The 57,671-nt window shown below is 64.9% G+C and carries 51 protein-coding genes (2 of these 51 cut by a window edge); 23 read left to right on the top strand and 28 right to left on the bottom strand.

Annotation, left to right across the window (positions count from 1 at the left end; genetic code table 11):
- From CHB87_RS02870 to CHB87_RS02830, 9 genes are all read left to right on the top strand, one after another.
- A protein-coding gene (locus CHB87_RS02870) for a bifunctional folylpolyglutamate synthase/dihydrofolate synthase (RefSeq protein WP_089406856.1) crosses the window boundary here: on the top strand, positions 1-1,410 show its 3' portion. 162 nt of this gene lie to the left of the window's left edge; only the last 1,410 of its 1,572 coding nucleotides appear in the window; its start codon lies off the left edge, out of view; it ends in the stop codon at positions 1,408-1,410.
- Positions 1,407-2,219 carry a lysophospholipid acyltransferase family protein gene (locus CHB87_RS02865; protein WP_245817781.1) on the top strand — a complete coding sequence of 271 codons (813 nt, stop codon included), beginning with the start codon at positions 1,407-1,409 and terminating at the stop codon, positions 2,217-2,219. Before CHB87_RS02870 ends, CHB87_RS02865 begins: the two co-directional genes overlap by 4 nt.
- A 43-nt stretch (positions 2,220-2,262) precedes the next feature.
- A complete protein-coding gene (locus CHB87_RS02860) occupies positions 2,263-3,051 on the top strand; it encodes a gamma-glutamyl-gamma-aminobutyrate hydrolase family protein (protein WP_089406855.1) in 789 nt (262 codons plus the stop codon).
- A gap of 2 nt (positions 3,052-3,053) precedes the next feature.
- Complete coding sequence (gene rsmG / locus CHB87_RS02855) at positions 3,054-3,635, top strand: 16S rRNA (guanine(527)-N(7))-methyltransferase RsmG (RefSeq protein WP_089406854.1); 582 nt, start codon at positions 3,054-3,056, stop codon at positions 3,633-3,635.
- Between the two features lie 287 nt (positions 3,636-3,922).
- Positions 3,923-4,528 carry a hypothetical protein gene (locus CHB87_RS02850; protein WP_142988182.1) on the top strand — a complete coding sequence of 202 codons (606 nt, stop codon included), beginning with the start codon at positions 3,923-3,925 and terminating at the stop codon, positions 4,526-4,528.
- Between the two features lie 153 nt (positions 4,529-4,681).
- Positions 4,682-5,653: a ParA family protein gene (locus tag CHB87_RS02845; protein WP_089406852.1), complete on the top strand. Its 972-nt coding sequence runs from the start codon at positions 4,682-4,684 to the stop codon at positions 5,651-5,653.
- A gap of 128 nt (positions 5,654-5,781) precedes the next feature.
- Entirely contained in the window at positions 5,782-6,681 is a 900-nt protein-coding gene (locus tag CHB87_RS02840) for a ParB/RepB/Spo0J family partition protein (protein WP_089406851.1), read from the top strand.
- A gap of 5 nt (positions 6,682-6,686) precedes the next feature.
- Positions 6,687-7,469, top strand: a complete 783-nt coding sequence (locus tag CHB87_RS02835; RefSeq protein WP_245817780.1) for a methyltransferase family protein — start codon at positions 6,687-6,689, stop codon at positions 7,467-7,469.
- A gap of 70 nt (positions 7,470-7,539) precedes the next feature.
- Positions 7,540-8,727: a carboxypeptidase-like regulatory domain-containing protein gene (locus CHB87_RS02830; protein ID WP_142988181.1), complete on the top strand. Its 1,188-nt coding sequence runs from the start codon at positions 7,540-7,542 to the stop codon at positions 8,725-8,727.
- 68 nt (positions 8,728-8,795) lie between these two features.
- Here CHB87_RS02830 and CHB87_RS02825 read toward each other — a convergent pair whose 3' ends face one another.
- Both CHB87_RS02825 and CHB87_RS02820 read right to left on the bottom strand, forming a co-directional pair.
- Positions 8,796-9,092: an HU family DNA-binding protein gene (locus tag CHB87_RS02825; protein WP_089407493.1), complete on the bottom strand. Its 297-nt coding sequence runs from the start codon at positions 9,090-9,092 to the stop codon at positions 8,796-8,798.
- 404 nt (positions 9,093-9,496) lie between these two features.
- Positions 9,497-10,189: a DUF2461 domain-containing protein gene (locus tag CHB87_RS02820; RefSeq protein WP_089406848.1), complete on the bottom strand. Its 693-nt coding sequence runs from the start codon at positions 10,187-10,189 to the stop codon at positions 9,497-9,499.
- Between the two features lie 688 nt (positions 10,190-10,877).
- Between CHB87_RS02820 and CHB87_RS02810 the strand changes: the two genes are divergently transcribed.
- From CHB87_RS02810 to mnmE, 3 genes are all read left to right on the top strand, one after another.
- Positions 10,878-11,219: a hypothetical protein gene (locus tag CHB87_RS02810; RefSeq protein ID WP_089406847.1), complete on the top strand. Its 342-nt coding sequence runs from the start codon at positions 10,878-10,880 to the stop codon at positions 11,217-11,219.
- Positions 11,220-11,238: 19 nt separating this feature from the next.
- The gene (locus CHB87_RS21770; protein ID WP_142988180.1) at positions 11,239-12,060 is read left to right on the top strand and encodes a zinc-ribbon domain-containing protein; all 822 of its coding nucleotides are present in this window, start codon (positions 11,239-11,241) and stop codon (positions 12,058-12,060) included.
- A gap of 237 nt (positions 12,061-12,297) precedes the next feature.
- Complete coding sequence (mnmE, locus tag CHB87_RS02800; RefSeq protein ID WP_089406845.1) at positions 12,298-13,659, top strand: tRNA uridine-5-carboxymethylaminomethyl(34) synthesis GTPase MnmE; 1,362 nt, start codon at positions 12,298-12,300, stop codon at positions 13,657-13,659.
- A 47-nt stretch (positions 13,660-13,706) separates the two neighbouring features.
- Here mnmE and CHB87_RS02795 read toward each other — a convergent pair whose 3' ends face one another.
- Together CHB87_RS02795 and CHB87_RS02790 are read right to left on the bottom strand one after the other, a co-directional pair.
- Positions 13,707-14,951 (bottom strand): alpha/beta hydrolase family protein, encoded by a 1,245-nt coding sequence (locus CHB87_RS02795; protein WP_089406844.1) that lies wholly within the window; start codon positions 14,949-14,951, stop codon positions 13,707-13,709.
- A gap of 9 nt (positions 14,952-14,960) precedes the next feature.
- Positions 14,961-16,781, bottom strand: a complete 1,821-nt coding sequence (locus CHB87_RS02790) for a hypothetical protein (RefSeq protein ID WP_089406843.1) — start codon at positions 16,779-16,781, stop codon at positions 14,961-14,963.
- A 344-nt stretch (positions 16,782-17,125) separates the two neighbouring features.
- On the opposite strand from CHB87_RS02790, the gene hemB reads away from it, so the two are divergent.
- The gene (gene hemB / locus CHB87_RS02785; protein WP_089407492.1) at positions 17,126-18,115 is read left to right on the top strand and encodes a porphobilinogen synthase; all 990 of its coding nucleotides are present in this window, start codon (positions 17,126-17,128) and stop codon (positions 18,113-18,115) included.
- A 489-nt stretch (positions 18,116-18,604) separates the two neighbouring features.
- On the top strand, positions 18,605-19,771 hold the full coding sequence (locus CHB87_RS02775; RefSeq protein WP_089406841.1) for an acyltransferase family protein: 1,167 nt from the start codon (positions 18,605-18,607) through the stop codon (positions 19,769-19,771).
- Between the two features lie 41 nt (positions 19,772-19,812).
- On the opposite strand, the gene CHB87_RS02770 is transcribed toward CHB87_RS02775, so the two are convergent.
- Positions 19,813-20,346, bottom strand: coding sequence for a Uma2 family endonuclease (locus CHB87_RS02770; protein ID WP_089406840.1), 534 nt, complete (start codon positions 20,344-20,346; stop codon positions 19,813-19,815).
- Between the two features lie 156 nt (positions 20,347-20,502).
- Here CHB87_RS02770 and lpdA point away from each other — a divergent pair, with 156 nt between their 5' ends.
- Together lpdA and CHB87_RS02760 are read left to right on the top strand one after the other, a co-directional pair.
- Complete coding sequence (gene lpdA / locus CHB87_RS02765) at positions 20,503-21,963, top strand: dihydrolipoyl dehydrogenase (RefSeq protein ID WP_089406839.1); 1,461 nt, start codon at positions 20,503-20,505, stop codon at positions 21,961-21,963.
- A 70-nt stretch (positions 21,964-22,033) separates the two neighbouring features.
- Positions 22,034-23,293 (top strand): amidohydrolase family protein, encoded by a 1,260-nt coding sequence (locus tag CHB87_RS02760; RefSeq protein ID WP_089406838.1) that lies wholly within the window; start codon positions 22,034-22,036, stop codon positions 23,291-23,293.
- A gap of 15 nt (positions 23,294-23,308) precedes the next feature.
- Here CHB87_RS02760 and CHB87_RS02755 read toward each other — a convergent pair whose 3' ends face one another.
- On the bottom strand, positions 23,309-24,589 hold the full coding sequence (locus CHB87_RS02755) for a GGDEF domain-containing protein (protein ID WP_176441547.1): 1,281 nt from the start codon (positions 24,587-24,589) through the stop codon (positions 23,309-23,311).
- 128 nt (positions 24,590-24,717) lie between these two features.
- Between CHB87_RS02755 and lipB the strand changes: the two genes are divergently transcribed.
- Together lipB and sucB are read left to right on the top strand one after the other, a co-directional pair.
- Entirely contained in the window at positions 24,718-25,467 is a 750-nt protein-coding gene (gene lipB, locus CHB87_RS02750) for a lipoyl(octanoyl) transferase LipB (RefSeq protein ID WP_089406836.1), read from the top strand.
- Between the two features lie 145 nt (positions 25,468-25,612).
- The gene (gene sucB, locus CHB87_RS02745) at positions 25,613-27,229 is read left to right on the top strand and encodes a 2-oxoglutarate dehydrogenase, E2 component, dihydrolipoamide succinyltransferase (protein ID WP_089406835.1); all 1,617 of its coding nucleotides are present in this window, start codon (positions 25,613-25,615) and stop codon (positions 27,227-27,229) included.
- Positions 27,230-27,402: 173 nt separating this feature from the next.
- On the opposite strand, the gene CHB87_RS02740 is transcribed toward sucB, so the two are convergent.
- Positions 27,403-28,044: a TetR/AcrR family transcriptional regulator gene (locus CHB87_RS02740; protein WP_089406834.1), complete on the bottom strand. Its 642-nt coding sequence runs from the start codon at positions 28,042-28,044 to the stop codon at positions 27,403-27,405.
- 210 nt (positions 28,045-28,254) lie between these two features.
- Here CHB87_RS02740 and CHB87_RS02735 point away from each other — a divergent pair, with 210 nt between their 5' ends.
- On the top strand, positions 28,255-29,319 hold the full coding sequence (locus CHB87_RS02735; protein WP_089406833.1) for a carboxypeptidase-like regulatory domain-containing protein: 1,065 nt from the start codon (positions 28,255-28,257) through the stop codon (positions 29,317-29,319).
- Positions 29,320-29,344: 25 nt separating this feature from the next.
- Here the strand turns inward: CHB87_RS02735 and CHB87_RS02730 are convergent, their stop codons facing one another.
- The 20 genes from CHB87_RS02730 to CHB87_RS02635 form a co-directional block, all read right to left on the bottom strand.
- The gene (locus CHB87_RS02730; RefSeq protein ID WP_217896998.1) at positions 29,345-29,926 is read right to left on the bottom strand and encodes a hypothetical protein; all 582 of its coding nucleotides are present in this window, start codon (positions 29,924-29,926) and stop codon (positions 29,345-29,347) included.
- 23 nt (positions 29,927-29,949) lie between these two features.
- The gene (locus tag CHB87_RS22130) at positions 29,950-30,120 is read right to left on the bottom strand and encodes a hypothetical protein (protein WP_176441546.1); all 171 of its coding nucleotides are present in this window, start codon (positions 30,118-30,120) and stop codon (positions 29,950-29,952) included.
- A gap of 78 nt (positions 30,121-30,198) precedes the next feature.
- Positions 30,199-31,356, bottom strand: a complete 1,158-nt coding sequence (gene purK / locus CHB87_RS02720) for a 5-(carboxyamino)imidazole ribonucleotide synthase (RefSeq protein WP_089406830.1) — start codon at positions 31,354-31,356, stop codon at positions 30,199-30,201.
- On the bottom strand, positions 31,353-31,850 hold the full coding sequence (gene purE, locus CHB87_RS02715; protein WP_089406829.1) for a 5-(carboxyamino)imidazole ribonucleotide mutase: 498 nt from the start codon (positions 31,848-31,850) through the stop codon (positions 31,353-31,355). The genes purK and purE overlap by 4 nt, the downstream gene beginning before the upstream one ends.
- A 102-nt stretch (positions 31,851-31,952) precedes the next feature.
- Positions 31,953-32,174 (bottom strand): hypothetical protein, encoded by a 222-nt coding sequence (locus tag CHB87_RS02710; RefSeq protein ID WP_089406828.1) that lies wholly within the window; start codon positions 32,172-32,174, stop codon positions 31,953-31,955.
- A gap of 13 nt (positions 32,175-32,187) precedes the next feature.
- Positions 32,188-34,527 (bottom strand): hypothetical protein, encoded by a 2,340-nt coding sequence (locus CHB87_RS02705; protein WP_089406827.1) that lies wholly within the window; start codon positions 34,525-34,527, stop codon positions 32,188-32,190.
- Positions 34,524-35,765 (bottom strand): phage portal protein, encoded by a 1,242-nt coding sequence (locus CHB87_RS02700; RefSeq protein WP_089406826.1) that lies wholly within the window; start codon positions 35,763-35,765, stop codon positions 34,524-34,526. The genes CHB87_RS02705 and CHB87_RS02700 overlap by 4 nt, the downstream gene beginning before the upstream one ends.
- 284 nt (positions 35,766-36,049) lie before the next feature.
- Positions 36,050-36,913, bottom strand: a complete 864-nt coding sequence (locus CHB87_RS02695; RefSeq protein WP_089406825.1) for a DUF3037 domain-containing protein — start codon at positions 36,911-36,913, stop codon at positions 36,050-36,052.
- Positions 36,914-36,926: 13 nt separating this feature from the next.
- On the bottom strand, positions 36,927-37,787 hold the full coding sequence (locus tag CHB87_RS02690) for a HipA family kinase (protein ID WP_089406824.1): 861 nt from the start codon (positions 37,785-37,787) through the stop codon (positions 36,927-36,929).
- Between the two features lie 134 nt (positions 37,788-37,921).
- Complete coding sequence (locus CHB87_RS02685) at positions 37,922-39,412, bottom strand: phage terminase large subunit family protein (RefSeq protein ID WP_245817779.1); 1,491 nt, start codon at positions 39,410-39,412, stop codon at positions 37,922-37,924.
- A gap of 153 nt (positions 39,413-39,565) precedes the next feature.
- Positions 39,566-44,185: an SGNH/GDSL hydrolase family protein gene (locus tag CHB87_RS02680; protein ID WP_142988179.1), complete on the bottom strand. Its 4,620-nt coding sequence runs from the start codon at positions 44,183-44,185 to the stop codon at positions 39,566-39,568.
- A gap of 172 nt (positions 44,186-44,357) precedes the next feature.
- A complete protein-coding gene (locus CHB87_RS02675) occupies positions 44,358-45,326 on the bottom strand; it encodes a hypothetical protein (RefSeq protein WP_245817778.1) in 969 nt (322 codons plus the stop codon).
- Positions 45,323-45,844 carry a hypothetical protein gene (locus CHB87_RS02670; RefSeq protein ID WP_245817777.1) on the bottom strand — a complete coding sequence of 174 codons (522 nt, stop codon included), beginning with the start codon at positions 45,842-45,844 and terminating at the stop codon, positions 45,323-45,325. The genes CHB87_RS02675 and CHB87_RS02670 overlap by 4 nt, the downstream gene beginning before the upstream one ends.
- 166 nt (positions 45,845-46,010) lie before the next feature.
- The gene (locus CHB87_RS02665; protein WP_142988178.1) at positions 46,011-46,424 is read right to left on the bottom strand and encodes a hypothetical protein; all 414 of its coding nucleotides are present in this window, start codon (positions 46,422-46,424) and stop codon (positions 46,011-46,013) included.
- A gap of 12 nt (positions 46,425-46,436) precedes the next feature.
- On the bottom strand, positions 46,437-47,054 hold the full coding sequence (locus CHB87_RS02660; protein ID WP_089406819.1) for a hypothetical protein: 618 nt from the start codon (positions 47,052-47,054) through the stop codon (positions 46,437-46,439).
- A 93-nt stretch (positions 47,055-47,147) separates the two neighbouring features.
- Positions 47,148-48,119: a hypothetical protein gene (locus CHB87_RS02655; protein ID WP_089406818.1), complete on the bottom strand. Its 972-nt coding sequence runs from the start codon at positions 48,117-48,119 to the stop codon at positions 47,148-47,150.
- Positions 48,120-48,283: 164 nt separating this feature from the next.
- On the bottom strand, positions 48,284-48,682 hold the full coding sequence (locus CHB87_RS02650) for a hypothetical protein (RefSeq protein WP_142988177.1): 399 nt from the start codon (positions 48,680-48,682) through the stop codon (positions 48,284-48,286).
- A gap of 11 nt (positions 48,683-48,693) precedes the next feature.
- Positions 48,694-49,086: a hypothetical protein gene (locus CHB87_RS02645; RefSeq protein WP_142988176.1), complete on the bottom strand. Its 393-nt coding sequence runs from the start codon at positions 49,084-49,086 to the stop codon at positions 48,694-48,696.
- Positions 49,087-49,327: 241 nt separating this feature from the next.
- Positions 49,328-49,918, bottom strand: coding sequence for a hypothetical protein (locus CHB87_RS02640; protein WP_245817776.1), 591 nt, complete (start codon positions 49,916-49,918; stop codon positions 49,328-49,330).
- Positions 49,919-50,175: 257 nt separating this feature from the next.
- Positions 50,176-50,787 carry a sigma factor-like helix-turn-helix DNA-binding protein gene (locus CHB87_RS02635; RefSeq protein WP_089406815.1) on the bottom strand — a complete coding sequence of 204 codons (612 nt, stop codon included), beginning with the start codon at positions 50,785-50,787 and terminating at the stop codon, positions 50,176-50,178.
- A 708-nt stretch (positions 50,788-51,495) separates the two neighbouring features.
- On the opposite strand from CHB87_RS02635, the gene CHB87_RS02630 reads away from it, so the two are divergent.
- The 4 genes from CHB87_RS02630 to CHB87_RS02615 all read left to right on the top strand — a co-directional run bounded on the left by CHB87_RS02630 (position 51,496) and on the right by CHB87_RS02615 (position 55,747).
- Positions 51,496-52,659: an alpha/beta hydrolase family protein gene (locus CHB87_RS02630; RefSeq protein WP_089406814.1), complete on the top strand. Its 1,164-nt coding sequence runs from the start codon at positions 51,496-51,498 to the stop codon at positions 52,657-52,659.
- 201 nt (positions 52,660-52,860) lie between these two features.
- A complete protein-coding gene (locus tag CHB87_RS02625; protein ID WP_089406813.1) occupies positions 52,861-53,310 on the top strand; it encodes an REP-associated tyrosine transposase in 450 nt (149 codons plus the stop codon).
- Positions 53,311-53,686: 376 nt separating this feature from the next.
- Positions 53,687-54,952, top strand: coding sequence for a serine hydroxymethyltransferase (glyA, locus tag CHB87_RS02620; protein WP_089406812.1), 1,266 nt, complete (start codon positions 53,687-53,689; stop codon positions 54,950-54,952).
- Between the two features lie 306 nt (positions 54,953-55,258).
- Positions 55,259-55,747 carry a DUF4126 family protein gene (locus tag CHB87_RS02615; protein WP_176441545.1) on the top strand — a complete coding sequence of 163 codons (489 nt, stop codon included), beginning with the start codon at positions 55,259-55,261 and terminating at the stop codon, positions 55,745-55,747.
- Positions 55,748-55,880: 133 nt separating this feature from the next.
- Here the strand turns inward: CHB87_RS02615 and CHB87_RS02610 are convergent, their stop codons facing one another.
- A protein-coding gene (locus tag CHB87_RS02610; RefSeq protein WP_089406810.1) for a type IA DNA topoisomerase crosses the window boundary here: on the bottom strand, positions 55,881-57,671 show its 3' portion. The gene runs 348 nt beyond the window's last position; the window shows 1,791 of its 2,139 coding nt (coding positions 349-2,139); its start codon lies beyond the right edge, outside the window — the gene reads right to left on this strand; it ends in the stop codon at positions 55,881-55,883.

Raw genomic sequence — 57,671 nt, 5'->3', positions numbered from 1 at the left:
GGCACGAACGGCAAGGGTTCGACCGCGTCCACGCTGGCGTCGATCCTGACCACCGCGGGCTATCGCACCGCGCTTTATACCTCGCCGCACCTCAGCCGCGTGAACGAGCGCATTCAACTCGCGCACCCCGTGCTGCCGAGCGAGTATGGAACCATTGCCGCGCACGGTGCGGACGGGCCGCTGGCGCTCGGCGCCATTGCCGACGACGACTTTGCCCGTATCTACCTGCGCATCGACAAGACGGCGCAGCAGTTGGTCGAAACCGGCGCGCTGCCGCATCCGCCCAGCTTCTTCGAGGTGCTGACCGCGCTGGCCTTCTGTTACTTTGCCGAACAGCGCGCGGAGATCGCGGTGCTCGAGGTCGGGCTGGGCGGAAGGCTCGACGCCACCAACATCGTCGAGCCGCTCTTCGCCGTCATTACGGATATCTCGCTCGATCACCAGGAATACCTGGGCAATACCATCGCCGAGATCGCACGCGAAAAGTGCGGCATTCTGCGCGAGCAGGGGACTCTCATCACATTGCCGCAGCACCCGGAGGCCAACCAGGCCATCGGTGAGGCCGCCATGTCGCTGAATGTGCGTGGCGTCGACGCGGCACGCTATCTGCCGCCCGCCGTCCGCAACGGCGAGCGCCCCGACCCACCCGTACAGCCTGTCATCCTGAGCGGAGCGAAGGCCCCCCGTATTTCGCCTGAAGCCGCACCGGACCCAAACGGCCTGAGTCCCAACCGCTACACCCTGAACCTCGAAGACCCAGCCCATCCGGAACTGCTCGAGGTCGACTCGCCCCTGACCGGCCAGCACCAGCAGCGCAACCTCGCGCTGGCTATCGCGGCCGCGGTCGAATTACGTAACCAAAACGGTTACAACATCACAAACGCCGCGTTGTCGCGGGGGATTCGCAACACAAGCTGGCCCGGCAGGCTCGAGCTGATCCGCCATGCCGGCTCGCCCGATCTGCTGCTGGATGTGGCCCACAACCCAGCAGGGGCATGGACGCTGCGCGCCGCGCTGGCCCAGTTGCCCGAGGACAGGCCGCGCACGCTCATCTTCTCCTGCCTGAAGGACAAGTCGCTCCAGGAGATGTCGCGCATTCTGTTTCCGCTCTTCGACTCGTCCTTTGCGCAGGGCAATGGCGGCGGCGACCCGCTGCGCCGCTACGATCACATCCTGCTCGCCCCGATCGGCAACCCACGCGCCGCAGCGGTCGAAGACCTGCTCGCCGCGGCGCACGCGCTCGAGGTTCCTGCGCACGCGGCGCCGCATCTGGCCGGCGCCTTGAACCAGGCGCGCGCCATCACGCCGGCCGGCGGCCTCATCGTCGCTACCGGCTCGGTGTACCTCGTTGGCGAGATTCGCCACCTCGCGCTCGAACCCACGCTGCATCCGACGCAGGAGCACGCATGAGCGAGATCGAACAGGTGAGGGAAGAGGAAGCCGCAATCCGCACGATGCCGCCGCCCGCGGCGCCGAAGAGGCCCGGTCTGCTACCCTGGCTGACCTATCTGCTGCTGCTGCCGCTGATCGGGTTGGCGACGGCCTTCTTCGGCGCCATCTCGCTGACCTGCTCGCTGTGGGATCAATCCGGCCGCCAGCAGCACGCCATCGCGCGCGCATGGGCTCGCGTGCTGTTGCTGATCTCGCTTTCACCGGTCGAACTGATCGGGGCGGAGCACCTCCACACCCACGAGGTCGCGGTCTACGCCTCGAACCATACCAGTTACTACGACACGCCCGTCCTCTTCGCCAAGCTGCCCTTCCAGTTCCGCATCTTCGCGAAGATCGAGCTTTGGAAGGCGCCGTTCATCGGATGGCATCTCGACCGGTCGGGCCAGGTGCCGATCGATCAGAAGAGCGCTCGCTCGGCCATCGCCGGGCTGCTGCGCGGGGTGAAGACCCTGCAGGCAGGTCTGCCGCTGGTTCTTTTTCCCGAAGGCGGTCGCACCGCCGACGGCAAGCTGCAACCCATGGCCTCGGGCGCGGCCTTCATGGCGATCAAGGCGCAGGTTCCGCTAGTGCCGCTGGCGCTGATCGGCACCTACGAACTACTGCCCATCCACACCTACTTTTTGACGCCTCGTCCCCTGAAGATCGTCATCGGGGAGCCGATCTCGACCGTGGGTCTGACGACCAGGGACGCCGAAGCGCTCTCCGAACGCCTGCACGCCGAGATCTCACGGCTTTACTTCGAGCAGTCCAACACGCCGCCAGCCTGAGCGAAGCGGAGCCGTCGACGCTGCTACGATTGAAGCAGCCGCCATGTCCAAGCCACGTATCGCCATTCCGCTTCCCACCAGCACCGACCAGCCCTATAACCAGCTCAACTGGCCCGCCTACGCCACAGCCATCGCGCGATGCGGGGGCGAGCCCGTCGTCGTGTCGCTCGATCTCTCGCCGCGCGCGATCGTCGAACTGGCGAATACCTGCCAGGGCGTGCTGCTGCCCGGAAGCCCGGCCGATGTGAACCCGTGGAAGTACGGCCAGCAGCCCGACGAGGCTACCGCGCCGGCCGACCTGCCGCGCGAAAACGTAGACGAACTGCTCCTGCAGGACGCGCACAATCTCTACAAGCCGATCCTTGGCATCTGCTTCGGGACGCAGATGTTGAATGTCTGGCGCTCCGGCACGCTGGTGCAGGATCTGACCATCCTGCCCGTCAACCATAGCGCTGCGCGCGGCGTCGCCGTCGCCCATACCGCGGCCGTCGCCGAGGGATCCTTGCTGGCCTCGATTACGCGGGAGGTGGTTGACGAGGAGCGCATCCCGGTGAACTCCAGCCACCACCAGGCGGTCGGCATCGCGGGCGACGGCCTGCGGGTCTCCGCGCGCTGCCCGCAGGACGGCGTCGTTGAGGCCATCGAGGGCGGCCAGGGCGAAGCGCACGACGCACTGGCCAGCCGCCCCGCGCACTTCGTCCTCGGCGTGCAGTGGCATCCCGAGCGGACCTTCGATCAAAGCCCTATCTCCGCCGCGATCTTTGCACGCTTCGTCGCGGAGGCCGCCGCCTGGAAGCCCCGTCCCATTCACACCTCGGTCGCGAGCCGCTAGCCGTGCCAACCCTTTCGCAGACCGAACTGGCCGCGCTGCTGGCGCCCTTCGCCGAGACGCCGGCCCCGGTGCTGGCGCAGCTTTCGACCTACCTCGACCTTCTGTTGAAGTGGAATGCCCGGACCAACCTGACGGCGATCCGCGACCCACGCGAGATCGTGGCGCGGCACTTTGGGGAGTCTCTCTTCACAGGCGCCCATCTGCCGCTATGTGGGACCTTGCTGGACTTCGGCTCTGGCGCGGGCTTTCCGGGCCTGCCAATCCAGCTTTTGCGTCCTGAGATTCGGGTGACGCTGGCGGAATCGCAGAATAAGAAGGCGAGCTTCCTCCGAGAAGCGGTCCGCACGCTGGGCCTACAGACAGAGGTCTGGTCGGGGCGCGTCGAGGATATGCCCGCCTCGCGGCGCTTCGACGCGGTCACGCTGCGCGCGGTGGACAATCCCCAGGCGGCCATGGCTGGCGCCAGCGTTCGCGTGGCCGTGGGCGGCACGCTGGCGAGCCTAACCTCCGATGTTTCAGGCGCTGCGGATGCGCTACTCCTGCCACGAAGCACGGATCGCTACCTCGTAATGACGCGCTGCTAGCAGCTAACGATGTTCCACGTGGAACAAGGTGTCGCATCTCTACCGCTTTCGTAACCTGAGAGAGGCCGGGGCTCAGCGGCAACCTGTGCGTCGCTGTGGATATAGTCGCGCGCCCACAGAGAATGTTCCCGGTAAATCCCTCATTGTAAGCCGTTTCATGCCTTCCACCGCCGACTTCAATTCCTACAAAGTTGCAGCCTCCGATCCATCGAGGGATGGTGACGGCAGGTTACTTTCCGTAGTTTGGAGTACATGGGCGGCGCTCCTGCAAGGCCTCGGAGGTCGAGATGACGACACAGATCAACACGCGAAAAACGGGAATACGCCGGCTTTTCGGCGAGGGAGCCATCTCCTTTTTCCCGACTTCAAAATCCATGTCGAAATCCGAGATCGCGTTGGTTGCGGCGGTGCCGCTATTTCTCTTCAGCCTGCACCTTGTCGCCATCTATCCCTCGGTCCTTCTGAGCGCCTCGATCGTGTCCCTGGCGGTTGTGGCGATCTGGAGCGCGCGACAGATTCGCCAGATCCTGAGGCCGGGTGTTCCGGACGAGAGCGAGTCGATCATGAACTTCTCCAGCCTTGGCGCGCTGACCTGCATCTGCGAGGAGAGCCAGCCGGGCCTGACGCATCGCGCGGAACGCCGTGCGAGCTGTCGCACCTGCGGCCATGCCATCGTGCATCGCGAGGAGGCGCGCCTGGACACGGTACTCTCGCCAAGGGAGATTGCCCAGATCGCGGCCAAGCTGCGGGAAGCTGCGGTGGATGCGCGTGGAATGGCGATTCCATCGAGCGTTGAGAATATCGACCAGTTGGTCGACTACCTGCATCATGCCGAACCACCCCAGCCGCCGAACGATCCGCCGAAGCTCGTGCCGCGTCGCCATTTCGCCTGACCACCACGTTCCACGTGGAACATCGACTCCTGAATCGTGGAACAACGGCCATCCGCCCCAAGCGAGATGGCCGTTTTCCTTGGGATGCACAGGCTTCCTCAGCCCCGGCGTATTGCCAGCCCGCGCGACTCCCGCTACGCTGGGAGAGCCACTATGCCCACCGACGCAGTCTCACCAGCCCGCCCACTCCAAACCCCCAAGGGCAAGGTCATCGCCGTCGTCAACCAGAAGGGCGGCGTCGGCAAGACCACCACCGCCATCAATCTCGCGGCGGAGTTCGCGCTCGAAGGCCTCGACATCCTCCTGATCGACTGCGACCCGCAGGCCAACGCCACCGGCGGCCTCGGCATCCAGCGCCAGAAGGACGACGACAAGCAGCGTCTCTCGATCTACGACATCCTGCTCGGCGGGGCGACCATCGAAGAGGCGATCATCCCAACCTCGGTGAAGACGCTCTCGCTCGTTCCGGGAAGCAAGAATCTTATCGGCGCCAATCTGGAGCTGGTCTCGCAGCCTCGCCGCGAGTTTCGCCTGCGCGAGGCCATCGAGCCGATCCGGGCGAAGTATCCCATCATCCTGCTGGACTGCCCCCCGGCGCTTGATCTGCTGACGCTGAACGCGCTGGTGGCGGCCGACGGCTTGCTCGTTCCAATGCAGGCGGAGTACTTCGCGCTCGAGGGCATCTCCGAACTGATGGGGACGCTCGACCGCGTCGCCCAGGCCTTCAACCCGCAGTTGGCGCTTGAGGGCGTTCTGCTGACGATGTATGACGACCGCACCAATCTTTCGCAGCAGGTGAGCGCGAATCTGAAGGCATTCTTCGGCGACAAGCTGCTGCTGACGACGATTCCGCGGAACGTTCGTCTGGCGGAGGCGCCGAGCCACGGTCTGCCGGTCTCGGTCTACGATCCGCGCTCGAAGGGCGCGGAGGCCTATTGCGACCTTGCCAGCGAACTGTTGAGCCGCAACAACATCACCAGTCCGGCGCAGCATCAGCGCGATCTGGACGCGGTCGAGGCGTCGAAGCTCGCCACGCGAGAGCTGGAAGCGCCCGAGCCGAAAAAGAAGAAGAGCATCTGGCCATTCGGCTCGAAGTCCGAGCCGGTTTCGATCGTTCCGAAGTAAAGAGAGACAAATCAAGGCTTTGCGGAACCCTGTCCCGGTTCGCACTCGGCGCAGATTCTCCGCTTCGCTCAGGATGACAGATTTTATCGGCGATTCTTCCACAAACGCCAAATGAGAAGGTAAACCGAATGACCGCACCCGACAAACGCCGCGCCCTCGGCAAGGGCCTTGAGACCCTGCTTCCGCCCCGTCCGTCCGCCGCTGCCGCCGAGACTGGCGGCAGACCGCTCGAGATTCCGCTCGGCCAGATCGACCGCAACCCCTTCCAGACCCGCACGACCTTCGACGAATCGAAGCTGAACGAGCTTGCGGCCAGCATCACGGCCACCGGAGTCGTGCAGCCGATCGTGGTGAAGGCGCTGAATGGCGGGCGCTACCAGCTCATCACCGGCGAGCGCCGACTGCTGGCGTCGAAGAAGGCAGGCAAGGAGACGATTCCGGCCATCGTCCGCACGGTTTCAGACGAGCAGGCGATGGAGATGACCATCGTCGAGAACCTGCAGCGCGCCGATCTGAACCCGATGGAGCAGGCGCGCGCCTACCATCGGCTCAGCCAGGACTTCCACATGACGCAGGAGCAGATGGCCATCAGGACGGGCAAGGAGCGGGCCAGCGTCGCAAACTTTTTACGGTTACTGCGTTTACCCGAATTAATCCAGCAGAAGGTGGAGGCGGGCGATCTGAGCTTCGGACACGCGCGAACGCTGCTCGCGCTGAGTACGCCGGAGCAGATTGCGTCCGCCGCGCAGAAGGTGATCGCGCTGTCGATGTCGGTCCGCCAGACCGAAAGCTATGTGCAGGGGCTGATGAATCCCGAGTCCAAACCCGGTAAGATCGAAAAGATCGAGGCCGCGCAGGATCCGAATGTACACGAGGCGCAGAACCAGTTGCAGCGCGTGCTGGGCCTGAAGGTGCGGATCGAGGACAAGAAGGGCAAGGGCAAGGTCATCATCGAATACTCCGGCCTCGAGGACTTCGACGCCATCATGGCCGCGCTGGGCGACCGCAATGTGATTGAGGAAGAGTAGAGTATGTGCGCATTACAGTTACAAATCGCCCCGCGAATCCGGACGGTCCGATGAAGGCCTCCGCGCTCGAGTTTCGCCTGCGTTATTTTCTTCATGGTCTGGTCTACACGCTGGGTTTCTGGGCGCCGTGGAACTATGCGCTGCACCTCGACCCGCCGGGGCCGAACTCGCACACCTGGGGTCTGCTGGCCGCGACGCTGTCGAAGGCCGGGTTGATGAACATCGGCGCGGACTTCGACCTGCTGCTGGCGCTTGGCATCGCGTTTGCGGTCGGCGGCGCGCTGCTGCGAACGTGGGGTTCGGCGTACCTGGGCGCGGGCATCGTGCAGGATGGCAGCATGCATGCGGGCGTCGTCGCGGACGGGCCGTACCGGCATCTGCGCAACCCGCTTTATCTCGGCACCTTCCTGCACAGCTTTACGCTCACGCTGCTGATGCCGCCAAGCGGCGCCATCTGGACGCTCGTGCTGATCGGCGTCATGCAGATCCGGCTGATTCTCGGCGAAGAGGCGTTTCTGGAAAGCACGCTGGGCGCGCCGTACCTTGCGTACTGCCAGCTTGTGCCGCGCCTGCTGCCGTCGCTGAAGACGCGCATCGCCGCCGCAGGCAAGCCGCCTGCGTGGGGACAGGCGTTTCTGGGCGAGCTGTATATGTGGGGCGTGGCCTGCTCGTTCGCCTTCGCGGGATGGAACTACAACGCGCGCCCGCTGATCAAATGCGTGATCATATCGCTGGGGCTGTCGCTGGTGGCGCGGGCATTTATCAAGGGCCCGAAAAACAGGGAGTAGGAAACAGGGAATAAAGCTCCGCCGACAAATCCAGTTGCGCGGCATGAGCGTCGGCACGATACTTGGGGCCATGAAGATTCCCGCGACCTGTCTCGCTCTTGTGTTCGCGCCGCTACTTTGCGCGCAGACATCCGCACCGCCGCAGGCGCCAGGCGGCTCGGTCACCGGGCATGTGATTGCTTCGGACACGCAGCGCCCGGCTCGCTTCGCGACAGTGTATCTGTTGCCGAAGGACGAGACGCTGAAGGGCGATGCCTCAAAGCGGGACTCGCAGGCGAAGAAAGCCGAAGATCGCCTCACCATGGTGAGCGTCGAAAGCGAACTCGATGGCAGCTTCAACGTCCAACGGTTGCCACCGGGCGATTACTTCGCATTGGCGACCGCGCCCGGCTATATCGTGCCGGTGCAGCTGCCGGTATCCAGCGAGGACAAGCTCGCCACGCCGGATATGAATGTGGTGCTGGCCTCGGTTCCAGTGGTTCATGTCGCCACCGACCAGACTTCGACAGTGGACCTGACGATGGAGCGGGGAGCTTCGATCTCAGGCGTCGCGCGCTATGACGACGGCACGCCGGTGGGCGGTCTTTATCTGCGCGTGCAGCCGGCTACGGGGCTGGAGCTACCGGAGAACTACGGACTTGGCCAGGCGCTCATGCAGATCGCCTTCGTCAACCAACGCAGCATCGCGACTGCGCTGGATGACGGGAGCTATCGCTTATACGGCCTGCGCCCCGGCAAGTATGTCGTCACCGCGACGCTCTCCACGGCGCGCGAGACGCGGACGTCAAACGCCGGGCAGAGTCCCTTGAGCAGCAGTTGGCAGGGTCTCACAGTCTATGCTCCGGGAGAGTTTCGCAGGTCCAAGGCTCAGATCGTCGAACTCAAGGACGGTGAGCAGAGGACCGGCGTCGATCTGGCGGTGACGCTTCAGATCTTGCACGGCGTCCGTGGGAGGGTGCTTGCCAATGGAAGCCTGCACCCCATCGCCCATGCATCCGCTCTGCTAAAGGATGATGAGGGTTATCGCAAATTCCTCGGTGTCGCCGATGGAGCGTTCCACTTCGACTATGTGCCGTCCGGAACCTACAAGCTGGCGATCACGGACGGGACCGACTGGACCGGCTCCGCGAAAGACATGAGCGCGGAAAGCATTGCACCGATGTACAAGAATGCCGACATCACGGTGATCGTCGGGGAGCACGATGTCGTGCTGGACGATATCGTGCTGGAGCCCTTGAAGCAGGGAATAGGGAAGTAGGAGTAAGCGAGCGGCTGGCGACGGTGGCAGCTAGTCCATATTCTTAAGCCCTATTCCCTGCTTTTGAACTACTTCTTCGGCGGAGCGATGGTGTCCTTGGCGACCTTGGCGACGCGGAACTTGACCACGGTCTTGGCCTTGATCTTGATGGTCTCGCCGGTCTGGGGGTTGCGGCCGAGGCGCGCCTTGCGCTCCGCCTTGACCAGCTTGCCGATGCCGGGGATGGTGAACTCGCCGTTCTTCTTGGTCTCCTTCACGGCGGTCTCGGCGAGCAGCTCCAGGAAGGCCGAGGTCTGCTTGTTCGTGAGTTCCATCTTCTCGGCCAGCGCGCGGACGAGTGCGGTCTTGGTCATACCCTTTGCCATGGTGTTGCTCCTTCGTCGATTCGAGGTGTAGTGCGTATAAAAATCCTGGTCGCGGCCGAAATCGCCAGTATTCATGCGGGTTCGGAGTACTGTACCGCAATCCACCTTCGGCCCTTCGCGGGGCTTTGTCAACCGGAATTGTCGGGTTTCCACAGGTTTTTTCGGGTTTTTACCGGATTCATGTCGAAAACAGGCTAAAAACCCCGGAAATTTGAAGGGGAAGCGAGAAAACCCGTGTGTTGACGCGGGTTCGATGAGCGCCGCCGACCTGGCGACCGTCGCCGTCGTCTGTCATCCTCGCGGAGGGTCCGCTTCTGCCTTGCGCCAGTTGCTAAGGGACAAAACCGGCAGTCGCAAAGGCGAAAAGCAGATTCCCTGCGGGAAGGACAAACAAGAAGACAAGGCTAAAACAACGGCTCTTTCGGCTTCGGCGCAAGCGGCTCGTTCAGCAGCGCGACCATCGGATAGGCCAGCTTCATGTGCGTCAGGATGTCGCTCACCAGCGCCGGCTGGAGTGCGTGTTCGATCGGCAGCGTCGCGGAGACGCCCCACTGCCGCTGCAGGATCAGATCCATCGCCGCGTGATCGGCGGGGAAGCCCTTCGGTCCGCGCGTCATCCTGACGGGGTCGATCGGCGTCATCGCCTCGCGCAGCTTCTTCGCGTTCATGATCTTGCGCAGGCGCTCGTGGTGGTCGAGCAGATGCCGCCGGATCGCGAGCAACTGCTCCTTCTCCGGCATGTAGACGCCCGCCGCGATCATCACGCCGCGCTCGCCAATCTCGAGGTAGAAGCCGCCGCCGGAGGTCTTTTCGAGGCCTTGTCTGGTCCACCAGGCCGACACATGCGTCTTGTACGGTTGCTTGTTCTTGCTGAACCGGATGTCGCGATAGATGCGCATCACGGCCTTCTGCGGCGGACGCACGTAGTCGGGCGCGAACTTCGCGAGGCCGGCGTTGATCTCCTCGGCCAGCGCCAGCATGGGCGCCTTCAGTTCCTTCTCATAGACCGGCTTGCGCTCGTCGAACCAGACGCGGTCGTTGTTCTTCTTCAGGCCTTTCAGAAAGGCCAGCGCCGCCTTGGATAAATGCACGCTCATGGCTTCATGTTAGCCGAGAACGGCCGGTCGTAGCTCGACCGGATCATGAGCGGCAGGCCATCATCGACGGCCTCTCGGCGTCGATCGAGCACTTCCAGCAGGGCGTACCGGGCGCGACGCCGGAGGATGTGATGGCGCCCGTGCTGCTCACCCAGTACTTCGACACGCTGCGCGACATCGGCACACGCGGCGGCACGAACACGCTCTTCCTGCCCAATAACCCGGCGCGGCGCACGACTTCCTGATGCAGATCACGGCAGGCCTGCGCAGCGGGATTACCCGCAGCAGCTTGCCCAGGGTGTCGCCGCAGCGCCATCGCGCGGCCCACAGGGAACTGGACCGCTGCCGCAGTAGAGGCTTGTGAAACTGCGCTCTAAAAGGTGAACCGCCATTACTTCCCACAAGCCGACTTGTCGTTACTAATGCAGCTCCATGAGTGCATTGGCGATTTGTATGAATGGAGCCCCAACTTTAAGTATGCCTTCTGGCATTCCGCAAGAATCTAGCGTCCACTCGCCAAAGCCGAAAGCATCTGATCGCCTCGTGCGACTATTATGCCTCAGCCGTACTCACAAATGCGCGAACAGTCAACGGTCTGAGAAGAGATTTACTGTATACTCCGTCCGCAGGGGCGGGGTTCAATCAGGCAATGAGCTGGGAGCGAATTCGGCGAGGCAAAGGAGTGTCAATGAAGAAGAAGGTTATTGCGTCGTGGATTTTGCTTTTGCTATTAGCATTTTTCGCTTATGAATGGAGGTACAGCAATGACATGCAGGAGCATATTGCTTTGGTAAACCTTCATTTGGAAATGGCAAGAACAAATGCATCGCTCTCTACAGGCTTGATCGGTTCAATTCAAACGTTGACCGACGAGTCGAATGTAGCCGGGGAGATTATCGAAACCCACGAGCATGTTCACACCTTGAAGGACGAAATTCTCGCGTGGAAAATCAAAAAAACTTTGGAACATTGTGAAACCATTGGCGAGGCCATCCCCGCAGCGGTTTCCAAGTGGCAAGAGAGTATTTAGCGAAACATGGGAGAAGCTGATGTCGCTTTGTTCAAATTGTGGGAGCACAATCCCGGAAAATAATGCATTTTGCGGCAAGTGCGGCAACCCCGTCACCACCGAACCCACGCTCCTTCAGGCGACTACCCCCTCGTCTTCTGAGATGTCCGCGCCTTCAGTTTTAACTGAACAACTAAGTTCAGGGTTTTCTCGCAAGGTTGCCATCGGAGTCATTTTCGCGGTGCTTCTCTTTGTGGCAATGATCCTTCTCACTGCAAAGAAATCGGGGCAATCGACGGCCGCTACTACTCCAGCAAGTGTCCCGATTTCGGCCCCTGTCTCATCCGCAGATGCAAACCCAACCTGGGATAAGAACGAGTCCGTCAACTCTATAGATGGGGTAAAAACTACGGTTTACCGGGACTCCAATGGCAGATCGACGATCATAGTGCGTTTAAAAGGGAAAGCACTCGAAGCTTACGTAATTACACCGGAAATGGTTGGATATGATGATACATCTGTTCGAATCAGGTTCGACGATGAACGACCGGTCCGCCAGAGCTGGTCACGTTCTTCGGATTATCACGCACTGTTCGCCTCGAACCCGCGTCAATTCGTTGCGAAGTTACAAGCGAGTAAGAAGCTTTATCTCGAATATCATCCATATCAAAAGGTGGCTGAGACGATCAGCTTCGACGTGTCCGGACTCACCCTGCCACAATCGTTTTTTGAGTCATATGACAAACGCCACAAGCAAGAACAGGCTGCATGGCAGAAGAAGTTTGATGCCTGCGTAAAAGACGATCAAATCTTCGACACGGATCGGCAAAAACGTGACTATTGCAAGGTAATGACTCAATGAAACAAGTGGCATAAAGCTCCGCTGAAGCCAACAGACAAATGGCGTCCAATCGATTAACAACCGCTGTCAACAGGGCAAAAGTGCGCTCCCGCGATCCAGAAGGTCAATTGACGAAAACAGCCCGATGCACTTATTGAGCACTCGCTCAGGTGGCGTGGGATGCAATTACTCTCAATAAACGCCCTTATCGTCATCGGCCATCGGATGTATTGGTCCTCCTTGCGCTAACCTCAAACAGTGACTTTCGAACAAGACACTATCGTCGCCATCTCGACCCCGCCCGGCCGCGGCGGCATCGGCATCGTGCGGCTGTCGGGGCCGCGGGCGAAGGAGATCGCCGAGCCGCTGCTGCGTCTGCGACACGCTTTGGCGGCGGGGCAGGCTCGCTTTGCCGAGGTGCTCGACCCGGACACGGGCTTGGTGTTGGATGAGGCGGTCGTCACCTACTTTCAGGGTCCGCGCTCCTACACGTCGGAGGATGTGGTCGAGATCGCCGCGCATGGCTCGCCGGTGCTGCTGGGGGCGATCGTTCAGGCGTGCCTCGACCGGGGCGCAAGGCTGGCTGAGCCGGGCGAGTTCACCCAGCGGGCGTTTCTCGCCGGGCGGCTCGACCTCACGCAGGCCGAGGCCGTCCACGACCTCATCGAATCGAGCACGCTGCACCAGGCGCGCGTGGCGGCGCGGCAGCTTGGCGGCAGCCTCTCGCGCGTCCTATCCCCGATCAAAGAAAGCCTGATTCAACTGATCGCCGCGCTCGAGGCCGGTATCGACTTCGCCGAGGACGACCTCGACCTGATGCCGCAGCCGGAGATCGCCGCGCGCATCGCCGGAGTCGAAGCCCCGCTGCGGGCGCTGGCCGACAGCTACCGCTACGGACGCATCGTGCGCGAGGGCTTCACGCTGGCGATCGTGGGCAAGCCGAACGCGGGCAAGAGCTCGCTCTTCAACCGGCTGCTCCAGCGCGACCGAGCCATCGTCACCGCGCAGCCCGGCACCACGCGCGACCCCATCCAGGAGCGGCTCTCGCTCGGCGGCATCCCGGTCGAGCTGATCGACACCGCCGGCCTGCGCGAGGCGCCCGCCGGCCCCGAGGGCGAGGCCGAACGCCAGGGCATCGCACGCAGCGGCGCCGCCATGGCCGAGGCGGACGTGGTACTGCTCGTCGTTGACGCGACCGACCCGGACCACGGCGAAGCCTTTGAAACATGGTCGAAGCTGGAGGGCCGCGCCGCGCTGCTGGTCGTCAACAAGGCCGACCTCATCGCCGCGCCGCCAGCGTTTCCCGTTCCACATCGCATCGTCTCGGCGAAGACCGGGGCCGGCGTCGAAGAGCTGAAAGAGGCGCTGCTCCAGACCTTCGCGCACGCCGCGCCCACAGGCGACTCGGCGCTGATTACGAACCTGCGCCAGCACGGGGCCATCGCCGCCGCGCTCGCAGCCTTATCCGCCGCCGCACGCGCACTGCGGGAGACGATGCCGCACGAGATGCTGCTGCTCGACCTCTACCAGACGCTCGAGTCGCTCGACAGCCTGACCGGCGCGACCACGGCGGACGACATTCTGCGGCTCATCTTTTCGACCTTCTGCATCGGCAAGTGATGCCTCACGCTTCCACCCTCTTGTAACTGCTGTTTCAGCAGAGGCTCTTACGGATTCGCAGCCGTCTCATGTACCTCCGCCGTCACCTCGGGGAAGACGGCGTGCGGGTCGGCAAGCAGCTTCGACGGCTTGCCGCGCAGGCTCTGGTCGAAGAAGGCGAGCACGGTCTGGCGCAGGATGTCGTCGACCCGCGCCGGGGCGATCGGCCCAGTGAAGTGGCCGCGGTGCAGCGGCGGGAGCAGGGGCTGGTCGCTGAAGTCGAGGTGCTGCGTGTCCCTCACGAAGAGGCGCGTGCCGCCGTACCGGGCGAAGCTGCGGTCGACGGCGGCGAAGTCCGCGCGGTCCTTCTGATCCTCGACCGTGCCGGGCGGCGGCGTCTTCGCGAGCTCGTCCCTGCGGCCGACCGACACCTGCTCATAAAAGATCAGCACCGGCTGGGCGGAGGTGCGGCTGGCGAGCGCGCCGAAGGTCCAGCCGTCGAGGTTTACTGCCGCCTTGATCCTCGGATCCAGCCCGCACAGCCGCAGCGACGCCGCGCCGCCGAAGGAGTGACCGTACGCGCCGACGATGTTCGTATCCACGCGTCCGTGCAATGGGTCGTCGGCGTCGGCGTTCAGCGCGGCCAGCCGGTTCAGCGCGAAGAGATCGTCCGCGGCCCAGATGTCGAGCGTGGCGTTCCAGTAGTCGATCTGCTGCTCGGCCGTCGCGGAGGCGCCCAGCGGACCTTCGATCGGCTCAGAGCCCGCGATGACGCGGCCATCCTGCAGCAGCACGCGGCCGGAGTTGTACGGGTGATCGACCGCGAGGACGATGTAGCCGTGGCTCGCCAGATCCTCGGCCAGCGCCGTGTTCTGCACCCGTTCGCCGCCCCAGCTATGGCCGAAAATGAGCACCGGGAACGCGACTCTCTGAAGGTCAGGCGCGACGGGAGCGTCCCAGCGCGAGTTCGTCTTCACCAGCGGCTCGTAGAGATCCTTATAACCAACCTCGCGCCAGCGTTTATAGGCCGCCACCGGCTGCTGCGAAGGCAGCGCCGGATACCAGATCTGCGCGACCAACTGGCGGCTGCCGCCGGCCGCCGACCCGGCGACGCCATCCGCATGCCGGCTCGTGTCGGTCATATCCAGAATGCGCGTGCCCACGGCATACGGCCCGGTGGGCGCGGGCAGGCGATGCCGCTTCACGATCAGCATCAGCGCCAGCGCGGAGGCAGCTGCGACGCAGGCCAGCGCGGCCAGCAGACGCCACAGGCCCCAGCGTCGCGGTGGATCGTAGCTGTAGCGTTGGGTCATATCGCCAATCTACCTGACCTGCGCGTCGGCAAGCCGCAGCATCGACATGCCGGTGTCGCCCAGCGGCGTCCACTCCGGACCGGCGCTGGCGGGCTTGCCGCGCGTGAAGACGGCCACCGCGCCGGCCTTGCGAAAGGTCTCGAGCGTGCGGGCCTGCTCGGCGGGCGTCTGTCGCCAGAAGAGATCGATGTCGGCGGGCGAGGCGATCTCGCTGGTGATCTGCAGATGCGCGATGTAGGCCCAGTCGCTGTGCAGGTTGGCGGTCCAGCCCAGCACGCCGACCTGACTCATCGGCGGCAGACCCTGCGCCACCACGGCCTCGCCGATCTTCCACTCCACGTTGTTGCGGGGAGACTTGTGGTGCAGAAGGTTGCGCCACACCGGCGCCTGCGTCAGCAGCAGATTGCCCGCCAGCCCGATCAGCAACAGCCCGCTCACGGCGCGAACGCGGCCCGTCGTCATCATCTCCACCTTCAGCGTCGCGCCCGCGAAGAGCTGCAGCGCGATCAGCGCAAGAAAGCCCGCAAGGTATCGTCCTTCGAGATGCACCGGAAGATAGATCGCGACGCCCAGCAAGCCGAACCAGAGCGCCCACGAGACATTCCCGACGTAAATTCGCAGCAGCGCGCGAGCCTGCGCGTCGCGCAGCAGCAGGCCCAGCGCCAGCAGGAAGGCAAAGAAGAGCGGCATCCGCAGCAACACCAGGGCAAGATCGCTGATGCACTTCACCAGCGCAATCAGTTGATAGCGCGGCCTGATCAGGTGGCGGTAGCCCTCATACCAGTAGGGCGGATCGTAGTACGGCACATACGTCGCATGGATGGGGGCGGTAAAGCCGTAGACGCGGGGCGACTCCTGCAGGATGGCGCTCGGATGCAGCGGTGCGCCGAACTCCGGCGGATCGTCGTCCCACCGTGCGAAGCGCGCCATCGACGTCTTCGGCCATGCGATGTTCGCGGGCTGCCTGCCGCCCTCCCAGTGCACCCACTTCTGCAGCCGGTTCACGTGCCATGCGTAGTTGATTGCGCCGGATTCGCCCAGAGTTCTGTGGCCAACCGCCGACGAAAGCGCGATTCCATAGACCGCGACGATGGAGGCGAAGACCGCCGCCGCGGCGAAGAGCGGCACGCGCACCGAGCGCCAATGTCTACGCCAGCGCAGCGCCAGCAGAGCCAGCATGCCGCAACCGAGCGGCAGAAAGATCGCCTTCACGAGAAAGCCAACGCCGAGCACGAGCCCCATGCTCAGGCCCCAGCGCACGCTGCCTCGGCGCTGCGCCAGCGCAACCGTCCACCTCCAGCAACGCGCCGCAAGACCGCAGAAGAGGAAGAAGAGCGTGGTCACCAGCTCGTCCGGGTTCACCCGCGAGACCTGTCCCAGGCAGATCTGTGTCGCGACAAAGAAGGTCAGTCCCGCGATCCAGAGCAGCGTCTTTCGCCGTTCGTGCGCGGGCGTACTGCCGACGATCCCCGGCAGAATCGTCACCAGAAAATAGAGAAACGCTGCGTAGTTCGCCGCGAAGATGGAGAAGTTCAACACGCGGATGGCGGCCCAGTCGCCGCCCGGCCCAGCCGCGAAGAGCGGTCGTTCCGCAGCCAGCAGCGCCGGATACCCCTGGCTCCAGAGCGGGTTCAGGGCCGAGCGCCAGTCGTGGCGCTCGATGGCGCGCGCGATGTCGAGATACTGCACCGCGTCCGAGCCGTAGACGTCGCCGTCGTCGGTGTTGCCGTAGAGATTTTCGACCGCGCCCAGCACAAGGATCAGCACGCTGACCGCAAGCAGGATCAGCCGCATGCGCGGACGCGCCGTGGGGATGGAGTCGATCTTCATGCGAGCGGCGGACGGGCGTGCGGCATGGGCAAACTATATCGCACGGGGAAGACCGCACCGATACAACTTTTTGCGGTGGTCCTCCTACCCCAAAAGCTCGTCATCCTGAACGAAGTGAAGGACCCCGTATTGGCCCTTGCTCTTGCCGTTGCCTGTTCTCTTGTTTGTCATTCCCGTGGGGAATCTGCTTCTGTACCTGCAGCGTCGCAAAATCCAGTGTCATCTTGAGCGCAGCGAAAGACCTGCGTCTCGTACGGAGCGGCGTCGCAGCGCAAGGCAATACGCAGGTCCTTCGCTCCGCTCAGGATGACGAGCTGTTTGGGCATGGGCATAAACTGGTATCCATGAACTTTCCCGTCACCCGCATGCGCCGTCTGCGCCGCACGGAGGCCATCCGGTCGCTGGTCCGCGAGACGCACCTCCGTCCCGAGTCGTTGATCTACCCGCTCTTTATCTGCCCCGGAGAGGGCGTGCGCAAGGAGATCGGCTCCATGCCCGGCGTCTTCAACCTCTCGGTCGACGAGGCCGTGAAGGAGGCGCACGAGTGCGCGGAGCTGGGTCTCGGCGGCCTGCTGCTCTTCGGCCTGCCGGCGGAGAAGGACGAGCAGGGCACCGGCGCCTGGGCTTCGGACGGCATCGTTCAAACGGCTCTGCGCGTCTTCAAGTCGGAGAGCAAGCTGAAGCCCCTGACCATGATCGCCGACGTCTGCCTCTGCGAGTACACCTCGCACGGCCACTGCGGCATCGTCGCCCGCGATGGCGATCACTACGAGATCGAGAACGATTCGAGCATCCAGCTCATCGCCAAGGCCGCCGCATCGCTCGCAGCCGCGGGCGCGGATATCGTCGCGCCCAGCGACATGATGGACGGCCGCATCGACGCCATCCGCCACGCGCTCGATGAAGGCGGCCACGCCATGACGCCCATCATGAGCTACGCGTCGAAGTTCGCCTCCGCCTTCTACGGACCCTTCCGCGAGGCCGCCGACTCCGCTCCCGCCTTCGGCGACCGGCGCAGCTACCAGATGGACGGGGCCAACCTGCGCGAGGCCATGCGCGAGATCGAACAGGACGTCGTCGAAGGCGCGGACATGATCCTGATGAAGCCCGCGATGCCGTATCTCGACGTCATCCGCGCCGCGAGAGAGCGCGTCGACCTGCCGCTGGGCGCGTACCAGGTTTCGGGCGAGTACAGCATGCTGCACGCAGCCTTCCAGCGCGGCTGGCTGGAACCCGAACGCGCCATGATGGAGTCGCTGCTCAGCATCCGCAGAGCGGGGGCGGACTTCATCGTGACGTACTTCGCCAAGGATGCGGGGCGGGTGCTGGGATGAACGGCGATTGGGAGTTCAGGCCGGGTTATCCGCTCGCAGATTGCGCTGCTGCGTGGAAGAAGCATCGCAATCTTCGCGGAGTTCCGATTGCGTTCCTTGTGGGTTGGGCGCCCTTCGCACTATTTGTCGCGTTTCCGGTGGGGTCGATCTTTCACCAGCATGGTCTGAAGGCCTTACTGGCGCCGGGCATTTTGATGCTTCTGTACTTCTTTTGCTTCGCCGCAATCGATGGGAAGAGACTGTCTTTCCTGTGTCCACGTTGCGGGTCGAAGTTTTACAGGAATGGACCAGGGATCTTCGGCCTGAACCGATTCGCACGCAAGTGCCGCAACTGCGGCCTTCGGAAATGGCAGTGCGACGGACCTATGCCCGTCGAGTAGCAACGTAAGCCTGTTTTTCTCAAGAGGAATGAAAGTGCTGGGGCGCCCCACCCTTTGCAAAGGCGCGAAGGATGGGGCGCCCAGGCATTGTGAGCGCGTTCTGAATCCCATGACTGAGCAACCAAACCAAACCCGTAGCTGGACCCGCATCGACGGCGTCGACTGCCTGCGCGCGCTGGCGATCTTTTACGTCCTGATGAACCACGTGAACATGCGTCTGCGCGGCGCGCGCATTCCGTACACCCACGGCATGCCCAAGCAGTTGGTCGTCGCGCTGGTCTGGCAGGGACAGCCCGGCGTGCAGATCTTCTTTGCTGTCTCCGGCTTCCTCATCGCGGCGACGACGATCCGGCGCTGGGGCACGCTCGGCGACGTCCGTATCAAGGACTTCTACCTCATCCGCTTCGCGCGCATCGCGCCGCTGCTGCTGACGCTGCTCGCCATCCTCAGCCTGCTGCACGCGCTGCATGTGCCGAACTACGTCGTGAAGCCACAGACCGGCGGCCTGGGCCGCGCGCTTGTCGCCGCACTGACGTTTCACATCGGCTGGCTCGAGGCCACGCGCGGCTACCTGCCCGGCAACTGGGACATCCTCTGGTCGCTCTCGGTCGAGGAGCTCTTCTACCTCGGCTTCCCGCTGGCCTGCCGGTTCCTGCGCGGCCGCTGGCTGATCGCGCTGCTCGGCGTCTTCGTCGTGCTCGGCCCCTTCGGCCGCACGCTGCTCACGCATGGCAACGACGTCTGGCAGGAGTACAGCTATCTCGGCGGCATGGACGCGATCGCGCTCGGCTGTCTGACGGCGATCTGTCTCGCGCACCGCACGCTCAAGCCGGCGACGGTCCGCGCCTGCCTGGCGGGCGGCCTGACCCTTCTGATCCTGTGCCTCACCTGCTCACCGCAGCTTGCGAAGCTGAAGCTCGAAGAGACCGGCCTGCTGATGACGTTCGTCGGCATCGGCGCCTGCCTGGTCATCGCGGCGGCCTCGCAGAGCCGCTGGCGGGCGCCGCGCTTCGTTCGCCCTTTGCTGGCCTATGGAAGAAACAGCTACGAGGTCTACCTCACGCACATGTTCGTGGTCTACACCTGCTTCGACCAGTTCGTGCGCTGGGGCAAGCCGCTGACGCTGGTGTGGCCGCTGTTTGGCGTGACGATTCTGCTGGCCGGTGCGCTGGGAGTGCTGGTGGCGAGATTCTATTCCGAGCCCGCAAATCGTTGGCTACGGGTTCGGTTCGGCGACGGGCCGCGCGAGATCGGCACTGTATTGCGGGAAGGCTAGACAGTTTGCCTGAGGGCACGCTTTCGGAGTGCCGGCGAGCTCTACCTACCGGCCTCGAACTCGTCCACCTGCGCAAACAATTCCGCCAGCACAACGCGTATCGGCGTCCCGGTCACGGTCAGCTCGCCATTCGCAGGCATCACGAATCCGGACGAATTGCTCATATAGGCCGTGCGTCGAACCGGGTCGATCACCCACACGTTCTCGACTCCCATGCCCACGTAGTCGTCCACGCGTTCCTGCATATCGCCGAGGGTGTCGTCCCGCGAGAGCACCTCAATGCAAAGCAGGGGCGCGGTGTAGACGATACGGTCAGCCGGGTCGCTACGCCGTACGATGCAGAGGTCGGGAATGCGGAAGTGGGTCGCCGAGGTCTGAACTCGCTGCTCCGGCAAAGGTAGAACATTCCAAAGATTGCGGTTTTGCGCGAAGATTACGCTCAAAACCATCTGCAGCATGGCATGCGGACGTTCGCCCAGGTTCCTCTCCCTCACCTCGCCGTCGATGTAGTCGCGGTCGGGCCGGTAGGTCGTGTTCAGGTATTCGCTGACCGAGATGAGCGCCGTCGTCGCCATGTGATCGAGTATCGCACCGGGATTCAACCTTGAGAAGCACATTGTGACGCCGATTCGCCACGCCGCCGTTCGAGTACCGCACCCGATTTTCAGCCCCACTTGACGCCAAGCGTAAAATTCAAACTGTTGATATTCGGCACCGAACGGAGAGTTCCCTTGGCAGAGACGATTTACGACCTCGTAGTGATTGGCGGCGGACCCGCCGGCTACACCTGCGCGATTCGCGCCGCACAGTTCGGCCTCAAGGTCGCGCTCATCGAGAAGACCGACAAGCTCGGCGGCACCTGTCTGCACTGGGGCTGCATCCCGACAAAGTCCATGCTCTTCTCGGCCGAGATCTGGGACCACCTCAAGCACTCGTCCAAATACGGCATCGACGTCGGCGACGTGAAGCTGAACTGGGCCAATGTCATCGCGCGCAAGAACGAGGTCACCGCCAAGCACACCAAGGGCCTCGACTTCCTGATGAAGAAGAACAAGATCACGGTCTTCCGCGGACACGGCCGCCTGACCGGCGCAGCCGTCGCCGGCGTACACACCGTATCGGTCACCGCCGAGGACATCGGCAAGGGTAAAGACGCGCAGGCCGAAGGCTATACGTCGCAGAAGGCCGCCGAGGTGAAGGCCAAGTCCGTCGTCATCGCCACCGGCTCCGACGCGCGCATGCTGCCGGGTTACAAGTCCGACGAGACCATCATGACCAACATGGAGGTTCTCACGACCGACCACTGCCCGAAGTCCCTGATCGTCATCGGTTCGGGCGCGGTCGGCGTCGAGTTTGCCTCGGTCTTCAAGAGCTTCGGCGCGGATGTGACCATCCTCGAGGCGCTGCCCCGCATCGTGAACGCCGAGGACGAAGAGATCTCCAAGGAGCTTACGCGCCTGTACAAGAAGCGCGGCATCGACATCAACGTCTCCTGCAAGGTCGAGAAGATCGAGAAGAACGCCGAGGGCGCGCTCGTCACCTACACGACCGCAGCCGGCAAAACCGAGACCAAGCAGGCGGAGAAGGTTCTGGTCGCCGTGGGACGCGCGCCCCGCACCTACGACTGCGGCCTCGACAAGACGAACATCCAGCTCGAGCGTGGCTTCATCATGCCGAACCAGTGGATGGAGACGTCGGAACCCGGCATCTACGCCATCGGCGACATCGTCGGCGGCCTGCCGCAGCTCGCGCACGTCGGCGCCATGTGCGGCCTGGTGGTCGCGTCGAAGCTGGCCGGCAAGTACGCCCGCCCGGTCAATCGCCAGCGCATCCCCGGCTGCACGTACTGCGACCCGCAGATCGGGTCTGTCGGTCTGACGGAGGCTCAGGCGAAGGAGAAGGGCTACCAGGTCAAGGTCGGCAAGTTCCCCTTCGCCGGCAACTCCAAGGCGACGATCCTCGACAGCCACGACGGCTTCGTGAAGGTGGTCTCGGACGCGAAGTACGGCGAGGTGCTGGGCGTCCACATCATCGGCCCCATGGCGACCGAGATCATCGCCGAGTGCGTCACGGCGATCGAACTCGAAGCCACGGTCGAAGAGATGATGTTCACCATCCACGCCCACCCCACGCTCGCCGAAAGCCTGCTGGATGGCTTCTCCAGCGTCGAAGGCCTGGCCGTCAACGTGTAGTTCCCACTCCCGAAACGCACGAGGCCGGGCAATCAGCCCGGCCTCATTTCATTGCCGAGGTACACCTCCGATGCGTATCGTGACCCTCCTTGCCGCCGCCATCCTCTGTGCCGGCCCCGGCGCTCGCGCCGCCGACCTCGTCCTCACCCACGCCCGCATCTACGCCTCGCCCACCGCAAAGCCCATCGAAGACGGAACCATCCTCATCCACGACGGCAAGATCGTCTCAGCCGGCAAGTCGATCCAAATCCCAAAGAACATCCCGGCGGACGACATCCTCGACTGCAAGGGTCAAACCGTCACCGCTGGCCTCTGGAACAGTCACGTTCACCTGCTGCCGGTGCAGTTCCTCCACGCCGACGAGAAATCCGCCCCGGAGCTAACAAAGGCGTTCCAGGAGATGCTCACGCGCTGGGGCTTCACCACGGTCTTTGACATCGCCTCGACGCTCGCGAACGCCGAGACCCTCCGCAACCGGATAAACACCGGCGAGGTGCGAGGTCCAAACATCCTCACCGTCGGGGAGCCCTTCTTTCCGCCGCACGGCGTGCCCGTCTACGTCCAGGGCTACCTCGCCCAGCAGCACATCACGCTACCCGACGACGCCACCACCGCCGAAGCCGCCGCGAGGGCTCAGAAGCAGATCGAAGCAGGCGCCGACGGCGTCAAGATCTTCGCCGGCTCCATCCAGGAAGACACCGTCCTGATGATGCCGCTCGACCGCGCGAAGGCCATTGTGAACGAAGCCCACCGGCTGCATCGGCCGGTCTTTGCGCATCCGACCAATCTGGCCGGCGTCAATCTCGCACTGGACTCGGGCGTGGACATCCTCGCCCACGTCACCTCCGACTCGCACGACGGACCGTGGCCGTCCGCGCTGGTCCAGCGCATGCTCTCCGCCCATATGGCGCTCATCCCCACGCTCACGCTCTTCGACGTGGAGGCGAAAAAGGGAGGCGCGACACCGGAGGCAGCCGCGAAGTTCGCCGACCAAGCCGTCGCGCGCCTGCGCGCCTACGCCTCCGCTGGCGGCGAGATTCTCTTCGGCACGGACGTCGGCTACATCTACCAGTTCGACACGACCGAGGAGTATGCGCTCATGCAGCACGCCGGTATGAGCTTCCCGCAGATCCTCGCCTCGCTCACCACGAGCCCCGCTCGACGCTTCGGTCTCTCCGCCCACACAGGCTCCATCGCGCCGAAGATGGATGCGGACCTCGTCGTCCTCGAAGGCGATCCCGCCGCCGACATCACCGCCTTTGCCCGCGTCCGCTGCACGATTCGCAACGGGACGGTGATCTATCGAGCGCCGGAGAAGACGAAGCAGTAGATATCGTGCCTTGGGTTACGCGCTCCGTGGCGTCGTCCTGCGATCGTTCGTCCCGATAAGTCCCCGGTTCGCCTTGCCGCTCTCCTTGGCGGCGTACATGCGGCGGTCCGCGACGCGGATCAGTTCGGTCACCGCGTCTTCACCGCGGGCTCTGCCCGTGTCCTCGGGGAACGATGCGGTTCCCACGCTGGCCTGCACGGAGACCGTGACCTCCTCGTCGATCCGGACCGGCTCCCGCACCGCCGCGCGCACGGCCAGGGCCAGCGACTCCAGGTCGTGGTTCGAGACGATCAGGTACTCATCCCCGCCCATCCGCACCACGGTATCCTCCGCATCGGCAAGCCGTCGCAGCCGCACGGCGATCTGCCGCAGTAGCAGGTCGCCGGCCAGGTGTCCATGCCGATCGTTCACTGCCTTGAAGCCGTTCAGATCCAGCAGCAGAACACCCGCCCTGCCGCTTTGCACCGCGGCCAGCAGGCTCTGCTCCATGAACCGGCGATTGGGCAGGCCCGTCAGTTGATCGTGCAGCGCCAGCAGCTTGTTCTCGCGCATCGCGTCTTCGAGCAGAATCACCAGCATGCCGATCGGCACCGCAAAGCGCTGCATCGCCCAGATCGACTCCGCCAGCGGCCGAAGCGTCGCGATCTGCAGCAGCCACGGATGCAGAAAGAAGCTCGTGGACCAGACGGCAAGGCTGCCCACCACCATGAGGCGTCCAAGCTGGCCTCGTCCCAGCCGGAACCACAGGTGGAACGCCGCGCGGCTGTAGACGAAGCCCAGCCCCCAGTAGGCCGCGGCCCGGAAGTTGCCGTTCGCGCCGAAGGCTCCGACGGCGCACCACAGCAAAAGCTGCCACACCACATACGGCCATCTGCGGCAGAGGGCAAATCCGACCGCAAGACAAACCACCGCGCCGCCCGCCGCGCACGCGACGAAGACCTCCGGACGATAGACCTGCAGACCGTACAGCAGCTCCAGCGCCAGGAAGGGAACTGCATTCCATGCCAGCAGCTTCGTCTGGCCGGAGCGGCCTTCGTCCTGCCAGCCGGTAAAGAGCAGCAGCACGACCCCCGCCAGCATGTCGGCGCACAGCCGGAAGGTGTGGACCATGATCGCCTGCGGGCCGCTGGCCTTCGCAAAGTACCAGGCGACCTGCGAGGCCAGCACCAGGCTCATCGCGACCAGCCAACTGCCGATCGCGAGCTTCGACTCCCGATGCCGCAGCACTAGCAGCATGACGATCAGCAGCACCAGCGCCGCCGTATTCGGAAGGTTGATGAGTTGTTCCGGCCTCATAAAGCACCCTCCGGTTACTGAAGTCACCTGCATTGAGTCAACGTCAGAATTGAAACATACTCCCAACTCGCGTCTTTGCGGCGATGAATCTGCGTTGACCGCGAAGATTCTCGTAAGCTGGTGCAAGCATGTTCGTCCACCTTTTATCCCTCGGCCGCGTGCCCTACGCCGAAGCCCTCGCCATCCAGCAGCGGGTGGTCGCCGCGCGCAAGGCGGGCCTGATCGCCGACACGCTCCTGCTGCTCGAACACCCGCCGGTGCTGACGCTGGGCCGCAACTCCGACCGCGCCAACATCCTCGCCAGCGACGAGCTTCTCGCCGCAAAGGGAGTGGAACTCCACGACACCAACCGCGGCGGCGACGTCACCTACCACGGCCCCGGACAGCTCATCGGCTACCCCATCGTCGATCTGCGCGGCGATCTGCCGGGCAAGAAAGGCCCGCACCTCGGCCCGGTCGACTTCATCCGTCTGCTGGAGGAGGTGCTCATCCGCACCTGCGGCGAGTACGGCGTCATGACGCAGCGGGTGAAGGGCCGCACCGGCGTCTGGACCTTCGCCGGCGGCAGCATTCTCGAAAAGAAGATCGCCGCGCTCGGCGTGCATGTCTCGCAGGGCGTCACCTCGCACGGCTTCGCGCTCAATGTCACGACCGACCTGCGCGACTTCCAGTGGATCGTCCCCTGCGGCATCGCGGACCGCGACGTCACCAGCCTTGAACTCGAAACCCCGCACGACCCGCCGCCCACCTTCGACCAGGTGTTGAACGCGACCGCACGCAACTTCGGCAAGGTCTTCGACCGGCAGATGCTCTGGACCGAGTCGGTCGACGAGCTTCTCGGCACTGAGATCGGTGTCCACGGCGCGGACCGGGGTTGAACCCTCTCCGGGGCCGGCCTGGCGTCCGATTTCTGCAACATCCGTCCTATAACCGCACGGATTGGGCACCCAGTCGTCTCGGAGTCTTATAATCCAGTGGCGCACGGTTTACACTTTCAAGCTCGACCGACGATAAGGAACTCTCATGGCGACCGAAGTAGTAATGCCCCAGATGGGCGAATCCATCACCGAAGGCACCATCACCAAGTGGCTGAAGAAGCCGGGCGACAGCGTCCTGCGCGACGAGCCGCTCTTCGAAATCTCGACCGACAAGGTCGACGCTGAGATCCCTTCGCCCACCGCCGGCACGCTGGAAGAGATCAAGATCGCCGAGGGCACGACCGTCCAGGTGAACACCGTCGTCTGCACGATTGCCGAGACCGGCTCGGTCGCCGCTCCTCCCGCTCCAGTCGACCTGAAGGCCGACTCCGCCACTCCCGCCGCCGAGGCGACCGCCGCCATTGAGGCCGCGATTCCGCCCCCGGCGCCGGAGGCCGCTGGCGGCACCGACGTCATGATGCCGCAGATGGGCGAGTCCATCACCGAGGGCACCATCACGAAGTGGCTCAAGAAGGTGGGCGACAGCGTTCAGCGCGACGAGCCGATCTTCGAGATTTCGACCGACAAGGTGGACGCGGAGATTCCGTCGCCCGTCGCCGGCATCCTCACCGAGATCAAGGTGCAGGAAGGCTCGACCGTTACCGTCAACTCCATCGTCGCGGTCATCGGCGGCGGCGCTGCCGCTCCGGCCGCGAAGGCTGCCCCGGCCGCCGCGCCCGCGGCTCCGGCGCCGGCCGCCGCCGCGGCTCCCGCTGCCTCCGCCTCGGTGGGCGAGACGCCGCGCTCCTCGCCGCTGGTCCGCAAGATCGCGTCGGACAACAATGTCGACCTCTCCGGCGTCCCCGGCACTGGCTCCCAGGGCCGCATCACCAAGCAGGACATCCTCGGCCACCTCGAAGCCCCTGCGGCCAAGCCCGCCGCCGCACCGGCCCCCGCGGCCGCTGCTCCGCCGGCTCCCGCGCCGGTTGCCCAGGCGGCGCCGGCCTTCGTCCCGCAGGGCGGCGAGCTGGTACCCATGACCAAGATGCGCTCCATCATCGCCAAGCGCATGGTCGAGAGCAAGCAGACCAGCCCGCACGTCCACACCGTCTTCAAGGTCGACATGACGCGCATCGTCAAGCTGCGCGAGAAGGAAAAGAACAAGTACGAGCAGCGCAACGGCGTGAAGCTGACCTACATGCCGTTCATCACGCGCGCCGCCGTGAACGCCCTGCGCAAGCACCCGATCGTGAACGCCGCCGTCCAGGGCGACGCGATCCTCTACAACAAAAACATCAACATCGGCATCGCGGTCGCGCTCGACTGGGGCCTGATCGTTCCGGTCATCAAGGGCTGCGAGGAGCGCAACTTCCTCGGCATCACGCGCGCGATCATCGATCTCGCCGACCGCGCGCGCAACAAGAAGCTGAAGCCGGACGAGGCATCGGGCGGCACGTTCACCCTGACCAACTCGGGCATCTTCGGCGAGCAGTTCGGCACGCCGATCATCAACCAGCCGCAGGCGGCGATCCTCGGCATCGGAGGCCTGAACAAAGAGCCAATGGTGATCACCGACAAGGACGGCCAGGACTCGCTCGCCATTCGCTCGATCCAGCGCTTCACCCTGGGCTTCGATCACCGGATCGTCGACGGCGCGGACGCAGGCAAGTTCATGACCGACTTCAAGCAGTACCTCGAGAACTGGTCCGAAGACATCGGCTAGCTCTTGGCCATGCAAGACGTGACGCGGCAGCCATTTGGCTGCCGCGTCTCGTTTGCGGCGGCAAAACTATCCGACTCGGGTGTCGGGCTGATCTCGTATGCCGGCATCGTGTCGTGTCAATTTGAATGTAATCCGATTGGCGACCCCTTGCGAATCTTGAAATGGTGAGCTATTCACTCGCCCCGCCCGTCCGCGCTCCGCAGCAGATAGCTTTCCGCCAGCATCCGCAGCTCCCGGCGCAGCATGCCGACTGCCTCCGGTCTGGCGCCGTTTTCCATCACGTGGCGCGTCGTTCCGGCCATGGCGGCGTAGAGCATCTGCACTGTCTCTTCCAGACGTTCGAACCGGGCGCCGGGCGCTGTGCGCAGCATGGCCGCCAGCGCGGTTCGCGCTCGTTCGCCCGTGTGGCGGATCAGCGAGATGCTGTTCATCTCCGCCGCCACCGCGTACAGCGCGCGCGAGACGTCCGCGCGCTCCATCTTGGCGTCCACGAAGCTCTGAATCACCGCGTCGACCATCGCCGGGATCGGCTTGCCCAGGCTTTCGCCACAGGCCCGCTCCACCGCCGCGACCACGCGGTTCAGATGCCGCTCCATCACCGCGTAGAGCAGCGCCTGCTTGTGCGGGTAGTACTGATACAGCGTGCCGACCGAGACCCCCGCGCGCGTCGCCACCCGCGTCGTCGTCAGACGGTCCGGGCCATGGCTCAGCAAGACCTGAATCGCCGCCTCGTGGATGGCGTCCACCGTGACGCCGGAGCGAGCCTGCACCGGCGTCTTTCTTGCCTCGAATGCTGCCGGCGCTGTCGATCCCATCTGCGAACTCCTTAACTGAAGCTTCCTTCACCCGGCCTCACTCTAAACAGATGCACGGAAGCGCCGACCGGACCATCTTTGCAGGAGGCGATTCGCACGAGTCCGCTGCCGGGGAATCGTTTGACTGGACCCTTTCAAACCGCGCCCGCATCGTATTTCGGTAGGCCTGGCTTCAGGCCGACTTAACTCAACGTACGGTAGAGTCACTGAATGAAGCAGAAGAGCAGGCTCCGCACTCGTCGAAACCGTCTCGGCGCCTCTGCGCTGTGCGCGGGGCTGGTCTTTGCATGTCCGGCTCCGGCCACGGCGCAGGCGGCGTTCGCGCTGGCGGGTAACTCTCTGCCCGATGCGCCGGGAACGGCGACGGTCTCGGGCGTCGTGGTCGACCGGAGCGGCGCGGCGGTCGAGGGCGCGCTCGTCTGGCTGATCCGCGCCGACGGAACCAACCTGCCGGGGGTCAAAGCCAGTCCGCATGGCGAGTTCACCCTGGCGAATGTGTCGGCGGGCACGTACCGGCTCAGCGTGCAGGCCACGGGCTTCGCGCCTTACATCTCGGAGCCGCTGGTGCTGGTGGACGGCCAGCAATACTCCGCGCCGAGGATGGAGCTGGCCGTGGCGACGGCCGACTCGCAGGTCGAGGTGCTGGCCAACGATCCACACGTCGCCGACCTGCAGGTGAAGGAAGAGGAGAAGCAGCGCGTCGTCGGCATCATCCCCAACTTCTACGTCAGCTACGTACACGATCCCGTGCCGATGAACGCGAAGCAGAAGTACAAGCTGGCGCTGCGCGACACCTTCGACCCCATCGGCTTCGTCGGCGCGGCCATTGGCGCGGAGGCCGAGCAGTTGGGCAAGACCTTTCCCGGATACGGCTACGGCTGGGCCGGATACGGCAAGCGCTATGCCGCCCTCTACGGAGACGGCCTGACCGCCGACCTGCTGAGCCACGCCGTCTTCCCGCAGATCTTCCACCAGGATCCGCGCTACTTTTACCAGGGCACGGGCTCGAAGAAGTCGCGGCTGAAACACGCGCTCGCCTTCGCCTTCGTCACGCGCGGGGACAACGGACGCACGGAGCCGAACTACTCCTACATTCTCGGAAACCTGGGCTCGGGCGCGCTCTCGAACCTCTACTACCCACACGCGGATCGCGGCGCCGGACTCGTCTTCGCCAACGCCGGCCTGGGAGTGCTCGGACAGATGTTCGTCGGTGTCGCGGAGGAGTTCATCCTGCCGCACTTCACGACCAATGTGCCGAAGAAGCCAAAGCCGTAGCCAGAACACTCCCTTGATTGCAACATCAGAAACGATAAACATCCGGTATGTTCAGTGCTTTAAGTTCGCGGATCGGAACGCGGAACACCCCGCGAATCTGAGCGACTTCCTTCACGGCAATTTGAACATGCGTCTTGTCCCAGAAACCTGCTCCTGGATACAGCTCCTTCCCTTCCGGAAAAAGGGCCCTTACTGTATCGAACTCTTTCACGCTTCCATTGGTTTTCTTAGAGACGATCTTGTAGCTGGCGTGGAGATGCTCCATGACCTCCCGGTCCAGAAAGCGCAGGGTAACGTCACCTGCTTCGTCGGTCTTAGCTTTCTTGTTCTCACGCACAGGGCTGCCGGTTATACGCATCAGTTCAAGATAGGTAGTGTGCGCTTCCATCACAGCTTCGGCGCCCTTTCGCGTCGTCAGATCCAGGCAGTTGCCCAACTCAATCACGGCGCCCACGACGCATGGATCTTTCGATCTCCACTGCACTGCCCATTCGTAAGCTCGGAGAATGTCCCACTCCCAGAAATAAGAGCCGGAACCAAGCCAATCGTAAGGTTTATCGCTCAGCTTAAACGGAGAGCCGCTCAATAAGGCTTGAGCGGCCGACACACTACAACCGTGATATCCCAAGACTAGGGACAAGTGGCTTCCGCATCAAGATCGTAGGAGTAGGCTCGGCTTCGCCCGTTTTCATCGATAAGACCCTCCAGCCGAAGCTGTGCAAAGGCTTTTTCCGGCGTGGTGCAGGTGAGCCGAAGTTCTTCGAAGTATGCCGACAGCATTTTGTAATCTGCATCGCTCATCGCTATCCCCCTCCATCGGCGTCCGTACATAAATAATAACTGAGAGCTTCCAAGGACTCTCTCAAGTAGTCCTCAGCACTACAGCGCCGCCTTCGCCGCCAGCACCCGCTCCACGGCCTCTTCGCTGGTTGCGCCGACGGCGGACAGGTGACCCATCTTCCGGCCCTTGCGCGGCTTCAGCTTCTCGTAGAGGTGCAGTCTTACGCCTGGCACCGCCAGCGCGGCGTCGAAGTGCGGCTGGCGCGGCGTCTTGTCGGGGTTGATCCACAGGTCGCCCAGCAGGTTGGCGATCGCCGCTGGCTGGACGACGTCCACATCGCCCAGCGGCAGGTCGCAGACCGCGCGCACGGCCTGCTCGAACTGGCTCGTCACGCAGGCGCGTTCGCTCTCGTGGTAGCTGTTGTGCGGGCGCGGAGCCAGCTCGTTCACCAGCAGCTCGCCGCCCGTGGTGACGAAAAGCTCCACGGCCAGCAGGCCTTCGAGCGCGAAGGTGTCGGCGATCTCGCCGGCGATCTGTCTTGCCCTGGCCTCGAGGCCGGGAGAGATCGGCGCCGGGATGACGCTCCAGTCCAGAATCTGGTTCTCGTGGTGATTCCACGCCGCGGGGTAGACCTTCACCTCGCCGCGCGGGCTGCGCGCGACCATCACGCTGATCTCGCGTTCCAGCTCGACCGCTTTCTCGACGACGCCGGGGCCTTCGCCCAGCGCCTGCCACGCGCCGCGCACCTGATCTTCGGAGACCGGACCGGAGAAGCCGACCTTGCCCTGGCCGCGTCCGTCGTACCCGCCCTGCGCGCTCTTGCAAAACGCCTTGCCGCCGAGCGCGTGGATCGCGTCGCGCGTCTCGTCGAGCGACCGCACCGCGCGGTAGTCGCCGATGGGAAAGCCGTGCTTGCGCAGCCAGTCCTTCTGCTCGATGCGGTTCTGGATGATCGCCAGCATCGCCCCGCCAGGACGCACCGGACAATAAGCCGCGGCGGCCTCCATGCTGGCGTAGGCGATCTGCTCGATCTCGAGCGTCACGACGTCGCAGCCGCGCGCGAGGTTCGCCGCGCCCCGGCTATCGTCCCAGCTCGCCTCGATGCAGCCGTCGACCACGAACCGCGCCGGACAGCCCGGATCGGGGTCCAGCACCAGAATGCGGTATCCCATGCCGCGCGCCGCCATGGCGATCATGCGGCCAAGCTGGCCGCCGCCGAAGATGCCGATCGTTGCGCCGGGAAGCAGTGCGCTCATGCGGTCACCTCGTCGAGCGATTCGTTGAGAACCGTATCTCGTGTGGCCGCTCGCCGCGCCGTCAGCTTCGCGCGCAGGGCATCGTCCGTGGTCGCCAGCATCGCAACGGCGAGCAGCGCCGCGTTCGCCGCGCCGGCCGCGCCGATGGCGAGCGTCCCCACGGGCACGCCCTTGGGCATCTGCACGATGCTCAACAGGGAGTCGAGCCCCTGCAGCCCGGTCGCCGCGACCGGCACGCCGAGCACCGGCACGACCGTCAGCGCCGCGATCATGCCCGGCAGATGCGCCGCGCCGCCCGCTCCGGCGATGATGACGCGCAGGCCGCGCTCCGCCGCCGATTGCGCATAGCTCACCATCAGCTCCGGCGTCCGGTGCGCGCTGACGACCTTCGCCTCATACGGCACGCCGAACTCCCGCAGAATCTCCACCGCGGCCTTCATCACCGCATAGTCGCTGCGGCTCCCCATCACAACCCCGACCAACGTACCGTCCATAAGCCCGATTATACGAGGCGGTCTTTCCTGCTTGTCATTCTCTTATTTGTCATTCCCGTTCTTTTGGTTTGTCATTCCCGCAGGGAATCTGCTGTTGTCTTTTCACCGCCTGCCGCCGAAGTAGCTGATCGCCACATGCAGCACCGTCAGCAGCAGGCCAAATGCGCCGACGGCGCCCTTGCTGCGTTGCACGCTGCGTTCGCTGGCGGCCACCCGCGCCTCCAGCCCCAGCAGCGTGCCCGGCTGTCCGATGCCCATCAACTGATCCATCTGGCTCTTCAACACGCCCAGATCGGCCAGCACCTTCGCCTCAAAATCCGTCATCTTCCGCTCCTCTCTAAACCGGCACATTGGCGACGATCATGCTCGACGCGCGCGAATACAGCGGCGGCGTCGAGGCGTCGTACATCCGCACATAGAAGCGCTCGCCCACCGCCGCGCGGGGAATCGTGAAGCCGCGCACGGGCGACCGCAGGACGAGGTCCTGGTCGACGCCCGGGCCAAAGTCGCCGTCGCGCCGCCGCACCTCGAAGCCTCCGCCGGTGGGCGGCGCCGTGCCTGCGTCGACCACGATCGCGGTCGCGCTGACGCTGACGACGCTAAGCTGCGCCAGGTTCGCGAGCACGAGCCCTGGTGTGGCCGCCGCGGTCGGGGGCAGCAAGGCGTCGGCGGCGAAGCTCTCGCTCAGCGCCAGACCAAGCCCCTCGGCCCAGTCGTTCGCGAAGGCCATGGCGTAGCGTAGCGCCTCGGGACGCGCGTGCAGGTCCTCGACGACGACCCTGCGCACGATCACGTTCGCGGTGTCGCCGCTCGTCGTCAGGGCCAGCACATCGCCCGGCCACACGTCGGCTGGGGGATTCACCGCGACATAACTGCCCGCGACCGCCGCGGCGCGATTGGCCGCGAAGCCCAGCACGGCCTGGGCCGCCGCCTCGCAGTCCGCCGAACTCCGCGCGGGTGGGCGGACCACCCTGCCCAGCCAGGCGGCTGTTCCGGAGGCGCCGCCCGCCGCCTCCGCCGCGATGCTGGCCGCGTCCTCCAGCCGCGCGACCGCGCGCTGCCGGCCGCGATACGTCACGGTTACAATCTCGTTCGCGACCGGAATGCGTCCGCTGAAGAATGTAACCTTTCCGGTATCCACTCCATCCAGCGCGCCCGATCCATAGGTGACGGCGCAGTCCACGCCCTCGCCCGCGACGCCGATCAGCCGCGTGGCGGTCGTCGAGCCGGGCGGCGTGCTCGTCACCCAGACCGACCCGGTCTGCGTCGCCCGCACGTAGCCGATGCTGCCGGTCAGTTGCACGCTGTTCACCGGAACGAAGGTGCAGCTTGCCGGCGTGCTCGCGATGCTGCCGTCGTAGAGCACGGTCGCGGGTGTGTTCGAGGCCGCGCCGAGGTCGATGAGGTCGAAGACGACCGACATCGGGGCCGCGTTCAGCCCGCCGCCAAACTGCGTCACCACCCCGTCGATCGTCGCGTAGTAGGTCTGCTGCACGCGCAGCGGCTCGTTGCAGTGCAGCCGCAGCCGCAGTGTGTACGCATGCCCGCTCGCGAGCGTGTAGGCCGTGCCCACCTCCGCGCCGTTCACGTAGGGCACGACGACCGTGTTGCCGCCCGTCTGGCGCACGTTGTACCCCGCGAAGCAGTTTGCCCGCGAGGTCGCGCCCTGGTAGAGCCCGCAGACGACGCCGTCGCTGCGCGCGGTCAACTGCGTGCTGCCCGATTCGAGCACCAGTGTGCCGCCCATCTCGAGTGCGTCGAGCAGCGTCAGCGTGGTCTGGCCGTCGGCGCCGTTGCCGCCGGTCAGGTTGAGACCCGCGCTTGAAAAGCCCAGGTGCGAGCCCGGATCGGCCACCGCCCAGAGTCGCGTGTCGAAGGCGCCGGCGTTGAAGCTGTCGTTCACGAGCAGGCGCAGACCGGCCTTGGCGCGAAAGGGCTGCTCGGCGAGCGGGAAGGCGGCGGTGGTTCCGTCTCCTGTAACGACTTCGGTTACATACTCCCACGGCTCGATCTCGCCGCTCAGGCTGACGTCGTTGGCCAGCTCCTTGACGGACGAGGTCTTCAGCGCCGCGACCGTCAGCGAGCCGTCGCCGTCGTTGAACGCATGCGTGACGGAGGCGACCGGCGCGATCCCGATGGCCCCGTTCAGCACGCGATAGCCCGCGTAGGCCGATGCCGCGGCGGCGCCCGCCTTCGCCGACCAGTTTGTGCTCTTTTCAGGCACAAATACGCCGACCGCCCTGGTCCCGCCCGCGAGTCCCGCCGTGGTGAAGCCCGTCACCGCCGTCCGCTGCACCAGCCGTTCGACAACCGCGCCCGCCAGCGCGCCCAATCCAGCGGCCTCGCCGAACGGCGCCTGCCGGTCGAGCAGCCACTCGTCGCTGACGGCTGAAAAAGCCAGCCGGTAGACCGGTCCCGCGCTCGCCGAGCCGGCGTATTCGGAGATCGGTTCGGTCGCAAGATAGCCCGTGAATAAAGCCGTTCCAGCGCTATTTGTAACCGTCACGCGAGCCCTGCGAACAGGCGTGGCCAAGGCCGTGCCCGCAAGGCACAGCAGGCCGTGACAGATCGAAGGCTCGTTCAACACACGCTCGATCGTCAGCGGCTTCGAAGCATCGACGGCCTGCGTGTAGTCCACCGCGCCGAGTCCATCCAGATTGTCGAAGGTCAGGTTCAAGCTGCCTCCTCAACTGGAGCCGGTTCGGGAGCAGGCGTCAAAGGCGCAAGCCCACGCGCCGCGCGCACCTCGTCCACTGTGATGACCTTGGCGTTGAGCAGTTGCACCTGGATCTGCACCTCTTCCATCTCATTGCGGCTTTCGAGCTCGTTGAAGGCGAACTCGAACTCGCGCCAGCCCAGCCGTTTGGCGAAGAGGTCGCGCGTGATGTGTCCGGCGAGCAGCTTCGCGACGGGTACGATGGCGGACTGGAAGGCGTCGTCGGCCATCTCGCCGGCGGTCGACTTGTTCACGTCGCCGGTCAGGCCGAGCAGCATCGGCGGCAGGTCGAAGGCGTTGGCGATCATGCGCAGCAGGAACTCCTGCCAGGCGATGCGCAGATCGGCGTCGGTGCCGCCGGCGAAGCGCAGCACCTCGGGCTTCTGCTCGCAGCTCAGCAGCGGCACGCGGCCGGTGCCTTCGATCTCGTCCTGCCACCAGCGGATGAGGCGGTCGTGCTGCTCGGGCGTGGCCTCGTTCAGCCACAGCGCGTACTGGACGACCGAGTTCGAGGCGAGCCGGCCGGCGTAGCGGTTGGCGCTCAGGAACTGATTCACGGTCTCGAACGCGACCTCCAGCCGCCCCAGGCCGAAGGGCGTGTGCGTGCGCGGATTCAGCCGGATGTACATCAGCTCGTCGTCGAGCAGCGGCACCTGCGCGCCCGTTCCGGCGAGGCCCGCGCTCTGCGTATACCTGGGCGTAGCCGGATCTCCCGACCAGCGGCTGTCGATCTGGATCGTCGCGCCGTCGACCGCGTAGAGCTCGAAGGGCCGCGCCGGATCGCCGGTGGCCTCCATCTCGATCGCGCCGAAGCCGCCGACCAGGATGTCCTCGAGCACCTGCTCGAAGAGCGTGCGGAAGCTGTCCGACGCGTTCGGCTCTTCGAGACACATGCGCAGGGCTTCCATCTTGGCCTGCGCATCCTCGGGCGCCGTGCAACCGCGCCGCACGCGCACCTGCCAGTCCATGCTGGCGATGCGGTCCTTCACGATGTTGATGGCGCGCCTGGCGACGGGCGTCTCCGCGAACCGCCGCAGGTTGACCGCGGTCGGCTTGGGCGTCGCCGCCGCGCCGTTGCGTCCGCCCGCTGTGTAGGGCGTCAGGATCGAGGGCAGCGCCGCCGTCTTCCTGGCGCCGTTGGCCGCCTTCACACCCGCCAGCCCCTGCCAAACCTCTGTCACACGTTCCACAAAACCCATGCCGCACCTCCGTGCAAAAAAGTCGATTGCAAAATGAAAGGGGTGCAGCCATTGGCCACGCCCCTGAATCTCTCATCCAACATCCAAATGCTCGCTTTACAGATCGTTTGTTCTACCTAAGAAGCTCGTCATCCTGAGCGGAGCGAAGGACCCCCGTATTGGCGTTTGTCGTTGCTTTTGTCCTCGCTGGAAGGAGGACAACCGCAAGAGCAAAGACCAATACGGGGGTCCTTCACTGCGTTCAGGATGACGAGCGGTTGTAGTCGTTCCATGAAGCGCAAAAGCTAAAATCCAAGCTCCCGCCGCGCCGTCTGGGCCGCCCGCGCCAGATCGTTCACCGTGACCACGCGGATGGCCTGCCGCTCCAGCGTCGCCACGCCGAACTGGTAGCGTTCCTCGGCTTCTTCATTCTCGAAGCCGCCGCCGCGCAGCGCCTCGATCACCGCCGTCAGCTCCAGCGCGGAACCTTCGATCCGTTCCACGCCGTCGCGCAACTGCGGGGCGGAGAAGGCCAGCCCCTTGGCCGCCTCCACATCGCCTTCGAGCGAGACCGCCTGGAACATCCGCACGACCGGCCCTGCATCCCAGCGATAGCCGCAGTCGATCTTCAGCGGATCGCCCGCCGAGGTGTACTGCGCGGCCGGAATGCGTTTGCGCATCGCGCCCCACACGCCGGCCCGCTCGAACTCCGTGCGGATCGCGCCCGAGATCGTCGCGCGCCCACTCTTCGCGCGAATGCGCGCGACCTTCAGCGGTTCGACGTAGAGCGTCATCAACTGGTCCAGCTCGGCCGCGAAGTTTTCGGCCAGGGTAGCCCGCCCCTCGGTGATCTGGATCGAGTTCGACAGCCCGTCCTCGAACGTGTCGAGCACATGCTTCGGATCGAGGGAGCTGACCCCGCGTTCGAGACGCCGCCCCACCTCCTGCTCCAGCGCTTCGAGCATCTCGGTGTCGGCGTCCGCGTCCATGCAGCGCACGCGCGCCCAGTCGCGGGTGAACCGCACGGCCGAGCGGACGGCGGGCACGGCGCCGCTCGCGCCCGCCAGGCCGGCCTCGCGCAGCACCACCCCGATGTTCACGAACTCGCCCTTCACCGTATCCGGCACATACCGGATCAGGAAGAACTCGCACGGCAGACGCTCCGCCACCGCAACCCTCCCCTTACATCACCAACCCGCCAGCCCGTTCGATGCCGTGGAACGAACGCATCGCCACGGTGGTTCCCGTCCAGCGCGGAAACGGCTCACGGTTCGAATCCCGAAAGGCGGCGATCAGCTCGCGCACCCTTGCTCGGCGCTTCACCATCTGCTCCATCAGCCGTTCGATCTCGCCCGTGTCGCCGCCGTACCACTCCGGCGGCACGGCCTCGGCGATGGCCCACAGCTTGCGCGCGTCGAACTCCTCCACGCGCGTCAGCCAGGGCTCGAAGCTCTCCCAACCCGACACGGTCGCATACACGTGGTTGCGTGCATACACGCCGCGCAGCGGGATATCCGGGAAGCTCCACTCGCCCGCATTGAAGCAGAAGCCCTGGTCGATGAACGTGGCGCGATACTTGCGCTCGCGCTGGCGCCGCTCGTACACCGCCTGGCGGCCGTTGCAGTTGCCCGCCCACTTGTCCACGCACAGCATCCCGGCGAACTCGGCCAGGTTGCGCAGCTCGTCCATCTGGGACTCGGGCAGGTAGTCCACCACCTGCCCCGGCATCAGCCCGCCCACATAGCGCGACCCGAACTGCAGCCCCGCATGGCATGGCGCGCGCACCCCGCGGCCGAGCTGCATCTGCATGTCGGGCGTGTTCGCGATCAGCCAGTCCGTCACCTCGACCACGTCGCAGGCCGGCACGGTCAGGCCCACCGCCTCGGCCAGGCGGGTCGCGATCAGCTCGTTCGCCAGCACGCGCAGATGCTGCGGATTGTTCTGAAACTTCACCACCCACAGGCGGCCATCCGCGCCGAGCATCAACTGGCTCTGCGCGCCGCCCCGCATCCTGCGAATCGCCTGTACCGCCAGTACCGCCAACGTCCGAAGCCCTCGGAGCAAGCATACTGCACGGGGTGGATCGGGCCGTTCGCCTATCGCTGGAAATCTTCCCGTTTCGGGAAATGCCCGGGCGCCCCAACCTTCGCGCCGTTGTCAGGATTGGGACGCCCAGGCTACCTGTGCATCTCCGCCCGCACCGCCTGCGCGATCGCCATCGCCATCAGGCAGTCGTCGTGCGAGCCGTTGGCCGCGCCCGTGCGCCCGCCCGCGAAGGTGACGAAGCTGCGGCACTCCTCCAGCAGGCGTCTGCTCTGGAAGAGCTGCGGCGACTCCGACAGCAGCGTGCTCATCCGGCTGATGGCGGCGGGTTTGCTGTTCGCCGTCGTCAGCCAGCCGGGCACGCCGTCGCGTTCGTAGACGCGCTCGTAACGCTCCGTGGACTCCAGGTTCGCCAGCACGGCGGGCCCGTGGTTGTTGCGTTCCACCACCAGCAGCGCGTTGTTGTACTCCCGCGCCAGCGCCGCCGCCTGCTTCGCCGTCTCGATCAGCGAGAGCCGCTGCCGCAGCTCCGCGCACTGCATGCCGGTCGTACGTTCGATCACCTGCATCGCGGCGTAGTCGCCGTCCGGGCCGCCGCCCGCCGTATCCACCGCGACGATGTAGCCTTTGCCCGGAACCGGCGGCAGCCACACCAGCAGCGCGCCGCCTCGCTTCGTCTGCACCGGTCCGCCCAGCGCCCGCAGACGCTGCTCGACCGCCTCGACCTCGAAGCAGCAGTCGCCGCTGGACTTGAAGCAGCTCACCGCGTCCTCGGCGAACTCCTGCGCGCGCAGCCCGTGGTAGCGCTGTTCGAGCGTGCGGCGAAAGCCGATCTGGCCCGCCGACAGACCGTGCCGGTTCATCAACTCCAGCTCGGCTACGTTCATATCTGTAACCGCTGTGGATACATACGCCGGCTCCAGCCACCAGGGAAAGAAGTGCTGGACCAGACTCTCTTCAGGCCCGTTGCCCGAGGCCCGCATCCACTCCTCGTAGAAGCAGCCATAGGCGCCGTTCGGCGTGGACTCGAGACAGATCTCGCCGTCCGGCGTCAGCGCCGCGCGCAGCCCGGCCAGCGTGGCCGAGGCGTCGCGCGGCCAGCGGCTCACCTCGCTGCAGTGCAGGTGGTGGATCGTCAGGCCGCGTCCGGCGTTCTCGTCCGACGCGCTCACCACGCGAAACTCGCTGTCGAGCGCCGGGAAAGACATCTGCCCGATGTTATTGCGGCTGCGTTTCAACGGTCCGGTGCGCAGCTCTTCGGGCAGGTTCTCCCACATGCGCTGCACCATCCGGAAGATGCTCTGGGCGGCCTCGATGGTCTGGGCCACCTGTACGGTCATCACACCCTCCTGGGTGATCGTGCGCAGAAAATACTGCCCCGCGATCCAGGTGGTCATGCCCATCTGTCTTGCCTTCAGTACGATGTTACCGCGGCCCCGCCGCTGCTCATACAGCCGTTGCGCCGTATTCGCATGCAGCGGGGCCAGCTCGCCGGTCTTCAGCCTCACGTTCAGGTACTCGCCGGCCAGGTGAATCCCGGCCGGCGCGCCATCGATCTCTTTCCGCTCGCGCAGGAGCTTACCCCAGGCGAGCAGGTCCTCCAGCCCCAGCTTGTGTTCCTCCACATCGTCCTCTGGTTCCTCCAACCCAATGCCCGGGCGCCCCATTCTTTGCTCGATTTTGAGCAAAGGGTGGGACGTAGACCGCTCAAACGGTGTGCATCCCACCCTTTCGATGAAGCCGAAAGGATGGGGCAACCGAGCATGTTGAACAGGTTCTTACGGCTGTGTCACCACACAGATGTTCACGTCGACCGAGCCTGCATTGATCGCGCTCAGGTTGGCGCCCGTGGCGGTCCAGCTTGCCTGAATCACGCCGTTGCCCGGAACGTTTGCCGCTGCGGGATAGTCGACCGAGTTGACGGTTGCTGCGTTGAACGCGCTGCCGTAGGTTGTCGCGCCTGCGAGCGAGTTGCCGGTGTTGAAGGTAAGGGCCGTGATGCCCGTACCCGCCATCGCGGCGGTCGCATTGGGCGTGACGCCGCAGACCTTTTCCTTCGGCATCAACTGCAGCAGAGGCATCGTGTACGTCGTGCTGTTGATGCCGACGAACGCGACCGGGTTGACGTTGACCTTCATCCAGTAGGGCGTCGAAGGGCTGAGCAGACGGTGCAGCGCCAGCGCATCGTACCGCGCGAAGATCGGCGCTCCGGTGGCGGTGGGGTGCGTGCCATCGCTGTAATACAGCGTATTGGCCGGGGTGTTCAGGTTGCCCATTACTGGGTCGCCCGCCCAGTCGGAGACGGCGACCGCCGGCACAAGGCCGTTCAGTACGCTGTTGACGACGAGGTGGTTATACGACTGGCGCTCCGCCTCATGCGTCGAGTCGAAGGCCTCGTTCGGCGGTACGGTCGTCAGGCTGCAGACCGCGCCCTGCTGTACGGCCAGCGCGCACTCGTTGTACTGGTTGGTGAAGATCACGTTCGGGTCGGTGACGCCGTGCGCGATATCGTTGATGCCGCCTTCGAGCATCAGCACGCGCGGCGAGGGGCCGAACTTGCTGAAGACCGGCGCGATCTTCGTGGGATACGCGGCCAGCAGATCGGCCGAGGCTGCGCCACCCTTACCCATGTTGTAGAACGGCACGTTCAGACCAAGGCTCGCCACCGCCTGCGCGGTGATGGCGCACGCATAGCGGTACGCGCAGACCGAGGTCTCGCGCACCGAGTCGCCGTCCGCCACGATCACGCCCTGGCTGTAGTCGGTGCGATCCTCGGGCAGCACGCTGTACGGCTTCAGCGAACCTTGAACCGCCTCGAACGCCTGCTCCTGCTGGAGCGAGTTCAGCTCGCTGGGAAACGCGATGACGGCGCTCAACGTGCCGCCCCAGGTGAACAGGCTGGAACCCTGAACGTCACCGAGCCACGTCGTCGTGGTTGCGGGGAAGGACGTGGGCGTTCCGTTCACCGGCGTGAAGTTGCCCGAGGAAAGCCGCGCGCCGTTGATATAGACCTTCGGCGCGGTGGCGTCGAAGGTCAGCGATGCGGCTACCGTGCCGGTGATGCGGTCGGTGCTGGTGAAGACCGGGTTCGCACCGACGAGGTATCCCGGACCCTGCTGTGGGGCCGAGGGCGGCACGTTGATGAAGGTTCCGGGTGCATCGCTTGAGACGATCGGCCCGAAGCCGTTTCCGTTCCCGTTCATCTGGGAGAGATCGGTCGTGTACACCAGCAGGATCGTCTTCGCGCCGCCAAGGCAGCCCGCCGGGATCGTGGCATAGTTGTTCGCCGAGGCGTTGAAGCTAAGCCCGCCCTGCACCCATGCGGGTGCGTTCGAGCCCGTGCCCAGCGTGGCCGTGTACGAGCCAACCGTCGCCGGCCAGGTAGAACCCGAGCCGCCTGCGAAGAGGAACTCGCACTGTGGCGTGACCGGCAGCGCCGGCGCCAGCGTGCTCCACGTTCCGTCCTCACGCAGAAAGCGTGTGGCGCTGGCTGTGGCGCCGGGATCGGGCACCGCGCCCTGCGCGTGTCCTGCACCGGATGCCAGGAAGACCGGCAGGTTCGACGCCGGGATCGCACCCGTCACCACGCCTGCGTTGATCGTCGTCGCGTTGATGGTGCTGGCGTTGATGGTGCCTGCGGTCAGCGAGGTGGGGCTCAGGCCGTATTGTGTCCCCCGCAGGTTGAAGCTCAGCGTGCTGGTCGTCGGCGTATACCCGACCGTATCCACACCCACGTTCGAGTCCAGCTCGAAGAGGTTGTAGGCCGAGTTCCACTTGCCGCAGCCGTGCGAGTTGCAATGCACCGCGAAGGCCGCCCGCTCGCCCGCCTCCAGGCTCATCGTACGGTTCCAGACGCCCAGCGCCTGGTAGGCCGAATCCGGCGCCGTGTGCGTGCCGCCGTTGCCCAGATACAGCGAGCTGGACGCCGTGTTGTTGATCTGCCAGCCCGTCAGGCCCGGTCCGTTGTTGCCCGCGTACGCAATGCCCGCCACGCCCACGCGCGTCGGACGCGGCGCGAACTGCTGCACGAACGCCGTATCGGCCAGCACCGACTCCTGGAAGTAGTGCGGCTGCTCCACCGTGTCGCCCGCCGCCCAGGCCACGTTGTTCGCCGCCAGAGTAAACTGCCCGTCGACTGCCTTGGTCGCCGTGTTGAAGACGCCCAGCACCTCGGCCATCGGATAGAGCGCATAGCCGCCGGTCACGACCGTCGCCGCGCCGCCCGTGCTCGTGGCGTTTCCGCCGCTCTGCGCAAAGGTGAAGGTGTTCGGCCCGGTCGAGGTCACGGCGAAGCTGCCGTTGAAGCTCGAGTCCGACACCCCGGCGATCGTCAGCGTCAGACCGCTTACGTCCACCGGCAGATTACCCGCCGTCGTCACCGTCACCACATTCGAGCTGCGGGAGACCGAAGCGATCGACGCATTCACATTCAGGTACGCGCTCGTGTTCGACTGCACGCCCACGATCGCGGTCTGCCCGCCCGCATAGAGCAGCGTCGTCGCGCTGGTCGAAGCGACCACCGGAAAGACCTGCCGGATGCCGTTCAACGTATCGACCGTCTGCTCCAGTCCATAGCCGCACAGCCCGCCCACCGCGACGGTTGCGCCGTTGGCGTGCGCCTTGTTCAGCGTCAGGCTCAGGTGGCTGCCGTCGATGGTCGTATAGGCCGCCATCTCGTAGTTCAGCGGACGCCCATCGTTCACGGCCGCGTCCGTCACGCAGGCCACGCCGCTCGCCGTGGGCAGCGCCGCCGTGTTGGTCTGGAAGCCCGCCGGCACGCCGCTGGTCGCCATCTGCACCGTCACCGTGCCCGGCCGCACGTCGTTCGCCTGCGTCGGAATCAACTGCGCCGTCTCCATCAGCACGCTCACCGGAAAGCTCGTGCCGCTAAAGGTCGCGCTCGGCTGCCGCGCGATGCCGCCGGACAGCGGATCGGTATTGCTGCCGCCTGTCAGCGTGCCGCTCGTCAGCACCTTCGCGGGGTTGGTGTCGATCAGGTAGCGACCCTCGCCCTGCGTCCCGGCTCCTGCTGTCGCCGTCACCTGCACGCTGGTCGAACCGGTCGTGCAGCCGCTGGCGCACGTGCCGTCGAAGACCTGCGTGTCCTCGCTGTACTGCAGGTCGAAGGGATGCGTCGCCTCGTCCGCGTCGTCGCGAAAGCCGCCCGAGGAGACCAGCAACTGGCCGCCCAGCAGGCAGTCGCCCACCGCGTAGCAGGTCTGGCTGAAGCCCGCCAGCACATGCTGGCCCAGCGTATGCTGCACACCCGTCACCTGCGTCGCCGTGTAGGTTGTCTTGAAGTAGGGAACCGACCCCTGGATCTGCTGCGGAAACAGGTTCGAACCGCCGGCCAGACCCTCCTGCTGGACCGAAAGACCCAGCGAAAACGGCTCCGCCACGCCCTCCGTCGCCTTCAGACCGGCCGAGCTGCGCGTCGAAACCACATGCACCGTCGCGGCCGTTTCGACGCCGCCCGCGTGCGGATTTTCCGGGTTCAGAAACGTATCCACCACCGCTCCGCCGCGCAGATCGGTCACATGGGTCTGCGCGTTCCACGTCGCCGGCGCCACGGCCTCGGTCCCGCCGTAGGTCGGCTCCGCCACCACCGCGCAGCCGCTCGCGCAGTCCGCGTCCGCGGTCGCATTGGCGATGCCGTCGTTGCCCGCGGAGCTCACCGACTGGCTCGCATACTGCACGCCGTTCAGGTCGTTCACCGCCAGCGTCGTGCCGAGCGGCTGCGACACCGTCTGCGTGGAGGTCGGCAGGGTGCTCACCTTCTGCGCCAGACCCGCCGTCAACGCCGCTGCCTGCTCGTCCACATACTGCTTGTCCGAAGCCTGCAGGGCCGAGGTCGGATCTCCCGGCAGCACCAGCGGACCCGTCATCGTATCCCCGGTCTTCAGCACATACGGCGTCGAACTATCGAGCGGATGCCCCGTCATCGCCGTCGCAATCGCCGTGTCCACATACGACTTGCTCACCGTCTGCATCGCCACGCTCAGCGGCAGCACCGAGCTCTTGATCGCGCTCACCTGCACCGGATACGCGCTCACCGGCACCACCCAGTACTCGCGCGTCGTGCTGCCGTCGTCCAGGTGATACACCACCGTGTAGAAACTCCCTATCGGCGTCGCGCCCGCGTTCGGCACCAGCGACGCCGTCATCGCGCCGCCCGCGCCGATCGTCACCGAGGTGGAGCCTGCCGGCACCGAGGCGCCGCTCGCCGCTGTGAACGAAGGCCAGCTCACCAGCAGCGTGCCGGCCGCAGCCGTTCCATCCGCGTGATAAACCGTCTCCGTCACCTGCGTCGTCGGCGCCTGGGCATAGCTCACCCCCAGCAGCAACGAAAGCGCCAGCAACACCTCCACCAGCGTCCAACTCTTGCGTCTCAAACCCATCTTGAACCCTCCTCGAACCTGCTGTTGTTTCGGCCCCTTGTGTCCCGCGCCCATACAGCTCGTCATCCTGAGCGCAGCGAAGGACCCCCGTATTGGCCTTTGCGGTTGCCTGTTCTCTGTTTGTCATTCCCGCAGGGAATCTGCTGTTGTCTTTTGCTCGTTGCGGCGCCCGCTAAACGGCTCGCAAAGCCGCCGCCAGATAGCTCCGAAAACAAACCACGCGCTCGCCATCGTTCGCGTCGACCACCGGCAGCGCGCGAAACGTCCCGGCCAGCCGGAGCTTCGCAAGTCCGCCCGCCAGCGCCTCGGTCTTCTCCGCAATCCCCGCCATGCTCTGCAGCCGCGGATAGTGGAAGATCACCCGGTCGCCCTCGGCGCCATCGAGCACGAACAGCGCGGACCACTCCTGAAAGAAGCCGCCTCCCTCGCGATCGCAGAAGGCCGCGACCGGAGAAACCTTCATGCCCGTGACTGGAATGCCCGCCGGCAAGGGCGCGCCCAGCGTCAGCACGCCGCCCGCAATCGCCGTCACGCGGCCCACATTCAGCGTCACGCGACGGATGTAGTTCGGATCGCTCGCAACTGCAACCGGACTGGTTACATACCCGCCGCTCACCCCGCTGCCCACGAAACCCACCTGCGCGACATAGTCCACATCGACCGCCACCACATCGCCTACGTTGAAGCTCGGCGCCGCCGTCGTGCCCACGTCGAGCGCGGTCGCGGTCGAATCCGTCGCCAGCGGCAAGGCCGTCGCGGCGACGCCGCCCGAACCGTTCGCAGCCGCGCCAGCAGCGGGTTTCAGCACGTTCATCTGCTGCACGCCCGCGGCCAGCGCCAACTGGAGCTTGCCCCAGCTCTCGAATTCAAGCGAGACCGTGGCCTCGACCTCGGTCCGCGCCTGGCCCGCCGCCATCGCCGGCGCGCCCGTGTTCAGCGCGGCGATATGTGTGCCCGATTTGCGCACAAATCCGCTGCACCAACCCAGATCCACCCACGGCGCCGGCGGCGCATCCACGTTGAACGAGGCAATATTGGCCGGGTCGAAGAGCGTCGGTGCGCTCCCAGCACGGTTTACCGGCGCGAAGTACGCCCTCACTCTGCGGCTTACCGGCGCCACACCTGCAATCGGGACGCTCATAGCTCACCCGCTTCCTGGTAGCTGTAGACCTCGACCGTCGCCACGCGCTCCAGCCGCTCGCCATGCGTCGCCACCGGCCCGAAGAGCGGATCGCTCCAGAAGACATTCGTGCCGCGAACCACGCCGGTTACAAATGAGAGCTTTGGCGCCGACTGGGGCTCGGTTTGCAGCGCAAACGCGAGTTCCGCATCCATCGCCGCCAGCGCCCGGCCCCGGTCCATGCCCGCGGCGCCGGTTGTGCCGTCCGTTCCGTAGCGGACCTCGCACGTCATCGCCGCCAGCGGCAGCGCGCCCGCCTCCACGCGCAGCGCCGTCCACCGCAGGCAGAAGACATCGGTCAGCGAGAGCCCGTCGACCGAAGCCGCCGGAAGTTCATTCTCCACCACCACCACGCCCGGCCGCGTGGCCCCTCGCACGACCACCGTACGGGCCGGATTGCCCGCCGCAATCCGGTCCCGCAACATCGCATAAAACGTATCCCGCGCATCCTGCACATGTCCTCCTTTTCCTTCGAGCACCACAAATGTCCGTCATCCTGAGCGGAGCGAAGGACCCCTGTATTTCGCTTGAACTGGCACGGTCGCGTGCGCAGATGACAAGAACAAGCAACAGCCAATACAGGGGTCCTTCACTGCGTTCAGGATGACAAGCTTGGTTGCTCGTCCGATCAACGTGAAACCGGAGCTACACCAGCAACGCCAGCGGATCGTGTAACTGAATCCGATACAAAATCACGCCCCCGAACATCTCCACCGCTGTACACGAATCCACCCGCAGCAGCGCCTCGCCCACCAGCACTCCGGCGGCGTTCTGGAACAGCACGCTCGCCGCCTCATACGCCAGCGAAGTCAGCAACGTCTCGACCGCCGTGGCCGAGACCAGCAGCTCATAGCCCGCGGCCTCGTTCTTCGCTCCGACCTTCGGACGCAGCCTGCGAAATGTAACCGGCACAAGCACAAAATCCTGAAACTGCGGCTGCGCCAGCCCCATCTGCTCGGCTGGGTCTCCCGCGATCGCGGGCGCGGGCATGCGCAGCGTCACTTTTTCGCCGCCGCAACCGCGCAGCAGCGCATCCGCCATCCGCTCCAGTGCATGCATGGTCGCCATCATTCAACCCAGCCTTTCGGCGATGAAGGGCCGCAGCAGCGCCTGCACCTGCGGATCGATCAGACTGCCGCTGAAGTACTGCATCTGCATCGTGTCCAGCTTGCTCGAACGCACGTTCAGCGCGGGCGTCGCCTGCGCATTCTTCACGATCTGCGCGCACGCCACCTTGACTGCAACCGGAACGGTTACAAATCCGGCGGTATAGGTCACCTCCACCTCGTTGTAGTCCAGCCCGAGGAAGTTCGCCGCGAAGGTGACCTCGCGCGGGCCGGTATTCAGGTCGACGCTCGCAAGATCGAGCGTGCTCCAGCTTCCCGGCAGGCCGAAGGCGAAGGCCACCTGCGCGAGCATCGGCTCATCGAGCGGCCCGTTCTCGCCGCGCCGCGGCCGCCCGTAGCGTACGCGTATGCCCACCAGCGCATTGCTGAACAGCGGCCCGTAGCTCAGCCGCACGGTCTGGCAGCCGGGCGTCAGCCGTATGCGCTCGACGTATTCGGTCGCCATCAGACTGCATCGGCGACAGTAGGCCTCGATCAACGCCGACGCGGTCGCGATCCAATCGTCCCCGGTCTCCGCACTCAGGCCGTAGGCCTGGTACTCGGCCGGTTGTAGATATCCCATTCGTTCCTCCTTTCCAGGTCGTTTACGTCTGGGCGCCCCACCCTTCGCAAAGGCGCGAAGGATGGGGCGCCCGAGCTGTCGTTTCAGTCCGAATTAGCGGTCGACCAGCACCTGGTAGTGCGCGTAGTTCGCGCCCTTCACGACCACGCCGCCGAACTTCACGACCACGTACTGCGAGGCCAGCGAGCCGGGTACGCCGAGCTGGAAGACACGCGGGTTCGGGTCGCTCAGCCAGTGGTACTCGATCAGGTCTTCGGTCACGATGTAGGCCGGCAGCACCGCGCTGCCCGAACCCGGCGTGCCGGTGTAGGGAAGCGTCCACTCCGGGATCAGCGGAATGTCGCCCGCCTGGGTCGAGAGCATCTTCACCGTGAAGCCGGAGGTGATCTCCTTCGTGCCCAGCACGACGTTGAACTCCGACTTCATCTCGCGGTCGATCAGGTCGAGCAGTACGGGGTTGGCGTAGATCGCCGTCGGGCGCACGCCGTAGCTGGAGTTCGAGACCATCTGCGCGATCGTGCTCTTCAGACCGTCGACGATCGACTGCGTGCTGCCGATGGTGACCGAGTTGCCGCCCGCGGCGATCTGGCCGGCCGCGCCAAAATACTGCGCGGTGGTGGGCGAGCTGAGGCTGGTGTCGGTGCCGTTCCACAGCGCGACGTCATGCGTGCGCAGGACGCCGTCGACCGTGTCGGTCAGATCCTTGGCCTGCAGATAGGCGAACTGGCTCTGCTGCTTGCCCAGCTCGATGTCGAACAGGTTGTAGTTGATCTGCGCGACCAGCGCCTTCAGCGGCACGCTGCGCTCCACGCGGGTGGGCGAGACCAGCGGCGCGACGATGTTGCGCGGGTCGACGAAGCCGGAGCTGGCCGCGGGCGAGGGAATCGACGTCTCCTCGAAGTAGCGCGACGGATGGCCGGTGGCCGGCACCTGCTTGATGCGCTGGCCGAAGAGTCCGCGACGGCGCACCAGGTCGGTGATCTCCGACTGGTAAAGCGGGACTTCGATAGCGCCAGGTCCGATGTAGTCCGCCGCTGCGTGTAGATCCGTAAACTTGATGTTCATTCTTTTCCTTTCCAATGAGAAAAGCCTCCCGCCGCGTCGGTGCGCGGGAGAGGCTTGTGTTGGGCTCTGTTCACAGCCTGGGTGACGTAGGCCGCCCGGAGTGCGTACGTCCCACCCTTCGCAAGTGCGCGAAGGATGGGGCGCCCGAGCTTTTGTCGCGGTCGCTAGCGGAGCAGGCCTGCGCGGAGCAGCTCCGCCTTGACGGCGATGCGCTGCTCGATGCTCAGGCTGATCAGCGCCCCGTCTACTTGAGACAGGGCCAGCGCGCCGGCCTCCAGGCCGCCGACGCTCTCGCCCGTCAGGCCCTGCTTGGCGAGCATCGACGCCACGCCCGCGGGCAGGGTCTTGCGCGCCGGCGCCACGGCGGTTGCGGCCTGCGCGCGCAGGCTGGCGATGGTCGCCTCCGCCTCGGCGAGCCGGCGCTCCAGCTCCGCCTCGCGCTCGTTCTCGATCGTCGCGACGATCGGCCCGATCGAAGCCGACGCGCTCAGCGTCTCGTGCAGCGCCTCCAGCCTTTCGATCGCGCCGGTCAGACGCTGCTCCATCTGTTCGTTGAGAATCATCTCGTTCTCCATTACTGGCCTCCCGTGGTCGTCGTGGCGGGCATGCTCTGCACGTTCAGAATCGCGACCACGGCCGAGACCAGGTTCGCGACGTAGTCGCTGCTTGCCGTGATGCCGGCCTTGGCCAGCAGCGCGCTCACCGTCTGCCCGACCAGCAGCAGCACCTCGGCCAGCTTCTGCTCGCCGGTGCCGTTCTGCACGCCGGCCGCGGCATACTTCTGCTCGACCAGCACAACCGCGGACTGAATCAGCGTGGTCGCGTCGATCGCCTCGGCCGCCACCGGCGCGGTCGCCGGAAAGACCAGCCCCACCAGCCGCTCCACCGGCACCGCGTACGTCAGGGCCCACTTCAGCCCCTTCACGAAGTCCTTGCCTACTGCCTCCAACACACTTACGAAACTCATCTTGTCTCCTGTCTGTTCAGCAACCAGGTGCGTCATCTCGACCGAAGCGTCGCGGCTGTACCGCGATGCGTAGCGGAGAGACCCCCGTATTTTGTCTTTCAACTTTGCCCAGAGCGGACACGCGCGAAGGCATACCCCAGGGGCTAAAGCCCCGATTTGCGGCGGCTCCGAACGCCAAGGCTGAAGCCTTGGCCTGCCTGAAAGCAAAAGCGAAATCCTCTGCTTCCAATACGTCCACCCGCTAGGCCACCGCACGCGCATGCCCCGCCGGACGCCTGAGCCGGAAGCTGGTCTCGCGGTAAGCCGCCTTCTCGCGCAGCAGGATCGCCGCGCCGGTAAAAGTCGCCCGCGTCAGCGTCCACACGCTGGCGCGCATGTCGGCGACGTGCGCGTCGGCCAGCTCGTAGCTCATCCCCATGGCCGTTTTGCCGCCCTTCAGCATGGCCGGCTCCATCTCCGGAAAGTCCCGTGCGAAGAGGTAGCCGGCCACCATCAGCTTCTTGTCGTCCAACTCGGCCGAGGTGATGATGCCGCACTTCTGCCTTGCATCGTGCCCGTCCCAGCCGGCCTTGTAGTCGACGGCCATGCCCAGCAGACTGGGCAGCGCCGCCTCCGCCGCCGCCCGGGTCAGCACCACCCGATGCCCGCGCGCGCCGCTCGGGGCCTTGTCGCTGGCGACGTCCACCAGCGTCAGGCAGCCCTCGAACGGCAGCCGGTTCGGATGCCCATGCACCTCGGGAAACTCTACGGCCATCGCGCGGAGCTGCACCCTGCGGGCCAACGCCCCGGCCGTCTCCCGGCCACAGGTCTCGCCCATCGCAGAAAGCTGCACGCCGATCCGCGACCCAGCCCGCCGCCCACACACCACTCCGGCACTCGTTCGATGAAGCCTGTCTTCCAATTCCATGTCACTCCTCGCCTTCGCCGTTTTCTGCCGCAAACAAAAACGGGAGCACCGGACCCGGTTAGAGGTCCAGCGCTCCCGTCTCATCTGCCTATTCAGAATAGCAGTCCGGCAAAGGTGGGAAGGTCATAAAAGTTTGACCCATAAGTGCAATCGAAACAGTGGTATACGTCGCCGGACCCAGGTCAGGCCCCTTGACAGGTTTTCAGCGGCTCGAGCATTTTGCGCTTCAGGAAGATACCCGTCAGCTCGTCCAGCGCCTCGGCGTACTTGCGCTGCACCGTCTTCAGGCTCAGCCCCATCCGTCCCGCCGTCTCGCCCTGCGTGTACTCCTGCAGGGCGATCCGCTTGATGAGCTCCTGCTGGGTCGGGTCCAGCTTCCGCAGGCAGTTGCCCACGTCGTGGACGAAGATCACGACATCCTCGAAGCTGTTCACCTTGTAGCTGGTCACGTGTCCGCGAAACAGCTCCCGGCCCAGCAGCGAGGGCACGCGCCCCGACTCCATGGACAGCTTCATATACCGCCGCAGCATCCCTTCGGTGTACTTGCGATAGAACGCAAGCTCCGGCTCAAGCGTCCGCAGTGGTTCGTGCATGGGCTTTGCCGCCGGCGGCATCGCGACGACGCGCGCCGGACCGATCCGGCGTGCGGCGACGGCGAGAGACCCAGGGCTAAAGTCCTTCGGCTCGGCTCCGAAGGGCTCCAGCTCCGTCACCGGAGGCAAGGGACGTTCGACCGAGGCGGTGGCCCACACCCGCGGCAGTACGGCAGGAAACAACACCAGCGCCGCGCTCATCGTGCACCGCCTGCACAGCACGCAACGCGGGCCGTCGTGGTGGCGCGGGCTGAGACGCGTGGACGGTAGGCGCGCAGCCGGCGGGGAGCGGGAAACTCCGCCAGACGTGCAGCGCATCCCCGGCAATAGACGCCGGCGACAACTCCGGTGCGGACCCACAGCGTTCCGCACCCCTCACATACCTTCAATTCCATACGTAGGTCATTCATCTTTTCGTTCTCCAGGGCATACTCTCCCCCGGCGAGCCTCGGTACTTTTCAGTGGTCGGAGGGGCTCGCTCAGGTTGCTATAAAAGTGCGTCCGATGGCTCGCCGCGGGATTGTGTGCCTCCCGTCGCCGGTTTTCGGTTGTACGCACCGCTCTGTCGTCACTACGGCTGTGTGTCGTGCCCATGTCCTGGGAGGGACCACCAGCCTGCTCACCCGCATCACGCCTGCTCGCTCTCCGGACCTTTAGGGGATATCTCCTCGCCCAAATCCCATCGTCCGGCGGCCTGGCGTCTGCCTTTGGAAAGTTTCAAGGTTATAACTGGCCCAAAAGTGGGAGTCAACGGCTTGTTTTCCGCAGCCTTGGCGCGCACCCAACCTGTTTATAATCTGCGAGTTATAAGCAAAATGGAGAACAGGGATGAGGTTTTCGCCTTATCTTCGCTTTCGCGCTCAGGTTGCAGCTTTTCTTCCATTTCACCACGCTTGGTAAACTGGGGGAATGTTCTCTAAGTTGTACGCACAATGGATGTTTGCATGGGAGACGGCGCTCACCACCCGCGACACCAATCGCATCGTACGCCCTTTGGAATGGGGCTTCGACTGGCTTCCACAGGACATTTCAGACAGCGTTGAGGGGCTTCCCGAATTGGAACGCATGACCGCGTTGAGCGCCTCCATCGCGGCCAATTCAGACCGGTTTTTCGGCTATACGACGCCCACGGACTTCCGCCTCGAGCATCGCCATCCGCAGCTCTTTCCGACCAACGTTCGCCCGGAGACCCTTGCGCAGGACGCCGAGCTGAAGCAGAAGGCCGACTCCGGCGAACTGGACAAGGCCGAGTTCCTCCGCTTCACCTCGCCCGTGCGCACGCCATACCCTGAAAACGACCAGGTCAACGCGCGCTGGTATCCGGCCCAGCAGAAGCCCGGCAGGCCGAAGCAGGCCATGATCGTCATGCCGCAGTGGAACGCCGACGCCTTCTCACACAACGCGCTCTGCGAGATCTACAACCGCTTCGGCATCTCCTGCCTGCGGCTCTCGAAGCCGTACCACGACATCCGCCGGCCGGCCGAGCTGGAGCGCTCGGACTACGCCTGCAGCTCGAACATCGGGCGCACCATGTCGAGCTGCCAGCAGGCAGTGGTCGACATCCGCAGCTGCCTCGACTGGCTCGAACAGCAGGGCTACGAGCAGTTCGGCGTCATGGGCACCTCGCTCGGATCGTGTTACGCCTTCATCGCCGCCGCGCACGACCCGCGCCTTCAGGTGGTCGCGTTCAACCACGCCAGCACCTGGTTCGGCGACGTCGTATGGACCGGCCAGAGCACGCGCCACATCCGCGCCGCGTTCGAGCAGGCCGGGCTGACCCAGCAGACGCTGCGCGAGGTCTACCGCGCCATCAGCCCCATGGCGTACATGGAGAAGTTCGCCGCCAACCGCCGCCACGCGCTCGTGATCCACGCGAAGTACGACCTCACGTTCATCGAGGAGTTCTCGCTCGATGTACTGAAGAACTTCAAGGCGCACGGGGTGAACTACGTCTCGAAGGTGCTGCCCTGCGGCCACTACACGACCGGCGAGACGCCGTACAAGTACATCGACGCGTGGTATCTGGGGACGTTCATCCGGAGTGCGTTCAAAAAGCTGGCTGTGGCGAAGTAGCGCCCGAAGCGTACCGCAGCGGCTGAAGCCGCAAGGCAAAGGCGGCTATTGCGGCACGGCTGAAGCCGTGCCCTTAAGCACGACATGGCTACTCATTTACTGAAGGGCGCTGTTTTGTTAAGGGCACGGCTTTAGCCGTGCCGTAAACGTCGCCATTGCTTTGCGGCTTTAGCCGCTGAGGTACGGTTTACACTCTTCGCCATGGCAATACCGTCACGCTCGGCTCAATCTGGAACTTACTTTGTGACGAGCGCCACGTACAACCGCCGTCGGCTTTTCCAAGTGCCTGCGAACGCTGAGATGCTGATCGAAACCTTGCAGAACTATCGCAAGGCTGGAAACTTCAAACTTCATGCTTTCGTGATCATGCCGGATCATATTCATCTCCTGCTAACCCCGACGGAGGTTGCCCTTGAGCGGGTGAGGGGGCTGATCAAGGGCGGGTTCTCTCACCGGATCGGTTCGAAGATGCCAGTTTGGCAGCGCGGGTTTACGGACCACCGCATTCGCGACGCGGAGGAGTTTGCGGTCAGGCGTGGTTATATTCACGCCAACCCCGTTCGTGCCCGGCTTGTCGAACGCGCGGAGATGTACGCGTACTCGTCTGCGTATCGGCCGGGAAGTGGCACAGAAGCGTACCGCAGCGGCTGAAGCCGCAATACATATGCGGCGCTTGCGGCACGGCTGAAGCCGTGCCCTTAAGCACGACACCGGAATCCTACAGCGACCAATCCTTCGAGCTATCCAGTTGCGGCAGGGTAAACATCGCCACCACGCACGGCGCCAGCACCATCCCGACAAATCCCATCGCAATCATCAGATCATGCATCGTAAGTTCCTCTTTTCGTGGGAGCTTTGTCCCACATCCAGAGTCGCTTTTCCGGGCTGCGATGGGCGCCCCCTGCTGGCGTCAGTCCGTTACGAACGTTGTGACCATTACGATCGTGCGCAATCTGCCGCATTCGTACTCTTGACCTTGCCTCAGGTTTTGGGCAGAAACCCTCGCCGGCTGGCATAAGATGGAGCTATGCCGATCGATCTGAATGCCACCCTCGCCGCCTCTGATCCAGCCATCGCCGCGCAAATCGACAACGAAGTCGCACGCCAGCACGAAGGTCTCGAGATGATCGCCTCCGAGAACTTCGTCAGCCGCGCCGTTCTCGAAGCCGCTGGAACCGTCTTCACCAACAAGTACGCCGAGGGCTATCCCGGCAAGCGCTACTACGGCGGATGCGAGTTTGCCGATGTCGTCGAAAACATCGCACGCGATCGCGCCAAGCAGATCTTCGGCGCCGATCACGCCAACGTGCAGCCGCACTCCGGCTCGCAGGCCAACGCCGCCGCCTTCATGACGCTGCTGACGCCGGGCGACACCATTCTGGGTCTGGACCTTGCGCATGGCGGCCACCTGACCCACGGACACAAGCTGAACTTCTCGGGCAAGCTCTACAAGGTCGCCGGCTACCAGGTCCGCAAGGACACCGAGGTCGTCGACTACGACGCGCTCGAGGAGCAGGCCGTGCGCGAGCAGCCGAAGATGATCATCGGCGGCGGCAGCGCCTATCCGCGGCAGTTCGACTTTCCCCGCATGCGCCAGATCGCCGATAAGGTAGGCGCGTACTTCCTGGTCGACATGGCGCACTTCGCCGGTCTGGTCGCGGGCGGTGCGCATCCTTCGCCGGTGCCGCACGCCCATGTCGTCACGACGACCACGCACAAGACGCTGCGCGGACCGCGCTCGGGCCTCATCCTCTGCCAGCAGCAGTTCGCGGCCGGCATCGACCGCTCGGTCTTCCCCGGACAGCAGGGCGGCCCGCTCATGCACATCGTCGCGGCCAAGGCCGTGGCCTTCGGCGAGGCGCTGCAGCCGGAATTCGCCACCTACGCCGCACAGGTGGTCGCGAACGCCAAGGTGCTGGCGGCGGAGCTGGCCGAGAAGGGCTTCCGCATCATCTCCGGCGGCACGGATACGCATGTCATCCTGGTCGACGTCTTCGTGCGCGGCATGCTGGGTTCCGAGGCCGAGCACGCGCTGGGCGAGGCCGGCATCACGGTCAACAAGAACGCCATCCCGTACGACACGAATCCGCCGCTGAAGCCCTCGGGCATCCGCATCGGCACACCGGCGCTGACCACGCGCGGCATGAAGGAGGCCGAGATGAAGCTCGTCGCCGGCTGGATCGTGCGCGCGCTCGACCACCGCAACGACGAGGCGGAGCTCAAGAAGATCCGCGCCGAGGTGCTGGAGCTGGCCGGGAAGTTCCCGCTCTACGAGTATCTCCACAAGGCATAAGGCTTTTGTTCAGGGCGTGGGGTTGCGAGTGCTATTCTGGCGGTCAGGTTTTCGAAGGCCGCTGTAGAAGCTGTCGTGATTAAGGGCACGGCTTCAGCCGTGCCGTAAGCACCGTCTTTGTATCGCGGCTTCAGCCGCTGAGGTACGCTTTACGCTGTCAAGGCGTACCTCAGCGGCTAAAGCCGTCTTGTTGTCCATCGAAGTGGCATGGCTGAAGCCATGCCCTTAACACGACAGACCGGCAAGACCTTTACCCGAGCCCGGTATGCATCTTTCACCACACGACCGTTTCTAAGAGGCAACACCATGGCGATGGCAATCCTGTCCTGGATGATCGGCATCCCGGTTCTCGGCGCGATGACCGGTCTGCGCTGCATGACGCCCATGGCGATGCTGTGCTGGTTCGCGTACCTGCACCGCCTGCCGATCCACTACTCCTGGGCGCTCTGGGTGGCGAATCCGATCACGGTCGGCGTCTTCACCGTCCTCGCGCTGGGCGAGCTGGTGGGCGACAAGCTGCCCCAGACGCCCAGCCGGCTGGATATCGGTCCGCTGGCCTCGCGCGTCATCTTCGGCGGCCTGGTCGGCGCCATCGCCGCGACGGCCCTGCGCGGCTCGGCGGTGGAGGGAATCGTGCTCGGCGCCATCGGCGCGCTGGGCGGCGCCTTCACCGGATACCACATCCGCGCGGGCATCAAGCACCACACCGCCTGCCAGGACCTGCCGATCGCCTTCGCCGAGGACATCGTCACGATCGGGCTTTCGTTTCTGGCGATCGGGATCGTGACGGGCTGAGACTGCTCGGGTGCCCCATCCTTCCTGGCTTTATCGGGAAGGGTGGGATGTTGGACGCTCAAACCTTGTACGTCCCACCCTTCGCAAAGGCGCGAAGGATGGGGCACCCAGGCATTACTGTCGAATCCGACCTTCACCGTTCGAACTCAAACTCCACCTTCCACTCATTCGCCTGATTCAGAAAAAGCAGCGCATCGAAGGGTTTGCCCGCCTTCGACGTAAATCCCTTGATCACCTTCGTCCGGTATTTCTTCGCGGGGGATACAAGATCGCGCACCTGCGCATCCGTGATAGCCTTCTTCGCGACAACGGTGTTGACCGTAAACCCGCAGCCCTCGCGAAAGCGCGAGCAGCCATAGAAGGTCTGGCCGGGGCGCTTCGCAAGCAGGCCGCCCTTGCACTTCGGGCAGAGCAGCTCGCCCTCCTTCGCGGTGATCGGCGTGGCGGCCGCGGCCTGCATCTTCTTCGAGGCGAAGACCGCCGGAATATCCTTCTTCAGCTCGTCCGCCACCTGCGACAAGATCACCGAGGCGTCCAGCTTCCCGGCCTCCACCAGCGCCAGTTGCTCCTCCATCGCGCCCGTCAGCTCGGCGCTGGCGAGCTTCGGCAGCACCTGGTCGATCAGCGCGATGCCCTTGCCCGTAGGGTCGAAGGCTTTTCCATTGCGTTCGACATAAGACAGATCGATCAGCTTCTGGATGATCGCCGACCGCGTCGCCTCGGTGCCCAGCCCGCGGCCCTTCATCGCCTCGCGCAGAGCCTCGTCGTCGATCTGTTTTCCCGCCGTTTCCATTGCGGATAGCAGGGTGGCGTCGTTGAACTTCGCGGGCGGCTTGCGCTCCTTGGTCACCAGTTCGGAGTCCTGCACCGGAAGCTGCTGGCCGACCTTCAGCAGCGGCAGCTCCTGCCGGTCCTCCAACTCCTCATTCTTGTTTTCGGGGTCGAAGTTGCCCGTCACGGCCGTCCAGCCCGGAGCGACCAGCCGCGAGCCCTTTGCGCGGAACGGGTGCTGCTTCGGCACGCCGGCGGCCAGGTCGATGCGCGTCTCTTCGGTCTCCTTGTCCGGCAGAAAGATGCAGAGAAACCGCTCCGCCACGATCTGGTAGACCTTGCGCTCGTCGGCCGAGAGCGTTCCCGGCGCGGCCTTCGCGGTCGGAATGATCGCATGGTGGTCCGAAAGTTTGGACCCGTCGACGAAGCGCTTGCTCAGCTTCGGCCCGGATTTGGCGCGGGCCAGCGCGGCATCTACGTGGACCTGTTTGTCCGGTCCAAGCCGCAGCGCGCGCAGCACGGCGGGCAGCCCGCCGACCATATCCTCCGACAGATGCCGCGACGAGCTTCTGGGGTAGGTGATCGCCTTGTGGTTCTCGTAGAGCGACTGCGCCAGCTCGAGCGTGCGGTCGGCGGTGAGGCCGAAGCGCCGGTTGGCCTCCTTCTGCAGCTCGCCCAGGTTGTGCAGTTGCGGCGGAGGCGTGCGGCGCGGCTTGCGCTCCATCGCGGTCACGGTCGCGATGGTCATCGCCGGGATCGAAGCGAGGATCGCCTCGGCCTCCGGCTTCTTATCGAAGTCGTACTTCTGCGCGGCGTTCAGGGCGCGCGCGACGAACTCGCCCATGTCGGCGTGGACCTCGTAGAAGAAGGTCTTCACGAAGCCGGTAATCTCGTGGTGCCGGCGCACGATCATGGCGAGCGTCGGCGTCTGCACCCGGCCTACGGAACAGTTCAGGCTGTTGTGCAGGGTCGTCGCCCGGCTGTGATTCATGCCGATCAGCCAGTCGATCTGCGCCCTCGCCTGCGCCGCCGCGCCCAGGGCGTCGTAGTCCGACGCAGGCCGCAGCTTCGCAAACGCCGCCTCGATCGCGTCTTCCGTCAGCGACGACGCCCAGAAGCGCAGCACCGGCTTCTTCGATCCGGTGAGGTCGTA

It is taken from the genome of Granulicella rosea, assembly GCF_900188085.1.
Taxonomy (GTDB): Bacteria; Acidobacteriota; Terriglobia; order Terriglobales; family Acidobacteriaceae; genus Edaphobacter; species Edaphobacter rosea.
The sequence above is the reverse complement of the archived record's forward strand: the minus strand, read 5'-3'. Positions and strand labels throughout refer to the sequence as shown.

Excerpts from the sequence above, each read along its gene's own strand:
- purE (WP_089406829.1), bottom strand. The coding sequence starts at position 31,850 with ATGGACGGTACGTTGGTCGGGGTTGTGATGGGGAGCCGCAGCGACTAT.
- CHB87_RS02865 (WP_245817781.1), top strand. The coding sequence starts at position 1,407 with ATGAGCGAGATCGAACAGGTGAGGGAAGAGGAAGCCGCAATCCGCACG.
- CHB87_RS02845 (WP_089406852.1), top strand. The coding sequence starts at position 4,682 with ATGCCCACCGACGCAGTCTCACCAGCCCGCCCACTCCAAACCCCCAAG.
- CHB87_RS02630 (WP_089406814.1), top strand. The coding sequence starts at position 51,496 with ATGTTCTCTAAGTTGTACGCACAATGGATGTTTGCATGGGAGACGGCG.
- CHB87_RS02850 (WP_142988182.1), top strand. The coding sequence starts at position 3,923 with ATGACGACACAGATCAACACGCGAAAAACGGGAATACGCCGGCTTTTC.
- CHB87_RS02645 (WP_142988176.1), bottom strand. The coding sequence starts at position 49,086 with ATGAGTTTCGTAAGTGTGTTGGAGGCAGTAGGCAAGGACTTCGTGAAG.
- CHB87_RS02675 (WP_245817778.1), bottom strand. The coding sequence starts at position 45,326 with ATGAGCGTCCCGATTGCAGGTGTGGCGCCGGTAAGCCGCAGAGTGAGG.
- CHB87_RS02660 (WP_089406819.1), bottom strand. The coding sequence starts at position 47,054 with ATGGGATATCTACAACCGGCCGAGTACCAGGCCTACGGCCTGAGTGCG.
- hemB (WP_089407492.1), top strand. The coding sequence starts at position 17,126 with ATGAACTTTCCCGTCACCCGCATGCGCCGTCTGCGCCGCACGGAGGCC.
- CHB87_RS02710 (WP_089406828.1), bottom strand. The coding sequence starts at position 32,174 with ATGACGGATTTTGAGGCGAAGGTGCTGGCCGATCTGGGCGTGTTGAAG.
- CHB87_RS02755 (WP_176441547.1), bottom strand. The coding sequence starts at position 24,589 with ATGAGGCCGGAACAACTCATCAACCTTCCGAATACGGCGGCGCTGGTG.
- lipB (WP_089406836.1), top strand. The coding sequence starts at position 24,718 with ATGTTCGTCCACCTTTTATCCCTCGGCCGCGTGCCCTACGCCGAAGCC.
- CHB87_RS02655 (WP_089406818.1), bottom strand. The coding sequence starts at position 48,119 with ATGAACATCAAGTTTACGGATCTACACGCAGCGGCGGACTACATCGGA.
- CHB87_RS21770 (WP_142988180.1), top strand. The coding sequence starts at position 11,239 with ATGTCGCTTTGTTCAAATTGTGGGAGCACAATCCCGGAAAATAATGCA.
- CHB87_RS02760 (WP_089406838.1), top strand. The coding sequence starts at position 22,034 with ATGCGTATCGTGACCCTCCTTGCCGCCGCCATCCTCTGTGCCGGCCCC.
- CHB87_RS02615 (WP_176441545.1), top strand. The coding sequence starts at position 55,259 with ATGGCGATGGCAATCCTGTCCTGGATGATCGGCATCCCGGTTCTCGGC.
- CHB87_RS02860 (WP_089406855.1), top strand. The coding sequence starts at position 2,263 with ATGTCCAAGCCACGTATCGCCATTCCGCTTCCCACCAGCACCGACCAG.
- CHB87_RS02795 (WP_089406844.1), bottom strand. The coding sequence starts at position 14,951 with ATGACCCAACGCTACAGCTACGATCCACCGCGACGCTGGGGCCTGTGG.
- CHB87_RS02740 (WP_089406834.1), bottom strand. The coding sequence starts at position 28,044 with ATGGGATCGACAGCGCCGGCAGCATTCGAGGCAAGAAAGACGCCGGTG.
- glyA (WP_089406812.1), top strand. The coding sequence starts at position 53,687 with ATGCCGATCGATCTGAATGCCACCCTCGCCGCCTCTGATCCAGCCATC.
- sucB (WP_089406835.1), top strand. The coding sequence starts at position 25,613 with ATGGCGACCGAAGTAGTAATGCCCCAGATGGGCGAATCCATCACCGAA.
- CHB87_RS02700 (WP_089406826.1), bottom strand. The coding sequence starts at position 35,765 with ATGGGTTTTGTGGAACGTGTGACAGAGGTTTGGCAGGGGCTGGCGGGT.
- CHB87_RS02625 (WP_089406813.1), top strand. The coding sequence starts at position 52,861 with ATGGCAATACCGTCACGCTCGGCTCAATCTGGAACTTACTTTGTGACG.
- CHB87_RS02830 (WP_142988181.1), top strand. The coding sequence starts at position 7,540 with ATGAAGATTCCCGCGACCTGTCTCGCTCTTGTGTTCGCGCCGCTACTT.
- CHB87_RS02790 (WP_089406843.1), bottom strand. The coding sequence starts at position 16,781 with ATGAAGATCGACTCCATCCCCACGGCGCGTCCGCGCATGCGGCTGATC.
- CHB87_RS02775 (WP_089406841.1), top strand. The coding sequence starts at position 18,605 with ATGACTGAGCAACCAAACCAAACCCGTAGCTGGACCCGCATCGACGGC.
- CHB87_RS02825 (WP_089407493.1), bottom strand. The coding sequence starts at position 9,092 with ATGGCAAAGGGTATGACCAAGACCGCACTCGTCCGCGCGCTGGCCGAG.
- CHB87_RS02810 (WP_089406847.1), top strand. The coding sequence starts at position 10,878 with ATGAAGAAGAAGGTTATTGCGTCGTGGATTTTGCTTTTGCTATTAGCA.
- CHB87_RS02735 (WP_089406833.1), top strand. The coding sequence starts at position 28,255 with ATGAAGCAGAAGAGCAGGCTCCGCACTCGTCGAAACCGTCTCGGCGCC.
- purK (WP_089406830.1), bottom strand. The coding sequence starts at position 31,356 with ATGAGCGCACTGCTTCCCGGCGCAACGATCGGCATCTTCGGCGGCGGC.
- CHB87_RS02650 (WP_142988177.1), bottom strand. The coding sequence starts at position 48,682 with ATGATTCTCAACGAACAGATGGAGCAGCGTCTGACCGGCGCGATCGAA.
- CHB87_RS02665 (WP_142988178.1), bottom strand. The coding sequence starts at position 46,424 with ATGCATGCACTGGAGCGGATGGCGGATGCGCTGCTGCGCGGTTGCGGC.
- CHB87_RS22130 (WP_176441546.1), bottom strand. The coding sequence starts at position 30,120 with ATGAGCGATGCAGATTACAAAATGCTGTCGGCATACTTCGAAGAACTT.
- CHB87_RS02770 (WP_089406840.1), bottom strand. The coding sequence starts at position 20,346 with ATGGCGACGACGGCGCTCATCTCGGTCAGCGAATACCTGAACACGACC.
- CHB87_RS02820 (WP_089406848.1), bottom strand. The coding sequence starts at position 10,189 with ATGAGCGTGCATTTATCCAAGGCGGCGCTGGCCTTTCTGAAAGGCCTG.
- CHB87_RS02680 (WP_142988179.1), bottom strand. The coding sequence starts at position 44,185 with ATGGGTTTGAGACGCAAGAGTTGGACGCTGGTGGAGGTGTTGCTGGCG.
- CHB87_RS02635 (WP_089406815.1), bottom strand. The coding sequence starts at position 50,787 with ATGAGCGCGGCGCTGGTGTTGTTTCCTGCCGTACTGCCGCGGGTGTGG.
- CHB87_RS02840 (WP_089406851.1), top strand. The coding sequence starts at position 5,782 with ATGACCGCACCCGACAAACGCCGCGCCCTCGGCAAGGGCCTTGAGACC.